This is a genomic window from Prosthecobacter debontii, assembly GCF_900167535.1.
GTDB lineage: Bacteria > Verrucomicrobiota > Verrucomicrobiia > Verrucomicrobiales > Verrucomicrobiaceae > Prosthecobacter > Prosthecobacter debontii.
Window position 1 is genome coordinate 57,446 of sequence record NZ_FUYE01000015.1, and the last position, 57,435, is coordinate 114,880.

Annotated in this window: 52 protein-coding genes and 2 tRNA genes (2 of these 54 only partly in view); 39 read left to right on the top strand and 15 right to left on the bottom strand. The window is 55.4% G+C overall.

Features of this window, described 5'->3' with window-relative positions; all coding sequences use genetic code 11:
- Both B5D61_RS18985 and B5D61_RS18990 read right to left on the bottom strand, forming a co-directional pair.
- A protein-coding gene (locus B5D61_RS18985) for a hypothetical protein (protein WP_078815006.1) crosses the window boundary here: on the bottom strand, positions 1–93 show its start. The gene continues 450 nt to the left of window position 1, outside the view; only the first 93 of its 543 coding nucleotides appear in the window; it begins with the start codon at positions 91–93; its stop codon lies off the left edge, out of view.
- A gap of 61 nt (positions 94–154) precedes the next feature.
- Positions 155–934, bottom strand: coding sequence for an SDR family oxidoreductase (locus B5D61_RS18990; RefSeq protein WP_078815007.1), 780 nt, complete (start codon positions 932–934; stop codon positions 155–157).
- Between the two features lie 194 nt (positions 935–1,128).
- On the opposite strand from B5D61_RS18990, the gene B5D61_RS18995 reads away from it, so the two are divergent.
- From B5D61_RS18995 to B5D61_RS19010, 4 genes are all read left to right on the top strand, one after another.
- Positions 1,129–1,491, top strand: coding sequence for a hypothetical protein (locus B5D61_RS18995; protein ID WP_139373366.1), 363 nt, complete (start codon positions 1,129–1,131; stop codon positions 1,489–1,491).
- Positions 1,492–1,497: 6 nt separating this feature from the next.
- Positions 1,498–2,193 carry a hypothetical protein gene (locus tag B5D61_RS19000; RefSeq protein ID WP_078815009.1) on the top strand — a complete coding sequence of 232 codons (696 nt, stop codon included), beginning with the start codon at positions 1,498–1,500 and terminating at the stop codon, positions 2,191–2,193.
- Between the two features lie 18 nt (positions 2,194–2,211).
- Positions 2,212–3,675, top strand: coding sequence for an ammonium transporter (locus tag B5D61_RS19005; RefSeq protein WP_078815010.1), 1,464 nt, complete (start codon positions 2,212–2,214; stop codon positions 3,673–3,675).
- Positions 3,676–3,868: 193 nt separating this feature from the next.
- A complete protein-coding gene (locus B5D61_RS19010) occupies positions 3,869–4,177 on the top strand; it encodes a hypothetical protein (RefSeq protein ID WP_078815011.1) in 309 nt (102 codons plus the stop codon).
- A gap of 153 nt (positions 4,178–4,330) precedes the next feature.
- Here the strand turns inward: B5D61_RS19010 and rplI are convergent, their stop codons facing one another.
- A complete protein-coding gene (gene rplI / locus B5D61_RS19015; RefSeq protein WP_078815012.1) occupies positions 4,331–4,834 on the bottom strand; it encodes a 50S ribosomal protein L9 in 504 nt (167 codons plus the stop codon).
- 76 nt (positions 4,835–4,910) lie between these two features.
- Entirely contained in the window at positions 4,911–5,984 is a 1,074-nt protein-coding gene (locus B5D61_RS19020) for a substrate-binding domain-containing protein (RefSeq protein ID WP_078815013.1), read from the bottom strand.
- Between the two features lie 162 nt (positions 5,985–6,146).
- Between B5D61_RS19020 and B5D61_RS19025 the strand changes: the two genes are divergently transcribed.
- Positions 6,147–7,952, top strand: a complete 1,806-nt coding sequence (locus tag B5D61_RS19025) for an arylsulfatase (protein ID WP_078815099.1) — start codon at positions 6,147–6,149, stop codon at positions 7,950–7,952.
- A 31-nt stretch (positions 7,953–7,983) separates the two neighbouring features.
- Positions 7,984–9,330 (top strand): sulfatase family protein, encoded by a 1,347-nt coding sequence (locus B5D61_RS19030; RefSeq protein WP_078815014.1) that lies wholly within the window; start codon positions 7,984–7,986, stop codon positions 9,328–9,330.
- 47 nt (positions 9,331–9,377) lie between these two features.
- Here the strand turns inward: B5D61_RS19030 and B5D61_RS19035 are convergent, their stop codons facing one another.
- The 3 genes from B5D61_RS19035 to B5D61_RS19045 form a co-directional block, all read right to left on the bottom strand.
- Positions 9,378–9,902 (bottom strand): tetratricopeptide repeat protein, encoded by a 525-nt coding sequence (locus B5D61_RS19035; protein WP_078815015.1) that lies wholly within the window; start codon positions 9,900–9,902, stop codon positions 9,378–9,380.
- A 170-nt stretch (positions 9,903–10,072) separates the two neighbouring features.
- Positions 10,073–10,615: an acyl carrier protein gene (locus B5D61_RS19040; protein WP_078815016.1), complete on the bottom strand. Its 543-nt coding sequence runs from the start codon at positions 10,613–10,615 to the stop codon at positions 10,073–10,075.
- Between the two features lie 66 nt (positions 10,616–10,681).
- Positions 10,682–11,362 (bottom strand): hypothetical protein, encoded by a 681-nt coding sequence (locus tag B5D61_RS19045; RefSeq protein WP_078815017.1) that lies wholly within the window; start codon positions 11,360–11,362, stop codon positions 10,682–10,684.
- Between the two features lie 104 nt (positions 11,363–11,466).
- Between B5D61_RS19045 and B5D61_RS19050 the strand changes: the two genes are divergently transcribed.
- Positions 11,467–11,748 carry a hypothetical protein gene (locus B5D61_RS19050; protein WP_078815018.1) on the top strand — a complete coding sequence of 94 codons (282 nt, stop codon included), beginning with the start codon at positions 11,467–11,469 and terminating at the stop codon, positions 11,746–11,748.
- Between the two features lie 10 nt (positions 11,749–11,758).
- Here the strand turns inward: B5D61_RS19050 and B5D61_RS19055 are convergent, their stop codons facing one another.
- On the bottom strand, positions 11,759–12,238 hold the full coding sequence (locus tag B5D61_RS19055; protein WP_078815019.1) for a hypothetical protein: 480 nt from the start codon (positions 12,236–12,238) through the stop codon (positions 11,759–11,761).
- A 45-nt stretch (positions 12,239–12,283) separates the two neighbouring features.
- Positions 12,284–12,904 carry a ribonuclease HII gene (locus tag B5D61_RS19060; RefSeq protein WP_078815100.1) on the bottom strand — a complete coding sequence of 207 codons (621 nt, stop codon included), beginning with the start codon at positions 12,902–12,904 and terminating at the stop codon, positions 12,284–12,286.
- Positions 12,905–12,999: 95 nt separating this feature from the next.
- Here B5D61_RS19060 and B5D61_RS19065 point away from each other — a divergent pair, with 95 nt between their 5' ends.
- The 14 genes from B5D61_RS19065 to B5D61_RS19130 all read left to right on the top strand — a co-directional run bounded on the left by B5D61_RS19065 (position 13,000) and on the right by B5D61_RS19130 (position 34,685).
- Entirely contained in the window at positions 13,000–14,508 is a 1,509-nt protein-coding gene (locus B5D61_RS19065) for a hypothetical protein (protein WP_078815020.1), read from the top strand.
- Positions 14,509–14,738: 230 nt separating this feature from the next.
- Complete coding sequence (locus B5D61_RS19070; protein WP_078815021.1) at positions 14,739–15,776, top strand: sugar phosphate isomerase/epimerase family protein; 1,038 nt, start codon at positions 14,739–14,741, stop codon at positions 15,774–15,776.
- A 168-nt stretch (positions 15,777–15,944) separates the two neighbouring features.
- Complete coding sequence (locus tag B5D61_RS19075; RefSeq protein WP_139373369.1) at positions 15,945–19,442, top strand: DUF7453 family protein; 3,498 nt, start codon at positions 15,945–15,947, stop codon at positions 19,440–19,442.
- 143 nt (positions 19,443–19,585) lie between these two features.
- The gene (locus tag B5D61_RS19080; protein WP_176159532.1) at positions 19,586–20,521 is read left to right on the top strand and encodes a sugar phosphate isomerase/epimerase family protein; all 936 of its coding nucleotides are present in this window, start codon (positions 19,586–19,588) and stop codon (positions 20,519–20,521) included.
- 58 nt (positions 20,522–20,579) lie between these two features.
- Positions 20,580–22,937, top strand: coding sequence for a DUF1549 domain-containing protein (locus B5D61_RS19085; protein ID WP_078815024.1), 2,358 nt, complete (start codon positions 20,580–20,582; stop codon positions 22,935–22,937).
- 37 nt (positions 22,938–22,974) lie between these two features.
- On the top strand, positions 22,975–24,288 hold the full coding sequence (locus tag B5D61_RS19090) for a DUF1501 domain-containing protein (RefSeq protein ID WP_078815025.1): 1,314 nt from the start codon (positions 22,975–22,977) through the stop codon (positions 24,286–24,288).
- 585 nt (positions 24,289–24,873) lie between these two features.
- The gene (locus tag B5D61_RS19095) at positions 24,874–25,944 is read left to right on the top strand and encodes a Gfo/Idh/MocA family protein (protein WP_078815026.1); all 1,071 of its coding nucleotides are present in this window, start codon (positions 24,874–24,876) and stop codon (positions 25,942–25,944) included.
- 34 nt (positions 25,945–25,978) lie between these two features.
- Complete coding sequence (gene lpxA / locus B5D61_RS19100) at positions 25,979–26,773, top strand: acyl-ACP--UDP-N-acetylglucosamine O-acyltransferase (RefSeq protein ID WP_078815027.1); 795 nt, start codon at positions 25,979–25,981, stop codon at positions 26,771–26,773.
- Between the two features lie 142 nt (positions 26,774–26,915).
- The gene (locus B5D61_RS19105; RefSeq protein ID WP_176159533.1) at positions 26,916–29,339 is read left to right on the top strand and encodes an LPS-assembly protein LptD; all 2,424 of its coding nucleotides are present in this window, start codon (positions 26,916–26,918) and stop codon (positions 29,337–29,339) included.
- A gap of 113 nt (positions 29,340–29,452) precedes the next feature.
- Entirely contained in the window at positions 29,453–30,769 is a 1,317-nt protein-coding gene (locus B5D61_RS19110) for a UDP-glucose dehydrogenase family protein (RefSeq protein WP_078815029.1), read from the top strand.
- A gap of 61 nt (positions 30,770–30,830) precedes the next feature.
- A complete protein-coding gene (rsmB, locus tag B5D61_RS19115) occupies positions 30,831–32,084 on the top strand; it encodes a 16S rRNA (cytosine(967)-C(5))-methyltransferase RsmB (RefSeq protein WP_281251802.1) in 1,254 nt (417 codons plus the stop codon).
- Positions 32,081–32,488 (top strand): RNA-binding S4 domain-containing protein, encoded by a 408-nt coding sequence (locus B5D61_RS19120; protein ID WP_078815031.1) that lies wholly within the window; start codon positions 32,081–32,083, stop codon positions 32,486–32,488. The genes rsmB and B5D61_RS19120 overlap by 4 nt, the downstream gene beginning before the upstream one ends.
- A gap of 68 nt (positions 32,489–32,556) precedes the next feature.
- Positions 32,557–33,534, top strand: coding sequence for a D-alanyl-D-alanine carboxypeptidase family protein (locus B5D61_RS19125; protein ID WP_176159535.1), 978 nt, complete (start codon positions 32,557–32,559; stop codon positions 33,532–33,534).
- A gap of 56 nt (positions 33,535–33,590) precedes the next feature.
- On the top strand, positions 33,591–34,685 hold the full coding sequence (locus B5D61_RS19130) for a 6-phosphofructokinase (protein WP_078815033.1): 1,095 nt from the start codon (positions 33,591–33,593) through the stop codon (positions 34,683–34,685).
- 39 nt (positions 34,686–34,724) lie between these two features.
- On the opposite strand, the gene B5D61_RS19135 is transcribed toward B5D61_RS19130, so the two are convergent.
- Positions 34,725–35,219 (bottom strand): hypothetical protein, encoded by a 495-nt coding sequence (locus tag B5D61_RS19135; protein ID WP_139373370.1) that lies wholly within the window; start codon positions 35,217–35,219, stop codon positions 34,725–34,727.
- 582 nt (positions 35,220–35,801) lie between these two features.
- On the opposite strand from B5D61_RS19135, the gene B5D61_RS19140 reads away from it, so the two are divergent.
- The 8 genes from B5D61_RS19140 to B5D61_RS19175 all read left to right on the top strand — a co-directional run bounded on the left by B5D61_RS19140 (position 35,802) and on the right by B5D61_RS19175 (position 40,529).
- Positions 35,802–36,035 carry a hypothetical protein gene (locus tag B5D61_RS19140; RefSeq protein WP_078815035.1) on the top strand — a complete coding sequence of 78 codons (234 nt, stop codon included), beginning with the start codon at positions 35,802–35,804 and terminating at the stop codon, positions 36,033–36,035.
- Between the two features lie 84 nt (positions 36,036–36,119).
- Complete coding sequence (locus B5D61_RS19145) at positions 36,120–36,341, top strand: hypothetical protein (protein WP_078815036.1); 222 nt, start codon at positions 36,120–36,122, stop codon at positions 36,339–36,341.
- 107 nt (positions 36,342–36,448) lie between these two features.
- Positions 36,449–37,126 (top strand): HAD-IA family hydrolase, encoded by a 678-nt coding sequence (locus B5D61_RS19150; RefSeq protein WP_078815037.1) that lies wholly within the window; start codon positions 36,449–36,451, stop codon positions 37,124–37,126.
- A 50-nt stretch (positions 37,127–37,176) separates the two neighbouring features.
- A tRNA-Lys gene (locus B5D61_RS19155) sits at positions 37,177–37,251 on the top strand.
- Between the two features lie 22 nt (positions 37,252–37,273).
- Positions 37,274–37,348 (top strand) — tRNA-Lys (locus tag B5D61_RS19160).
- A gap of 216 nt (positions 37,349–37,564) precedes the next feature.
- Positions 37,565–38,065, top strand: a complete 501-nt coding sequence (locus B5D61_RS19165) for an EF-hand domain-containing protein (protein ID WP_139373371.1) — start codon at positions 37,565–37,567, stop codon at positions 38,063–38,065.
- A 147-nt stretch (positions 38,066–38,212) separates the two neighbouring features.
- On the top strand, positions 38,213–39,127 hold the full coding sequence (locus tag B5D61_RS19170; protein WP_078815039.1) for an XdhC family protein: 915 nt from the start codon (positions 38,213–38,215) through the stop codon (positions 39,125–39,127).
- Positions 39,128–39,224: 97 nt separating this feature from the next.
- Positions 39,225–40,529 (top strand): PQQ-dependent sugar dehydrogenase, encoded by a 1,305-nt coding sequence (locus B5D61_RS19175; protein WP_078815040.1) that lies wholly within the window; start codon positions 39,225–39,227, stop codon positions 40,527–40,529.
- A gap of 104 nt (positions 40,530–40,633) precedes the next feature.
- On the opposite strand, the gene B5D61_RS19180 is transcribed toward B5D61_RS19175, so the two are convergent.
- Positions 40,634–40,948, bottom strand: a complete 315-nt coding sequence (locus tag B5D61_RS19180; RefSeq protein ID WP_078815041.1) for a YbaB/EbfC family nucleoid-associated protein — start codon at positions 40,946–40,948, stop codon at positions 40,634–40,636.
- A 37-nt stretch (positions 40,949–40,985) separates the two neighbouring features.
- Positions 40,986–43,085, bottom strand: a complete 2,100-nt coding sequence (gene dnaX, locus B5D61_RS19185; protein WP_078815101.1) for a DNA polymerase III subunit gamma/tau — start codon at positions 43,083–43,085, stop codon at positions 40,986–40,988.
- Between the two features lie 99 nt (positions 43,086–43,184).
- Here dnaX and B5D61_RS19190 point away from each other — a divergent pair, with 99 nt between their 5' ends.
- The 7 genes from B5D61_RS19190 to gmk all read left to right on the top strand — a co-directional run bounded on the left by B5D61_RS19190 (position 43,185) and on the right by gmk (position 48,526).
- Entirely contained in the window at positions 43,185–43,769 is a 585-nt protein-coding gene (locus tag B5D61_RS19190; protein ID WP_139373372.1) for a hypothetical protein, read from the top strand.
- Complete coding sequence (locus B5D61_RS19195) at positions 43,766–44,929, top strand: molybdopterin molybdotransferase MoeA (protein ID WP_078815043.1); 1,164 nt, start codon at positions 43,766–43,768, stop codon at positions 44,927–44,929. Before B5D61_RS19190 ends, B5D61_RS19195 begins: the two co-directional genes overlap by 4 nt.
- Before the next feature lie 53 nt (positions 44,930–44,982).
- Positions 44,983–45,639 (top strand): SixA phosphatase family protein, encoded by a 657-nt coding sequence (locus B5D61_RS19200; protein ID WP_176159536.1) that lies wholly within the window; start codon positions 44,983–44,985, stop codon positions 45,637–45,639.
- Between the two features lie 184 nt (positions 45,640–45,823).
- Positions 45,824–46,093 (top strand): 30S ribosomal protein S14, encoded by a 270-nt coding sequence (rpsN, locus tag B5D61_RS19205; RefSeq protein WP_078815045.1) that lies wholly within the window; start codon positions 45,824–45,826, stop codon positions 46,091–46,093.
- Positions 46,094–46,159: 66 nt separating this feature from the next.
- Positions 46,160–46,411, top strand: a complete 252-nt coding sequence (locus B5D61_RS19210; RefSeq protein WP_078815102.1) for an FmdB family zinc ribbon protein — start codon at positions 46,160–46,162, stop codon at positions 46,409–46,411.
- Between the two features lie 34 nt (positions 46,412–46,445).
- On the top strand, positions 46,446–47,876 hold the full coding sequence (locus B5D61_RS19215; RefSeq protein WP_078815046.1) for a hemolysin family protein: 1,431 nt from the start codon (positions 46,446–46,448) through the stop codon (positions 47,874–47,876).
- A gap of 44 nt (positions 47,877–47,920) precedes the next feature.
- Complete coding sequence (gmk, locus tag B5D61_RS19220; RefSeq protein WP_078815047.1) at positions 47,921–48,526, top strand: guanylate kinase; 606 nt, start codon at positions 47,921–47,923, stop codon at positions 48,524–48,526.
- A 58-nt stretch (positions 48,527–48,584) separates the two neighbouring features.
- On the opposite strand, the gene B5D61_RS19225 is transcribed toward gmk, so the two are convergent.
- Positions 48,585–49,613 (bottom strand): zinc-dependent alcohol dehydrogenase, encoded by a 1,029-nt coding sequence (locus tag B5D61_RS19225; RefSeq protein WP_078815048.1) that lies wholly within the window; start codon positions 49,611–49,613, stop codon positions 48,585–48,587.
- Between the two features lie 179 nt (positions 49,614–49,792).
- Here B5D61_RS19225 and B5D61_RS19230 point away from each other — a divergent pair, with 179 nt between their 5' ends.
- From B5D61_RS19230 to B5D61_RS19240, 3 genes are read left to right on the top strand one after another with little or no spacing between them, the layout of a single operon-like run.
- The gene (locus tag B5D61_RS19230; protein WP_078815049.1) at positions 49,793–50,590 is read left to right on the top strand and encodes an IclR family transcriptional regulator; all 798 of its coding nucleotides are present in this window, start codon (positions 49,793–49,795) and stop codon (positions 50,588–50,590) included.
- Entirely contained in the window at positions 50,587–54,396 is a 3,810-nt protein-coding gene (locus tag B5D61_RS19235; protein ID WP_078815050.1) for a DUF1553 domain-containing protein, read from the top strand. The genes B5D61_RS19230 and B5D61_RS19235 overlap by 4 nt, the downstream gene beginning before the upstream one ends.
- A 41-nt stretch (positions 54,397–54,437) precedes the next feature.
- Positions 54,438–55,853 carry a DUF1501 domain-containing protein gene (locus B5D61_RS19240; protein ID WP_078815051.1) on the top strand — a complete coding sequence of 472 codons (1,416 nt, stop codon included), beginning with the start codon at positions 54,438–54,440 and terminating at the stop codon, positions 55,851–55,853.
- Positions 55,854–55,915: 62 nt separating this feature from the next.
- Here B5D61_RS19240 and B5D61_RS19245 read toward each other — a convergent pair whose 3' ends face one another.
- Positions 55,916–56,446 carry a ferritin gene (locus B5D61_RS19245; protein ID WP_078815052.1) on the bottom strand — a complete coding sequence of 177 codons (531 nt, stop codon included), beginning with the start codon at positions 56,444–56,446 and terminating at the stop codon, positions 55,916–55,918.
- Positions 56,447–56,554: 108 nt separating this feature from the next.
- On the bottom strand, positions 56,555–57,435 hold the 3' portion of the coding sequence (locus B5D61_RS19250; RefSeq protein ID WP_078815053.1) for an FAD-dependent oxidoreductase. The gene runs 688 nt beyond the window's last position; 881 of the gene's 1,569 nt are visible here — the last part of the coding sequence; the start codon falls outside the window, past its right edge — the gene reads right to left on this strand; it ends in the stop codon at positions 56,555–56,557.

The following is a 57,435-nucleotide window of genomic DNA, read 5'->3' on the forward strand; positions in this document are numbered from 1 at the left end:
CCCACCTTCAGGGAGGGGCAGCAGGCTATCTTGCGCGTAAATGCTGGCGCAGATGAGGCTGAAAATGCAGGAAAAACGAACCGAAAAAATCACGAGGGCGCGGTTTTATCAGGCCGACCTTTTTTTCACAACAACAATCTTGCCACCAACGCAGTTAAATCGTCATGGAGCTGTAACCGCCATCCACGACCATCTCGTGACCGGTGATGAAGCTGCCTGCGCCGTTGGCAGCCAGAAGGAGGGCTGCGCCCACCAACTCATTGGCGGTGCCGAAGCGATTCATCGGGGTATGGCCCATGATCTTGGCCACACGATCCGGCGTCAGAACCTTCTTATTTTGCTCAGCAGGGAAGAAGCCAGGGACCAGTGTATTGACACGGATACCCAGCGGTGCCCACTCACGAGCCAGGTTCTTGCTGAGATTGTGCACGGCACCTTTCGACATGCTGTAGGTGAAGACACGGCTCAGGGGCAGGAGGCCAGACATGGAGCCGAGGTTGATGATCGAGGCGGAAACTTTCTGTTCGACGAAGTATTTGCCAAAGACTTGGCAGGCCAGGAACACCCCCTTGGTGTTGATGTTCATGATCCGGTCAAATTCTTCCTCGGAGATGTCCAGGAAGGGAGTGGCGGAATTCACACCAGCACCGTTGACCAAAATTTGGCAGCCGCCGGAACGCTCAAGCACCTGATCCAGAAGCAGTTGAAGGTCGGATTTGCGGGAGGCATCAGCGCTGACGAAGTAACCTTGACCACCTGCGGCGTGGATGGCTTCGAGGCGCTTTTCAGCCTTCGAGGCATCGCGACCGACCAAGACGACTTCAGCCCCTGCGGAAGCATAGCCTTCCGCAATCGCACCACACAATTCTCCAGTGCCTCCGATGACGACGGCTGTTTGATTTTGCAGGGAAAAAAGTTCGAAGATGGAGGACATAACTTGGGAAGCTGTGAAAGAGACTTTTGAGATAGAGCACGGGATGGGCGGATGTCGAACGAAGAGAACGTCAAAAGGATGTTTCTCAAATTTATAGGACAAAGAGAAGTGCCTTGTCCGTAAATCGGCAGATGGAGCACGGAAACTCTTTCAGAATACCTAAATATGGCACGCCGTCTGCTGACTAGCCGAGCGTGGAACCAACCAGAATCATTCCCATCTCAGCCAGCCGACCCGTGCAGGGGCAGCAACCCACCAATGTGATCCGCATGGAACCCGATCCCGGACTGATCAAAATCGAGACTGTGCAGGGGCGTGAGGTCGTCTCAGGAGGGGATGCGGAGTCAACCCAACGCTTCTCCAGTGAGGTCAAGTATGTGACCTATTACAGCCAGCGCTTGGCTGACATTCTGGGGATGCATCAGTTGCAACTCGGCATTGTCGAGGACCGAGAAGGGCAGACCGCTTTTCAGGCCTCTGCTGCAGGCTGGCATGGGGCGGTGAGTAGCAATCGGCGCTCTTTGAAGCAGGTGAAAGATTCATTGGCTCGCAGTTAACATCTCATGACTCTGAATTCTCTCATTGCGGCCGTCGCGGCCCTTCAGCGTCTGGATGGCGTGGCCGGGGTCATGCTTTTTAAAGGGCGAAATACCGTTCACCGGCAGATGCCCTTTTCAGAAGGCCGTGCGCTTGATCTTACCGACACACTGGGGCAAATGCTGGATGGCTATCGCCAAGTGCGACGCAAGATCCGGCAGATCTATCTGGAGTTTGATGCTGGCGTCCTGCTGGTCATGGTTTTGGATGAAACCGTATTGGTTTTCCTCCTGACCGGGCGTGCGGATGCAGACCTGGCGGCTAGCGCCGCGACGGTGCTGCTGAATGATCATGCTTCACTCCTGGCGGGGCTTTCGATAGAGCCAGGGGCCTCTACGCCGCGCAATGAAGATGGCATCGAAGAACTGGTCGTCACGAGCCCACGGCGACTCCAGGAGATGACGGATAAAGCAGAAGTGGTCGTCAATAACTGGGGGCAGGTGCGCAAGGTCATCGAAGGCATTCTGGGGAAAGTCATGGGGCGTGCTCAGGTGGCCAATTTGATTGACCGGACCCTCCAAGACGGCGGAATCGCCGACCCTTACCGCCTGAACCCTCTCCAGGTCCGCAAATTGGCTGTGAGTGTGATTGAGCACATCCCCAATGTTTCAAAGCGCCGTCAGCTGCTGACGGAGCTGGACTCCCATCTTGACGATCTTTAATCCCGATTTTCCCCTTCAATGATTCGACGCATTCTTCTCCCGGCAGTTCTCGCAGTATCTACCTTGGTCAGTTTTACGAGCCCAATTCAGGGCCAGCAAGCACTCGAAACCAAACTCGATACGATCATCGAAAAGCTGGATGCCAGTCAGAGCACTCTCAATCAAGTGGCGGCCAAGGTGGGAGCCGAGCCAGCAGCACCTGCGGCTGCTCCTGCGGATGATGAGGGGGTAGCGAAAGCTGAAATCGAGGCCCTGCAACTGAACATCAACTATGTCTGGGTGGTGCTCAGTGCGGCTCTGGTTTTCATGATGCAGGCTGGCTTTGCCATGGTGGAGCTGGGTTTCTCACGGGCAAAAAACAGCATCAACATCATCATGAAGAACTTTTTGGACTTCAGCATTTCGACGGTGGTGTTCTTATTCCTTGGGTTTGGTCTGATGTTTGGCACCTCGGCTGGCGGGTGGATCGGCACGGATAGTTTTTGGCTTTCCGGTCACGGTGCGGATGACAAGCTCTGGAGCTTTTGGTTCTTTCAGGTGGTGTTTGCAGGGACGGCATGCACGATCGTCTCGGGTGCCATGGCCGAGCGAACCAAATTCGTGGGTTATCTGGTTTATGCAGGTTTCCTCTCAGGTATCATTTATCCTCTCACAGGACATTGGGCGTGGGGGAGCTTCGCCGGTGGATTTGGCGCGGGCGGTGAGAAGGGTTGGCTTGAGGCCTTGGGGTTTGTGGACTTTGCAGGTTCTAGTGTCGTTCATGCCTGCGGTGGTGCCTGTGCCCTAGCTGGCATCATTGTCGTTGGCGCACGTCACGGTCGCTTCGGTAAGGATGGTTCACCACGGTTGATTGCTGGGCATAACATTCCTTTGGCAGCTCTGGGAGTCTTCATCCTCTGGTTCGGGTGGTTTGGCTTCAATGGCGGCTCCACTTTATTCGCTAATGCCAACATTGGCCGTATCGTGGTGAACACTACGGTGGCTCCTGCTGCGGGCGCCTTGGCAGCGATGATTTCCATGTGGTTTGTGCAGGGGCGGCCTGATGTGGGCATCACTCTCAATGGTGCCTTGGGCGGCTTGGTGGGGATCACCGCCTGTTGCGCCAATATCACTCCAGGTTCAGCCTTCATCGTGGGGATCATCGCAGGTTTGCTGACCACGGTGGCGACAATTGGTTTAGAGAGGCTCTGCATCGACGATGCTGTCGGCGCTGTACCGGTGCATTTGGTCAATGGCTGGTGGGGGACCCTGAGTGTGGCTCTCTTTGATGAAGCGGGTTTTGACGCGCACAAATTCGGTGTGCAGGCTCTCGGCACGTTGGCCATCAGCGGCACCGCATTCATCCTGTGCTTCATCATTTTTAAAGTGGTGGATATGCTCGTCGGACTGCGTGCTTCTGAAACAGAGCAGATTGATGGTCTGGACTTCTCTGAACATGCCGCCAATGCCTATCCCGACTTCCAAACCACGGAGCAAGCTTAGCGCAGGCCTCTGCCAACCGACGAATCAAGCGGACCGCTACCGCACTGAAGGCGTTTTGTTGCAGACGGATTAGCAACGAAACTGACAAGATTCCTTACTTGAATGCCTTTTAGCCACTTGTTTGTGGGGAAAGTCACCTTGAGTCGTTGATTTGGCACGATTCTTGGTGCTCAGAGTTCATACCCCCCCGACTATGACAGAAGCGCAAATTGTGGAAAAGTACACCCGTGTCTTGAAGACCTCTTTAGGTCTCTGGATTCAGGCGATGGTTATCAAAAACCCTCAATCGAACTCTCCGGAGATTACCTGGAAAGGCGTTGGCCGAATGCTACCGGTCCGCGCCTTGCCCGAGAATGTAGAAATCGCTCGTTATGCGGCCTTAAAGGATCGCAGGTTCTTTAAACAGTGCACCCATTGTGGTGAGGTGAGACCCCCATCTCTCATTCTGACAGGCGAAGTCTGTGCAGACTGTATGGGCATGGATGTGCGCCTGGCTGCCTAGCGTTTAGTTTATCTGAGATACCTTCGGGGTTGATCAAGCCCCGAAGGCATCTTTGTGTCTCACAAAGGAAAGGAAAGCGCGGTGCGGCGCAATAAAAAACCGCATCGCCCGAAGGTGATGCGGTTTGGGTGGGGGATTTAAAAGTTAAAAGAATTACGCCTCAGCGCCTTCTTCAGAAGCATCTGCTGCTTCGGCGTCAGACTCAGCGACGACGGTCACTTTCAGGAAGCAATTCACATCGCTGTGCAGCTTCACCGGAACTTCGAAAGTGCCAGTGCTCTTGATTGGCTTCTCGAGTTGGATGAGGTGACGATCCAGTTCAACCTTCGCAGCGCTTTCGGCGACAGCCTTAGCGATGTCCATGGTCGTGATGGAGCCGAAAGCCTTGCCGCCCTGACCAGTCTGAAGGGTCAGTTTCAGCTTCAGCTTCTTCAGTTTAGAAGCGGTCTTCTCAGCTTCCTGCAGTTCCTTAGCTTCACGCTCAGCGCGCACGGCTTTCAGGTGGTTCAGGTTGCGGAGGTTGCCTGCGGTAGCCTCATAAGCCTTGCCCTGTGGGACGAGGAAATTGCGCGCAAAGCCGCGCTTCACTTGCACGACGTCCGCCTCGGCGCCGAGGTTTTTGATTTTCTCTTTCAGTATTACTTGAACGGTTGCCATAAAGTCGATCCTCCCAGGGAAAGGGGGGCGACTGTATATGCATGTGTCCCGCTGTCAAACGGTGGCTCAGAGTTTTTCACAATGATTCTCGTTTGATGAACTCCGGCATCACTTTGGAGTCCCCCTTCGTCCCGGGTTGGCGGACGAGGCGGAAGATGCGTTTGGCAAAGAGGCTGGCGCTCACACTGTAGCGTGCGATTTGCGGTGAGGTCTCGTCGAGAAAGGAGTCTTCATCCCGGCAGACAAGGGCCATGTCTTGAGGAATCCTCAAGCCACGCTGAAGTAGAGCGGTGCAGACCGTCAGGATGCAGGATGAGCGCGCAACCAGCAGTGCTTGCGGGCGCTGGCGAGAGTTGAGCAGGCGTTCCAGAGTTTTCATAAGTCCCTCCCGGCTGCCATCATGTCGCTGGATATAACCGCTCACACCACGTGATGCGGCACTGCGCAGACCTTCTTCAAAGCCCGCTTCGCTCGCCAAATCGCCGGCATAGTGGGGCTCCTGGATCAGCATACACACGCGTTGGTGGCCCCGGGCGGCCATCAGACCCACGGCGTGGCGGCACACCGCCCGGTAGTCACGGTCCACGGAGGGAAGATTCAGACTCGGGAAAACGGAGCCGACGACGACACACGGGATCTGTCTCTGCTCAAACCACTGCTGCATGGCCTCGGTGCTGCGATAGAGCACCCAAGCAGTGGCTGGAACAGTGGTCGTCAGTGTTTGCAGCGCTCGAGCCGGATTTTTCCCGCCCGACCACGCCCGGCCTACATGCACTTGCAGTAAATGTCCTTCACTGGCGAGCTGGCTGCGTAGCTCATCCACCCACAGTAAGGCAAAGGGCGGCATGGCGTGCAGAGGTTCTGGGCTGAGCAGGCCTACGGTGAGGGACTGTGCAGTGCTTTTATTCTGCGGACCGGCCTCCGCAGGCGTGCAAACCCGGGTCGGTTTGCCCTGTGAGATGGCCACGACACCTTCTGCAGCCAGAGCATTGAGGGCCGCGCGTAGGGTGGGGCGGCTGATGTGCCACTCTTCACAGAGCCGCCGTTCTCCAGGCAGCTCATCCTGCCAGCGCCCTGCCGCAATCGCCTCTCGCAAGGCTCGGATGGTCTCGGAGACGAGGGAGGAACGCTGAGGGATGCTGAATGGCATGGCGGTAAGCGTATGTAACCAGTCCTGAGGCGCGGCGCGCAAGGTTTATCTCGGTAGACGGCATCCGGGTATCTGTATTTTCCGGGGTCTCTAGATGAACTGACGATGCTTTTGATTGAAGGATCACTCGGCCGACTCCGTTCCCGATGGTCTGCCGACCTCATGAAACTGTTTCTGACCCTTTTATTCTCGGGCTTGTTCTCCTTGGCCCTTCAGGCCGAGACGAAGCCGAATCTGGTGATCTTCCTCGCTGATGATGCGGGCTGGGGGGACTACAGCCAAAATGGCAACACGATGGTTTCGACTCCGAACATCGATTCGATTGCTCAGGGCGGCGTGACTTTGGATCGCTTTTATGTCTGCCCCGTGTGCTCGCCGACTCGCGCGGAATTCCTCACAGGACGTTATCATCCACGGGGTGGGGTGCGTGGGGTTTCGACCGGCCAGGAGCGTCTGAACCTGGATGAAAAAACCGTGGCCGATGCGTTCAAAGCTTCTGGTTATGCCACCGGAGCCTTTGGTAAATGGCACAATGGCAGCCAGTGGCCGTATCATCCCATGGCCCGTGGGTTTGATGAATACTTCGGGCATACCGCAGGCCACTGGGGTGAGTATTTTGATGCCCCCTTGGAGGAGAACGGCAAGATGGTGCGGACGAAGGGCTTCATTGTGGATGTCTGCACGGACAAGGCCTTGAACTTCATTGATCGGAATAAAGAGAAGCCCTTCCTCTGCTACATCCCTTTCACCACCCCGCACTCGCCCTGGGCGGCTCCAGAGAAAAACTGGAATGAGAATAAGGATAAGCCGATCACCCTCAAGGCTACCGAAGCGGATAAGGAAGTGGGTGATGAAACACGTTGTGTGATGGCGATGATCGAGAATCAGGACTGGAATGTGGGCCGCGTGCTCAACCGCCTGAAAGCGTATGGCCTAACCGATAACACCATCGTGCTCTACTTTTCTGACAACGGCCCGAACAGTCATCGCTGGACGGGCGGCATGAAAGGGAAAAAGGGAATGACCGATGAAGGCGGTGTACGTTCCACGTTCTACATTTCCTGGCCTGCCAAGCTGCCGAAAGGCCAGATGGTAAAGGAGATCAGCGGGGCGATCGATCTGCTGCCCACCTTGACCTCTTTGGCAGGCGTCCCTCGTGTGGGCGGGAAGCCTCTGGATGGGCGGGATCTGACCCCTCTGCTGATGCAGCAAAAGACCGACTGGCCGGAGCGCATGATTTTCTCCACCTGGGCCAGCAACGTGAGTGTGCGCACGCAGCGCTATCGCCTCGATAATGCAGGGCAGCTGTATGACATGGTGGAGGATCCGGGGCAAACCACACCGGTGAATGAAAAGGAGCCGAAGCTGGCCCAGGAACTGAACCAAGCCGTCAAATCCTGGAAGATGGAAGTGCTGGGTATGAGCGCCAAGGATCTGGAACCCGGCAAGGGCAAAAAGAAAGCTAAGGGTCCTGGCAATGCGGTGGACCCACGTCCTGTCACGGTGGGTTACAAAGAGTTCCCCATCACCATGCTGCCTGCTCGGGATGGTGAACCACGCGGCGGCGTGAAGCGCAGCAGCGGCGCGCCTAACTGCTCCTATTTCGTGAATTGGACGGCGAAAGAGGACTCCATGGCCTGGCTTCTGGACGTTCATACCACGGGACGCTATGAGGTGACCGTGGACTACACTTGCCCACTGGCCGATGCAGGATCTACGGTGGAGCTCAGCTTCAAAGACAGTCGCCTGACGGGCAAGGTGGGCCCAGGCTGGGACCCACCGCTCTATACGAATCAAGACACCTTGCCACGCCCAGATGGTGAATCGCAGATGAAGGAGTTTCACACTTTAAAACTCGGTGAAATGAACTTGGAAGCCGGGCAGGGGGAACTGATTCTGAAGGCTCTCGAAATCCCCGGTGCCAACGTCATGGATGTGCGTCGCGTCACGCTCACGCTGTTGGATTAAGTGCGGCGAGTGAGGTTTGAAGGGGCTTTTTATGAAACGGATTGGATTGATCTTCTCGCTCTTGCTTTGGCCCTGTTTGGGGGCTGAGGCCAAGCAACCTAACTTCATCATCATCTATGCGGACGATCATGGTTATGGCGATGTCTCGACCTACCATCCGTCGGACGTGCAGACGCCGAACATTGATCGCCTGGCTCAGCAGGGTATGCTCTTCACGAACATGCGGGCCAACTGCACCGTGTGTTCCCCGTCACGGGCAGCTTTGCTGACGGGACGCTATCCAGATCGTGTGGGGGTTCCGGGTGTCATTCGCACAAGGCCGGAGGATTCCTGGGGCTACTTCTCTCCCCAAGTGCCGACTCTGGCAGACGCCTTGAAGAAGTCTGGCTATCACACCGCCATCGTCGGAAAATGGCACCTCGGTTTGGAGTCGCCCAATACACCGAATGAGCGTGGCTTTGATTTCTTCCACGGTTTCTTGGGCGACATGATGGACAGTTACACCACGCACCTGCGCCATGGGAATAACTACATGCGTCGCAATGCCGAGGTGGTGGACCCTCAGGGCCATGCCACGGATATCTTCACGGAGTGGGCTGAAGATTACCTCAAAGAGCGTGCTGCACAGAAGGACAAGCCCTTCTTTCTCTATCTCGCCTACAACGCGCCGCATTTCCCCATCGAGCCACCCGCAGAATGGCTGGAAAAAGTGAAGAAGCGTTCGCCTCAGTTGGATGAAAAGCGTGCGCTGAACGTGGCTTTAGTGGAGCATCTGGATGATCGTATCGGTCAGGTGTTGGCGACTCTGGATGAGGTGGGCTTGGCCGAGGACACGGTGGTGGTGTATTCCTCCGACAACGGCGGTTCTTTGCCCCATGCGCAGAACAACGATCCGTGGCGAGATGGCAAGACCAGTCACTATGATGGCGGATTTCGGGTGCCCTTTATCATGCGCTGGCCCGGTCATATTCAGGCCGGTTCGAAGAGCGATTACTCCGGACAGAACTTCGATCTCTTCTCGACCTTTGTGGAGTTGGCCGGAGGTCAGCCGAGTGCGGTGCTGGATGCCGTCAGTCTAGTTCCCCTTTTGAAAGGCGAGGCCATGCCTGAGGGGCGTGAGCTTTATTTCGTGCGTCGTGAAGGCGGTCCCGCTTATGGCGGACGCAGCTATGAGGCGATCATTCGCGGCGAGTGGAAGCTTTTGCAGAACGACCCCTATAGTCCCTTGGAGCTTTACAACCTGAAGAACGATCCGCAGGAGAAGAACAACGTCCGAGCCAAAGCCCCCAAGATCTTTAATGAGCTGAGCACGGCTCTGCGTCGTCATATTCAACGCGGTGGTGCGACTCCGTGGCAACCTCCTGAGCAGGGGCGTTAGGCTTGTTGGGAATCTTTTGTTATGATCCTGACCAGCATCTTGCGTGATTAATGTGGTTCAGCATACGGTGGTGGCGATCCAAACTTCTTTGTTAAAAGATCGCGGAGATATCCCGTCGATTGATTCAATAGATCTCTGCAACATCCTTGATATCCTGTCCATGTTCCTAGCTCGGCAGGGGGGCGAAGGATCTCTTTCGTTCGTGTCAAATGAGATGAATCCTCACCGGAGAAAATCTCCGGCCCGCCACAAATAAGTGCCCGAGCAAAGTTATCGATTTGCCCTCCGGGATTTTCGTTTAGGCCGTGAAGGCTCAAGCCTACCAATAAGTGAAAGAGCGGATTGCCAACGACGATCCCTGAGTCTGCGTAGTGCTCGGGCAATGCCTCAAGCGCTCTCAAGGCTTCTTCATAATCGCCGCTGCGAACAGCCGCATTCGCGATGGAAAGAAGCAGCCAAACTTGTTGTGCTTCGCCAAGCTCTTCCTGCAATTGCGTCCATAAGGTCTGATATGCGGCGAGCGCATCCTGAAACCTCTTGGCGTGCATGTGGTTGTCTGCAGCTTCAAACATCAGCAAGTGAATTGATAAGGATACGGCCCTCCTTCATGATGGAAAGCGATTCTTACACGCTCAATGCGTGTGCTCTGGCCCTGATACGCGGATTCAAACAGCGTGTTTTGTCCTGTCGAGCGCTGAATGGTGCGGATTAGCCACTTGTTTGCTGTCAAGGACGCGCCGGTTCAATCAAGACCAATGTCATGGACGAAGTCGTCATCGTCGGAGAAGTCCTTGGCACCGCAAACCTCGGTGACCACCGTTCGGACGACGGTGCGAATCTCGTGACGGGTCCACGGTTCGTGCGGGGATTTCAGGGCTTGAGGAGAGGTGCTCACCACGGAGCGAGCGAGATCGGCGACTGTCGTTGGCGCGAAGAGGAAGCCAAAGCCCCAGTCGAGCCGCGGCAGTGTGGGTAAGCCTGAGGCGGCTTGCACGGCTTGCCAACGGGCTCGGCGTTGAGGACGCGGGAGAAGATCGCGAATCTTGGCCTCGGGAGAGATGGCGGCGCGGTGGACTCCTGCTCCAGAAACCAACCCGTGGCGCACGCGATTGAATGCACGATGGGTGAGACAAGCACTACGGGCATCGTCAATCGCACCGAGCTTGGCCGCGAGGAGGTCGATGGCCATGCGCGGCGTGCGGATCACCGTCGCCTCGGCATCGGTGATGGTGACACCGAGAGCCGCCTCCCAGCTCATCACGATTTCAACTGAATCGAGTCCCATAGAATTGGATGGTTAGTGTGAACGTAGGGCTAAGCGTTTTGTTCGATCTTGTTTCTGGATAGGTCTTTATTCGAGGCGTCTGGTAAGTTCATCGTCTGTGGTGGACTCGAGTCGAGATACTTTCGATGCAATATCTGAGTCTTCTGAGAATGCCTTGATGATCTGTGCGGCTAGCTCCCGTAGTTCGAGTCTGGCCTCATCCTGTTCACTGTTGTCTGAGCATCCTCGCTCTCGTAGAAAGATCGTCGATCTGAAATAGCTCTCTCTCTGTTGACGGTAGAAGCTCACCGGATCGCTGCAATGACGGCGGAACAGAGCAGGATCAGAGCGTAAGCAAAGACGATCGATATAGGCGAAGGACTGTCGAGCTAGCTCCGGATGTGCTGTTTCCAGCCTACGGAACAAGGCGAGTGTGGCGTCAGTCTGCTCAAGGGCGTCGTTCATGGAATCAACATCGTGGAGGAGCTGAGGTGAGCCGTTGCCATCGAGCAATCGCTGAGTGTCTCGGTCTCGGATCGAGATCAACGAGTCCATCGCAGGTGGGTAAACATCGGCAAGCTCCTTCCAATGTCTCAAGGCATAAGAAAGCCGAACGCCGTAATAACTCGACTTGAACTCCAAAGCGTGTTCGTGAAACCACTCGTGGCGCTCCAACGCCTCAGAATAGTGGCCGTCCTTGAATAGCCGCTTGGCATCATCAAAGGCCTTGCCTGCAACGTCAGTCCATGGGGAGGGTTCTTCAGGCATGGGGGTGGGACTTCGATTCTTGGTCGAACGTGTTCAGGAGACTTTGATGCTCCATGAGTATCGTTTTTAGCAGTGAATCGCGTGGATGTGCAACCCTATTCCCGATGATGTCCCGGAGTGAAGAGCTATGCCTCTGTCGAAGGGCGCGGCAGGCCGAGGGACTGGAGCGCGAGTATGGCGGAGCCTACTCGCCTAACTTTCCTGGGAATGAGAAAACCGAGAAAGGCTGGGTGGTCGTGGATGTCGCAGGGGCCTTGGCCGCGCGGGATCGGAGGCGGGATAAGTGGCTCGTCGCGTTCGCTACGCTCAGCATACTCGCGCTCCGGTCGGGCGATTGGGCGAGTCGAGACAAGGGAGATGAGCCCAATGGCGAGAGCGCGTCTTAACGCTTACCTTTCAAGGCCCAGTGCCGCCTTGTTCGCTGCTGTTTGTTCTCAGGGCATCGCGCCATGTCTCGTAGTCGCTCGTGGAACCCCTCTCAAGTGCTGATAAAAGGCTCGGCAATCGGGAGAAGCCAAATTGAGCAGCAAGATCTGAGAGGACATCATCTCCAACTTCATCTTCCCAGAGGTCGATCAAGACATCTGCGACTACACCGTCGAAGCCCTTGACTCGGAAGTGGGGGGCGCCGGGAGATTCGAGATCAATCTTGCAGAACATTCGGTCGGCAAGATCGAAGGCTGTAACAGAGGTCCCGCACTCCCACAGGGGAAGAAAGTGTTTCGGAAATCCCGATCCATCGGCCAATGATTTGTGTGGATTTTCGCATCGATAGGAGAGCTCTGGACGTGATGTAGTGCCCTGGAATATCTGCGATACAATCGGCGGAAGACCTAGCGCTTCGATTTCTCTCTGAATGGACCGTTTATCGCGCATGCCTTGAGTTGATTCGAAACACTTCTGTGGAGTGCGCAGTGACCCTTACCCCCAAAGACTCAGCTCCATCTGGGCCACGGGGGCGAAGCTGCGGCGGTGCTCGGGGCAGGGGCCGAGGCGTTTGAGGGCGGCTTGGTGGGCGGGGGTGGGGTAGCCTTTGTGGACCTCGAATCCGTAACCGGGGTAGGTTTCGGCCAACTGGGTCATGAGGCGATCGCGGGTGACTTTGGCAATGATGCTGGCGGCGGCGATGGAGTAGCTGAGGCTGTCGCCTTTGACCAAAGCGACTTGGGGCAGGGGGAAGTCGCGGACGGGCTTGCCGTCGATCAGCACGGCGCATGGATTGGGAGTGAGGGCGAGGGCGCAGCGACGCATGCCCAGCCAAGTGGCCTGGAGGATATTGAGCCGGTCGATCTCGGCGACGCCGATGAGCTCGCAATGCCAGTGGATACGGGAGTCGTTGGTCAACTCCTCATACAAGAGCTCGCGGGTGGCGTGGGTGAGCTTTTTGGAGTCATCAAGGACCTTGTGTCGGAAGCGCTGAGGCAGCACGACCGCTGCGACGGAGACTGGACCCGCCAGGGGGCCGCGCCCTGCTTCATCGATGCCAGCGATCCGGACATGACCGGCGGCGCGGAGTTTGTTTTCATGAACGAGGCTGGGCATGGCTGAACCCATATCGCCATCAGACATCATGAAAAGTCAAAATGTGGTGAGGAAGCGGTGTAAAGGCGGGCCTGTGGCGCAGTAGACTCTCGTGCATGAAAAAACTCCTCCTCGCTCTGAGCTTCTATGCAGTCAGCCTGTGGGCTCAGACTGCTGCCCCGACTTCCTCCATCAAGGCTGGTTTTGCGGAGCGAGACATCACCCCGGGCATCGGCATGGAGCAGCCGGGGGGCTATGGCAAGGCCTATCACCTGAAGTTTCACGATGCCTGCAAGGTGCGCGTGGCGGTCTTTGACGATGGTAAGCAGAAGGTGGCTTTGATCGGTCTGGATACGCTGGTGGTGCCGCGTCAGGTGGTGCTGGATGCGCGGGCGCAGATCGAGAAGGAACTGGGCATCCCCGGCGAGTGTGTGATGATCGGCGCGTCTCATTCGCATTCCTCCGGGCCGGTGGGCATGGTCTTGCCGGGGGAGTATGATACGGCTTCGGATCTGGTGAAAAAGCTGGCCTATGAGGAGTCCTCATGTGCGGATGCGGGTTTCCTGCTGCGGGTCACGAATGAGATCGTGGCGGGGGTGCGGGCGGCCACGCTGGGGCGGGTGCCTGCGCAGATCAGCGTGGGTTTCGGCCATGAGGATAAGGTGGCCTTCAATCGCCGTCTGCGCATGAAGAACGGCCAGAGCTGGAGTCACCCCGGAGCGGGCAATAAAGACATCATCGAGTATGCGGGGCCGATTGATCCGCAGGTGGGGGTGATCGGTGCCTGGGACATGCAGGGGGAGCTGCTCGGTGTGATGGTGAATTACTCCTGCCATGCTACGACCAACCCCGGCGGCATCTCGGCTAACTGGATTTACTATCTGGAAAAGACCATTCAGGGCGCGATGGGATCGCGTGCGCCCGTGGTCTTCATGCAGGGGGCCTGTGGGGATGTGACGCAGGTGGATAACCTCAGCCAATACCGCCGTCCAGGTGCCGAACAATGGGCGCAACTCGTGGGTGGTCGTGTCGGTGCGGAGGCGGTGAAGGTGCTACTCTCCAGTCCCCGTGGCACGGAAGCACCGCTGGATCATCGCCAAAAAGTCCTCGCCATCTCACGCCGTAAGCCTGCGCCTGAGCGGGTGAAGAAATGCCTGGAAATCGTCGAGGCTGGCAAGCCCAAGGGCGATACCTCCGGCTGGATCTTTGCCAAAGAAATCCTCATGCTGGATCACCTCTGCCAAGTGACGCCGAAGGTGGATTGCGAAGTGCAGGTCATTCAGGTGGGCCCGGCGGCTTTTGTGAGCAATCCGGCGGAGTATTTCGTGCAGTTCGGTTTGGATATTAAAAAGGGCAGTCCGTTTCCCTTTACCTTTCCGGTGGAACTGGCCAATGGCATCGTGGGTTATGTGCCCACCGAGGAGGCCTTTGGTCCGCACGGGGGCGGTTATGAAACCCGATTGACCTCCTACAGCAATCTGGAGATCACGGCGGGTCGCCAAATGGCGGAGACGGGGATTGCTCTCAGCAAGGAGATGACGCCAGCACCTGCGCCTGAGTTTCCCAAGGCACCTGTCTTCGGCGCACCGTGGACGTATGGCAATGTGCCGCCAGAGTTGGAGTAGGCTGTTCGATCAAGAAGGATGGCTGTAACAGGCAGGCTTGGAGCCCCGGCTTCAGCCGGAAGGGAGGAGTCGTGCATGTGAGCTTGAGGCGAAGAGCCGTTGATTCCGCCTAAAGGCAAGGCTCCGAACTTGGGAAAGCTGGGGACAATGGTCCGGCCTGTTAACATACAACGTGGTGTAAACAACGTTTGTGGGGTTGACGGCATGGAGCTTGCAATAAACGGTGGCTTATGGACCGCCGTAGCTTTCTCGCTTCGCTGTTAAGCACAGCGGCTTCATGGTCGGGTTCGGCGGCTTTAGGCAGGGCACGTTTGGGACTGACGACGGCGTCTTACACGCAGCGCTGGTTGGGTAAGTATTCGAGCTTCAAGGTGCCTCCTTTCGGGAACGTGCTGGATCTTATGGATCATGTGCGGGGGCTGGGTGTGGGAAGCGTGCAGGTGCCGATCGATAGCTGGACACAGGATCTGGCCCGGCGGGTGCGTCAGACCTGCGAATCCTACGGCATGGAGGTGGAGGGGAGCGTGCGTCTGCCGATGGTCGATGCCGATCTAGGCCGCTTTGAGCGGGAGATGCGCACCGCCAAAGAAGCGGGGATCAGGATCCTGCGTTCAGCCTTAGGAGGACGTCGCTATGAGCAGTTTCGCCTGAGAGAGGACTATCTCGGGTGGAAGGACAGAGCACTACAAGCCATGCAGCGTGCGGAGCCTCTCACCCAACGCCTGCAGATGAAGATCGGCATTGAGAATCATAAGGACTGGGAGGTGGAGGAACTGCTCGAAGCTTTGACGACAGTCTCCAGTGAGGCGATGGGGGCTTGCGTGGATTTTGGCAACAGTCTCGCTCTATTGGAAGAACCTCTGAAGGTCGTCCAGGCTCTCGCCCCTTATGCTGTGACCGCGCATTTGAAGGATATGGCCGTAAATCTTTGTGAAGACGGTTTTGAAATGACCGAGGTTCCGCTCGGCCAGGGGAGTCTCGATTTGGCGAGGATGATCGCCGGGTTGGTGAAAGGGCAACCGGACATCCGGCTGCATCTGGAGATGATCACGCGTCATCCCTTAGAGATTCCCTGTCTGACGGAAGCTTATTGGGCGACCTTTGCAGCTAAGTCGGGTGTCGATCTGGCGCGGACGTTGACCTGGGTGCGGCAACAGTCCCAGAGGACCTTACCGAGAGTCAGTGGGATGAGTAAACTGGCTATACTCGAAAAGGAAGAAGCGAATATTGATTGGTCCATCCAGTATGCGTTGAAGTGTTGTTTCTGATTAAAATAAAACACTAGAAATAAAAGATAAATTTTAATGCGGATTTATTTGATTGAATAAATAGACGTCACTTCAAAATACTGAATAAAAGTCTGGAGAGTCTGTAAGCTTATGTTTAAAAATATGAAAATTATGGCAAATTGACTTATTTCGATTTTAGATTGTGTCGTGAAATCGACAATCCATCTTCCCGCATTGGAGTTCCTTTCTCACCTGACAACACGTGAGGTCTATCGAAATACACGCTGCCTACCTCGTCTGTTACGATGGTTAGTAACAGGGCTTATGGTCTTGGGTGGGTTTCTCACCGCCAGCGCGCAGTCGTCTTTTACCACCGTTGCGACCGATAGCTTCAATTACTCCGCAGGGACGCTCAATGGAGCGAGCGGCGGAAGTGGGTGGACCAACAACTGGACTTGGAGCTATGGCTCTGGATCTTCCCTCGTCGTCAATACGAGCGGTTTCGGCTACACTGGACTAAGCACTTCCGGAGGGAGGGCCGCCTGGACGAGCGGAGGTAATAATATTAGCCAATGCACACGCCAGGTGCCGTTGATGAATAGTGGGGTGGTCTATGTGAGGTTTTTGGCTCAGCTCGAGACGGGCAGTGGCGGTGGCACGCCTCAGTTTCGTCTGAGGAAAAGCGGTTCGCCAACGGGAGCCTTTGGTGGAAACGGCGGCACTTACGCCGCCAAAATGTCCATCCTAAACAGTGGGCTGGTGACATTGAGCGATGGGACAGCGAGCAGTAGCGCCAACCTGTCTGCGCTAAATCTGGTCGTCGCCCGGATCGATTACTCCGCTGCGAAGACCGAAATGTGGGTCAACCCTAATCTGAGCACTTTTGATTACGAGAGTCCGCCAACTGCTGATGCGACTTACGCAGGATTGGCGCCCGAATTCGATACCATTGAGATGATCACCCGAAGCGCGGGTAGTTTCGATGAGGTGACGATTCTCCAGAATCCGTATGCATTGCCGATTTCTGAAAACTTTGATTCCGGAACCCTACCGACCACTTTGGAGCAAAGTGGAACGACCATGAGTTTTTCGGGAGGGGCCGTGGTGTTTGATGGCATCGAAGAAAACGAGCGCACGTATGTTCGGACCAAAGCAGGCGTTGGGAATTTGGTGGCCGAGAGCTTCGTTGCGGAAGTGACTATGATTCATACCGGAGAATCGATTGTGTTCTTTGGGATGGGCTCTGGGGATCCTAACCCGTCGGGTTCTTATGAACCGACTGCACCGAGCCTTCACATTCGTGCGCATGGAGGCGGGTTGGATGGAGACAGCACGGGAGTGGTGGATGATGGATTAACCAACGTCGCAAATCTTGGTAATGGCACGCATCGATTGCGCTTGATCTGGAATGCGAATACGCAAATGGCAGTTTTTCAGTTGGATGAAGATTATGCGGGCGGAGCGTTCCAAGCGGATGTCACTACGGGGGCATTTGATGGCTCTGACAATGGATTCTCGGACCCGGAAACCCGGATCTTCTTCGGCGGCAATGGAGTTAGCTTTGACGACTTGGAGATCTCAGTTCTCACGGGACCTGAGATAGCCGTTAGCGGAAATGGAACCGATATTGTCGACGGAGATAGCTCGCCGACAGAGAATGACCACACAGACTTCGGTCAAGCGGACGTTGTCGCGGGTTCAGTCGTGAGGACGTTTACCCTTGAGAATACCGGACCTGACGGCCTTACGGTGGGAACTGTCTCTGTCGGGGGCACAAATGCAGGGGACTTTACCATAACCACACAGCCCGGCTCCAGTGTCGTCAGTGGAAACAGCACCACTTTTCAAGTGACATTCAATCCCAGCGCGGCGGGATTGCGCACGGCGACTCTCAGTTTCAGCAATGATGATGGGGACGAAAATCCTTTTAACTTTAGCATCCAGGGCTCAGGGACAACGGCGCCGACCGTGGTGACCGGTGGGGCGTCTGCGGTGACTGCCTACAGCGTTACATTGAGCGGGACTGTGAATCCTAATGGCTTAGCGACTACCGTGCAGGTTCAGTATTCTCGGGATCCCGCAATGGCTTCGGGGGTGACGACGACTGCGGTGCAGAATCTGACGGCAGGATTTTCCGGGCAAGCAATATCCGCAGATCTCTCGGGTCTGCTTTCCGATGCCAGCTACTACTATCGTGTGATAGCTTCCAATACGGCGGGAGATGAGGCCGGAGACATCCAGACATTTCAAACCAATGCCCCGGTAGCTTCGGATGAAGCATTTGGCGCGGCCAGTGGAGTCGCTGGAGGAGGCCAATTGTATCGTCCCATGCCAGGTCTAATCAACAATGACGGCAGGATTCTTTTTGAAGCTGCTGGCCAAATTGGCATCGGGGATGTTACGGCTGCTAATGATGAATGGTTGATGACAGACACGAGTGGCTCCATGAAGGTGATTGCACGGGAAGGCACGCTTGTCGCATCAGGGCAATCCTTAAGGGCTACTTTCCCTCAGACATTGCTGACCGATGGAGGACGGTCCCTTGCGCTCGATAGCATTCTGGGGGCCTCCACCACCAATGACTATCTTTATGTGAGTTCTCCCGAGGACAGTTCTACGACGGAGATCCTCAGTCGAGAGGGGGATGCTGCGCCGGTGAGTGGAGTGTTTCTTACCCACACCGGGAAGCCCTTGGCTGACCACCAGGAACGCGTCTATTTCTCATGCGGTCTTAGCGGCGTAGCCTCCACGAAGAACTCTGGCATTTGGTATGACTCTGGCAGTGGTTTAACTAAACTGGTCCAAGAAGGTGAAAATGTCAGTGTTGCAGTTGGCGCTCCCGCATGGTTAGGCCAGATCTCAAATGTTCTGGCAGCAGGGGGAGACGGTTGTGCTTTTGTCGCCATTCTGCAAAACAATCCAGATATCCGCACTCAGAAAACAGACAGTAAGTGCAATCAAGCTTTGTTCAGCGCCAAGCCCGGAGAAATCTCCATGATTGTACGCAAGGGAGATGCCGTGCCCGGAGTCAGCGGGGGGGTGTTGAACTCGCTGAATGGAGTGTCGCGATGCAGCAGTGAGGATCACGCCTATCTTGGATTGATGAAGACTGGAACGAGCATCACCACGGCGAATGACCAAGTCATGGTGGCCGTCATCGACGGTGTCAGTAGCCTGGTCGCTCGAGAGGGGGTAACGGAAATTACGGGTGGCCTGACGTTGAAGAGCTTTGGTGGCTTTTACATCACGACCTCAGGAGCGGTTGTTTTTCAGGGGGTCCTCGGTGGGGCCACAACCACGACTGACGGAGTGCTTTGCCGATGGACTCAGCCAGGAGGGATCGAACTGATGGCACGTGAAGGTGATTTGGCCGCCGGAACCGGAGGCCTAAACGTCGGAACGATTCAAGCCCTGTCCGTGAGCGATGCTGGTGCCGTCGTTTTACAGTGTATCCTCAGCAACGGTAAAGTCGCCTTGTTAAGGGATATTGGCAGTGGACTCACTCAACTGGTACGGGCTGGCCCGGGGCAGACGGTCGTTTTTGGCGGCTTGCCTCGCACCATTCTCACGCTCTCGATCTACAACAAATTTGTCGGTCCTGGGGGCGGTGGCGGCGGCATGGGGGCAGCGATTAACGATTCAGGCGAAGTGCTGACGGTATTATCACTGGGGAGCCGAGACTATGTAGCAAAAGTCTATCGCTGACTTTGAGAAGGTCTTTTCATTCATAAGGACTTCATCCCAGAACATCCTGCCTCATGACGTGGACATGAGGCAGGAGCTACAAAGGGCATTCTGAAGGTTGACTCTGCCAAAGAGAGCTTCATGGGATGTGTGTTCTCTTCACCGTGCCTGCGTCCCCCCACATCCTTGCGCTCTCGACTTGCTGGAATAGTCACCGTCATACCGAGGGGCGTGCCTTGGTGGCGGAGGTGATTGAGCTGGGGTTTGAGTGGATCGAAGTGAGCCACGGCACGAAGATATCGTTGTTACCTGATTTGTTAGGGGCGGCAGAGTCGGGGGAGATCAAGATCAGCAGTTTGCATAATTTTTGCCCACCTCCGGTGGAGATCATGATGGATGCACCGGACGCCTATGAATTCACTTCCGCCAAGGCGTGGGAGCGCCAGCGAGCCATAGCGCTCACGCAGAAGACGGTGCGTATGGCGCGCCGCTTTGGCACAGATCGTGTGGTCATTCATCTCGGCACGGCACGAGTGCGAGGTTATACTGCGAAACTGGAAGCGCTGGCGATGGCCGGTCAATTATACTCGCGTGAGTATTCGGATTTGAAGCTAAAGTTCGTGATGGAGCGTGAGAAGGCCTCGGCCAAAGCTTTGGATCAGGTGCGGGCTGCCTTGGATCAAGTTCTCCCGGTGTGTGAAGAGGAAAAAGTGAGGCTGGGAATCGAAACTCGCAGCCACTATGAGCAGGTACCCACTGAGCGAGAGATGGCAATCCTTTTGGAGCATTACAAGGATTGTCCGTGGATCGGTTCCTGGCATGATTTCGGACATGTGCAACGGCAGGCCAATCTGGCCTTGCTGGATCACGGCCTTTATCTCGATCAAATTGCGCCTCGGTTGATTGGCTGTCATGTCCATGATGTGAAGTGGCCGATGAGAGATCACCGAGCACCGCTTTCGACAGGCGGTGTGAACTTTGGCCAATTGCTGCCCAAGGTGCCGGAGGGTCTTCCGCTCATTTGGGAATTGAGCCCAGGCAACAAGAGGCAGGATGTGGAGGAAGCTCTCATCCAGTGGGCAGGAAAATCCATGGCCTAACTAGAATGATTTAGCAGCGATTGTGAAAAAGTGGGCCGGGGTTGTCGTTGGTTTTACTATGAGACGCTTGCTCCCCATTGCCTTGATCGCTCTTTCCACTTTCGGTGCATCGGCCGAAATGGCAACGGAGACCCGCTCTGCGGCCCGTGAGATTGACGCTATCTTGGCCAAAGATTGGAAAACACACAATCTCCAAGGAAATCCTGAGGTGGACGACAACACGTTCGTGCGTCGTATTTATCTGGATATCGCGGGACGCATCCCCACCACGCGGGAAGCCGATGCTTTTCTGGCCTCTCAAGCACCCGATAAACGGGCGAAATTGATCGATGAGTTGCTGAACTCGGAAGGATATGTTCAGCAGTCGTTCAATTACTGGGCGGACGTCCTGCGTGCTCAGTCTAACGGCAACCAAGCGGGCACCATCACGGGGGCCGCCTACTCGAAGTTTATCAAGGACAGCCTGCGAACTAACAAATCGTATGATCAATTTGTGCGGGAGATGGTTGCCGCTCAAGGCAAGGCCTGGGACAACGGAGCCATTGGCTACTACATGCGAGACCGGGGTATGCCGCTGGATAACATGGCCAATACGGCGCGGGTGTTCTTAGGCACACGTGTGGAATGTGCCCAATGCCACAACCATCCCTTCGATAAATGGACGCAGATGCAATTCTATCAGATGGCGGCCTTCACTTATCCGGTAGAGACCAACGATTATTACGGGGAGACTCTCACCGAGGCACGTGGCCTGCTGCGGCAGCGTGAGCTGGCTGCCCGTGATAAGTTTAAGGTGGATATGGACAAGTACAAGGGCCGCAAGTTGACCGCCGAAGACAAGAAGAAGCTGCGCGAAGAGCAGGAGGTGATGAATAAAAAAGCGCGCGAGGCAGGCGAGGTCGTGCGGAAGGAAAATCGCTTCACGGAGGAGGCGATCACGGACATCCGGGATAACATGCGTTACACAAACGTGAACTTCCGGGACAACCGAGTTCTTCGTTTGCCTCATGACTATCAATACAGTGATGCAAAACCTAAAGCCACGGTGCAGCCTGGCGTGATGTTTGGTCATGGGGCTGAGGCGCGTGTTGGTGAAACGCAACTGGAGGCCTATGCCCGGTGGATGACCTCGCCCAGCAATGAGCGGTTTAACAAAGTGATTGTGAATCGTCTTTGGAAACGGACTTTTGGGTTGGCATTGATCGAGCCGCTCGATGAATTGATGGACAGCACGGTGCCGATGAATCCGGAGCTACAGGCACACTTGGAGAAGCTGATGGTGGCCCTCAAGTATGACGTCAAGGCTTTCCAAAAAGTGCTCTACAACACGAGTGCGTATCAGCGTCAGGTAACTCGCGAAGAGGTGGCACCCGGCATCACTTATCATTTCACAGGCCCACTCTTACGCCGGATGACCGCTGAGCAGATGTGGGACTCCTTTGTGACTCTCATCAATCCGAATCCGGATATGCCCAATGAGCCACTGCGGGAGAACTTTGAAAATCGGGTTTTGGCGGCGAAGAAGATCAGCGACGCGGTGGATGCTCTGACACCTGAGGAAGTTTTGGCGGGAGTCGAAAAATCAGGGAAGAAATACAAAGCTCAGGCTGACCGTGTCAAAGAGCTGCAAACGAAGATCGCCGATGCTCGTGCGAAGGAAGATAAAGATACCATGAGCACGCTACGGTCGGAGTTAAATCAACTCCAGCGTGATACTCGCACCTCAGTGAATCAAAACGTCATTGTGCCAGGCATGATGAAGCTGGCGGAAAGCGCGGGCGTCGTGCCGACCGTTTTCCAACCCGGGAAGGGCGAGGAGAAGCTGGTAGCTGCCCAGAGCATGGACATGATGATGTCTGCGATGGGCACGGCGGATGTGAAGGATAAGATTTTCATCCCGGGCTATGACAAACCGAAGCGCACGCGTGACGAGGAGAAGGCATATCAAGAAGCCCGTGAAGCGGTCTGGAACGAGGAAGCCCAATTCTATGGCATCCCCCAAAAGGAGCAGCGTTATTATCTGCGTGCTCGTGCGGATCAGGTGCGTAATTGGGTGCGTGCGGCTGAGTTAGAGAGCCCCGCTCCACGAGGGCACTATTTGCGTGAGTTTGGCCAAAGTGATCGTGAGACCATCGAGAACGCCAATCACGAGGCTAGTGTCCCCCAGGCCTTGGCCATGATGAATGGTCAGCTCATGCCACAGATTCTGAACCGCTACAGCCAGCTCATGCTCACGGTGAGTAAGGCCCCGTATCCCGAGGACAAAATCGAGGCCATCTACAAAACGCTGCTCTCCCGGAAGCCTACGGCTAAGGAAAAAGAAACCTGGCTCAATGCCCAAGATGAAGGCCTGACGGATCTCCAAGATCTCATCTACGCCCTCCTGAACACTCAGCAGTTCATTTTCATTCAGTGATACGCCTCGTCGGCAATCCTTAACGCTCTCCATTGTTATGCGCCAAGAACTCACCCAACAACTCCTCCAATCCGGTGAAATTAGCCGCCGTGAATTCGCCGCCAAGACTGCCTCTTCGCTACTCGGAGTGGGGCTATTGGGCAGTTCTTTGCAAAACAAGGCGTTCGCCGCCTTTGAAAACTCTTCCAAACTGAAGCAGGTAGCCACGGCCAAGAACGTGATCTACCTCTACATGAGCGGCGGTCAGAGTCACATGGATACCTGGGATCCCAAGGAAGGGGTGGAGACTGCCGGGCCCACTAAGCCGATCAAAACGAGTGCCGACGGGGTCCGCATTTCTGAATACTTGCCTCTGACAGCCCAGCAGATGCATCACGCTTGTGTCATCAATAGCCTCACCTCCACGCAAGGGGCTCACGAGCAGGGCAATTACATGATGCACACGAGCTATGACATGCGTGGCACCATCCGTCACCCCGCCATGGGCGCTTGGTTAAATGTGTTTCAAGGGGGAGGAAACAGCACCCTGCCTAATTTCGTATTTATTGGCAATGACAGCCGCCATCCAGGGGCGGGCTTTTTCCCTGCTCAATACAGCCCGCTCTACGTGAGTAACCCGGAGAATGGCTTGAAGAATGTCAAAATGCAGCCGGGCTTGACCGAAGATCGGTTCATGAAACGAATGAATTTGGCCGATCAGCTTGACCAAGACTTCCGCTCTACCTTCCCGCAGCGCAACGTCAAAGCCTACAGCGACATGTATGATGATGCGATGGCGATGATGAAGTCGGAAGACCTCAAAGCCTTTGATCTGACCGAAGAATCCGAAGACCTACGAAAAGCCTATGGCAAAGAAGCCTTTGGCCAGGGATGCCTTCTCGCACGTCGCTTGGTGGAACGCGGGGTGCGTTTTGTCGAGGTCAGTCTGGGCGGTTGGGACACCCACAATGCGAACTTTGTTCGGGTACCGGAGCTTTGTGCGACACTGGACCGCGGTCTGGGCACCTTACTCCAGGACCTGAATGCTCGCGGATTGCTTGAGGAGACTCTGGTGGTGGTGACATCTGAGTTTGGCCGCACCCCGGATATCAATCAGAACGTCGGACGCGATCACTATCCGAAAGCGTTTTCAGCCATGATGGCGGGTGGCGGGATCTCCGGCGGTATGACCTATGGCAAGACGGATAATGAAGGCCGGGAAGTGGTGGAGGATAAGGTCCAGATCGCGGATATGAATGCCACCATCGCCTATGCACTGGGGTTGCCGTTGGATCAGGTGATCTACAGCCCGAGCAAACGTCCGTTCACCATCGCCGATAAAGGGAAACCTCTGGTGGGAATTTTTGCTTAAGTCGATATCTAGTCGAATCTGATAAAGCCAGTCCATAGTGGACTGGCTTTATGTTTTTTCACCGTTTCACTTTGTAGGATATTGTGAAGAAGCGAGAAAGTCGCGCGAGTTTGTGTGGGTAAGATGTGAAAAAATTACCAAATGATAATGTAACTAAACTGCTGGGAAGGGGTGTCGTGCAATTTGCCAATAGGACGAAAAAATCGTTTACAAATAGAGTCATCAGACAGGGGGAATAGCGGTGAAATCATTTTTGAGAAGTTAATTGTTTTTCGTTGAATGTATTCAGGTCGTTGATTGTGAGGGTGTTGTGTTGGATTGAGGTGATGTTTTCTCAAAAATGATCGATGGGTTAGTTGTTACGTCCTCGTCACGTTCCCCGATGATTCCATACCTGTTCCACGTTCAAAAAAGTGAGGAATTATTGGTTAGGCAGCGACTGACCCTGCTCGAAAGAGAGGCGGTTTGCTTGATTTTACGCATTGTGAATAACTTGTGAATTGATGTGCTTAACTGCACCGCTTGAGGGAATGAAACCTGCGATTAATCTTGCTGCGCAGCGTCTCAGATTGTTGAAATAGAGGCATGAAGCGCTGGCGCATCGCAGGAATTAATTTTGAACATTTTCACATGGGGGACCTGCTCCGGCAGACCTTCGAGCACCCTGCCGCGGAGATCGTGGGTATCTGCGATGAGCGACTCGAGAGGATGGCGGGGGCCGTGAGAAACTTCGGCTTGAAAGATGAACAGGTATTTACAGATGCAGATAGCTGTCTCGAAAAGACTCAGCCGGACATTGTGATTCTCTGTCCTGCCGCTTCAAAGCATGGGGAGTGGGTGGAGCGAGTCGCCCCTTACGGCACACACATTTTGATGGAGAAACCTTTTGCGGCGTCTTTAGCCGAGGCAGATGCGATGGTAACGACCATGAAACCGAGTGGCAAGGTTTTGGCCATCAATTGGCCTCTGGTCTGGGATGCAGCGCAGCAGACGGCTCATCGATTGATTCAGGAAGGGGTCATCGGTGAGGTGCTGGAGTTTCATCACCATGGTGGGAATCGGGGCCCTCTGTATCATGGCGCTGACAAGGTGGAACATGAGCCTACCGCTGAGGCTAAAGCAGCCAGTTGGTTTTACAGTCGAGACCAAGGGGGCGGGGCACTGCTGGACTACATGGGCTATGGAGCCACGCTTGGCACCTGGCATCTAGGAGCGAAGGTGCCTCTAGAGGTCACTTGCACGTGGAATCAACCCGCCGGTCTGGAAGTGGACGAGCATAGTGTGGCCGTCATCCGCTATGAGTCAGGTCTGAGTAAAACGGAGACTCGGTGGGGGACCTTTACCGACCCATGGACGCATCAGCCGCAGCCGAAGTGCGGATTCGTCCTGCGTGGCACGGGCGGGACGATCTCCTGCTACGACTATGAGAAATCGCTGCGCGTGCAGACCCGCTCCAGGCCAGAAGGCTTTGAGGTGCCCGCAGATGTGATCGCGGCTCCGAATCGCAATCCCATCGAGCATTTGATTCACTCCCTGGAGACAGGCGCTCCTTTGATTGGACCTTTGACCCTGGAGATTAGCCGAATCGGACAGCGGATTGTGGATACAGCGTATCGCAGCGCCAGTGAAAAAAGAACTCTGCCTCTGCTGGGTTGATTCACGCTTGGAGTTCTGCCATTGCTTAGGCTGCATGATTCACCCCACCGCGCTGATCCATCCTTCCGCCACTCTTGATCCGACTGTCGAGGTGGGGCCCTATGCCATTATCGAAGGGCCTGCTGTGATTGAGGCGGGCTGCCGGGTCGAAGCTCATGCTCAGGTGATTGGCGAGGTGAAGGTGGGGGCTGGCACCGTGATTGGCCGGGCAGCGATCATCGGCGCAGATCCTCAGGATCTGGGTTTCAAACCTGAAACATCGAGCGGCGTCATTTTAGGAGCAGGGAACACCATTCGTGAGCAGGTAACGATTCACCGCGGGAGTAAACCTGGCAGCTACACCCGGATGGGCGATGGCAACTTCCTCATGGCCGGGGCGCACTTGGCGCACGATGTCACCCTAGGGGACAGGAACATCTTGGCGAATGCTTGTCTTCTGGCAGGACACATCACGGTGGGAAACAATACTTTTATCGGCGGCGGGGCCGTGTTTCATCAATTTCTCCGCATCGGAGACTACTGCGTGGTGCAGGGAAATGGCAGTTTCGGCAAAGATATCCCTCACTTTTGTGCGGCCTACCGCACCAACCGTCTCGCGGGGCTGAATGTCATCGGCTTACGCAGACAGGGCTTCAACTCGGAGCAACGGGCGGCCATCAAGAAAATGTTTCAATTGCTGTTCTGCTCAGGCCAAAATGTATCCCAAGCGGTGAGTGCCGCTAAAGCCGAGGAATGGCCTGAACATGCCCTCAGGCTGCTCGACTTTGTGGCCGCGCCGAGCAAGCGAGGCGTCTGTGCCTGGCAAGGGGGACGGGAGGCCGAGGACTGAGACTGAGCTCCGGGTTAGATTTTTTCCCCTGCTTTTTCTTGTCACCCTTGAGGCGGTGGCCTATTGAATGCTCTTGCTGGGTTCAGCTTTCCCGTTTTCTCTTGGCTGGTTCCAGTTTCGTTTTCCAATCTCTTTAGGTATCATGACATTCTCCCGACTGTGTGTCGCTCTCAGCTTTGCAGCGTTGATGGCCGTCCCTGGCGTGCAGGCCCAGACCTTGCTGGACTCTTTGACCAGTAATCTTAACATCGAAGGTCTGGAAACAACCTACGATCCTGAAACTGGACTTGCCACCGCCAAGGGAGATGTCCGGATCAGCTATACGGATGTGGAAATCCGCTGCGGCACCGCTAGTTACAATGCCACGACAGGGGAGGTCATTGCTCGGGATGGTGTGATTATCTGGAAGGCGGGGGCCATCTATCGCGGCGAGAACATCACTTACAATGCCAATACCGGCGAGTTGAGCGGTGATGGGGTGCGCAGCGGTATCCCGACGGAAACGGGCTCTCTGTTCTACGAGACGGACAACTTCGATACAGAGACAAAGCTGATTCAAAAGATCGAAGGTGGGGAGACCTACCTGACTTCCCACGATGTGCAGAATCCGAATTTCCGGATCCGCGCTCGGCAAATGACCATTTATCCTGGGGATCGGGTGGTCATGAAAAACATGACTCTCTTTGCAGGGAATACGCCCATTTTTTATTTTCCATACCTCTCTCAGCCGCTGGAGGAAGATGTCGGACTTCGTTTTACTCCGGGTTACCAGAGCCGCTGGGGCGCTTTCCTGCTCACTCAGTATGGAGTGATTCACGGAGATCACACCTTGGCCAAATATCACCTCGACTTGCGTTCCTCACGTGGTGTCGGGGTTGGAGCTGATTTCCTTTCGCTTCGTCATCGGGATAACCGTAAAAACTTTGGGAATCTGAAGCTGTATTACCTGCGGGATTCGGACCCAGAGAATAATCGCTCTGGCGAAGCCCGTGGTCCAGTGGGGGAAGATCGTTACAGGGTCAATTTCCAGCATCGGATTTACCTGCCAGGTCCGGAAAAGAGCACTTGGTATCTCGACTTTGATATCAACAAAGTTTCGGACGCCCATTTCTATGAAGATTTCTTCTTCAATGATTTCCGCGAAACTCCTGAACCCGAGAATCAAATTTCACTGGTCCACACAGATCCCTCCTATGTAGCTACTCTGATGGCTCGTTTCCAAGCGAATGATTTCTACACCGTAGGCACAAAGTTACCCGAATTCGCCATCGATTGGACCCGTCGCCAGCTCTGGAACACTGGCATCTTTCACCAAGGAACATTCAGTGCTGGAATTTTGAAGGATGAATCAGGAGATGAGGAGGAACGGGAGTTTGCTGATTTGGTTCGTGCTGGTCTTACCAACAATGTGGTGGATGATTCCTTGACAAGTTATCAGAATATCCTGGGAAAAAAGTCTGGAGACGCGTTGTCGCCTGCTGACATTCAGCGTGGGATTGATCTGTTCTCTGCCCGGTTGGAAGGAGCAGGTTTTGCACGCGTTCACACCTATCAGGAACTTTTGCTGCCTAAAACATTGTTCGGCTGGTTGAATATCACCCCTCGAATTGGTGGCGGTGTGACCCACTATTCAAATATCGATGGATCAGTCTCTGATCTGTCGGACGAGATTAAAACCATTTTCCACGCGGGTTTGGATATGTCTTTCAAAGTGTCGAAAACTTGGAACGATTTTTACAAGCCTAGCTGGGGATTGGACGGGCTTCGCCATGTGCTTCAACCTTATCTGAATTTGTCCTACCTGGATGCTTCTCAGCCTGAGGACTTCCCGTCGATTGATCGCCTCTCTCCGACGACTCGCCCACGTTCTATTGATGTCCCGCTCTTCACGGCCGTCGATGACCTTCGCTCTTGGAATATCGCTCGAGTCGGGATGCAGAACTTGCTGCAAACTCGTCGTGACTATTCCACCACGAATCGCGGATATTTCTACTCGGCTGCGACGGGTGAAACCCAAACATACACATGGGCCGGCCTGAATACTTATGTGGATGTGTTCATGAACGATCCTGAGTTTGATCGCAGCCTGTCCAACCTCTACAACGAGTTTTTCTGGCGTCCTGTGCCCTGGGTGTCCCTATGGTTTGACGCGCAGATTCCGCTCGAAAGTGGTGTGGGTAGTTTTACCGAGCTTAACCAAGGCGTCACCTTCATGCCTGCCAAGAATGTTCAACTGACCCTCGGTCATCAATATGTGAGTGACAGTCCCTACTTCGCTGACTCCAGCTTGGTCTTCTCAAAGGTCTATGCACGCCTCTCTGACAATTGGGGCTTCTCCATGAATCACATCTTTGAAATGGATGATGGCACCATGGAGTTCCAGAGTTACTCGGTCACGCGTGACTTGACGAGCTGGATGGCTTCTGTTGGGGCCATGGTCCGAGATAACCGTGGGGGACTGAGTGACTTTGGTATCTTGTTCTCCATGACACTCAAGGATTTCCCCCAGTTGAGTGTGCCTCTGGATATCGATCCGAATCCTTCGGGACGTGGCGGAAACCAATAATGGGGGGGCATTTTAGCGTTGAGAGCGGCACCTTCCCGGCGCACTGTGTCACCTGTGTGCTCGCCTGACGTATTCAACGCTCAGGTCTTTGAACACGTTTTTTCCGCACGTTCATGAAGCTAACCATCATCGGTTCAGGTTATGTGGGGCTGACCACGGGTGCTTGCTTTGCCGAAGTGGGGCATCAGGTCGTATGCGTGGATAGCGATCCAGATCGTGTTCAGTCTCTTGTGACAGGAACAGTTCCTTTTTTCGAGCCTGGTCTCGAAGCTCTCGTGAAAAAGAACGTGGCTGCCAAGAGGCTACGTTTCACGGGCTCGACCGAGGAAGGGGTGAATCACGGAGAAGTGCTCTTCATCACAGTTCCGACGCCTCCTTTGGCGGATGGAAGTGTGGATCTGACCTTCATGGAAAAGGTTGCTCGGGAGATCGCGCAGTATCTGGACAGTTATCGGGTGATCGTGGATAAAAGCACGGTTCCTGTCAAAACGGGTGAGCGTGTGGCTCAAACGATCCGCAAGTATGCCAAGCCGGGCGTAGAGTTTGATGTCGTGAGCAATCCTGAGTTTTTGAGGGAAGGAGCGGCCGTCATGGACTTGATGAAGCCAGATCGCATAGTCATTGGCGGCAACAGCGACCGTGCACTTGCCTTGATGCAAAAGATTTATGAGCCGTTCGTAGCTCCGGTGCTGGTGACTGATATCAATAGTGCCGAGCTCATCAAGCATGCTGCTAACAGCTTTCTAGCACTCAAGATCAGCTACATCAATGCCTTGGCCGAGTTGTGTGAACTGAGTGGGGCTGATGTTCTGAAAGTGGCTGAAGGCATTGGAGCGGATAAGCGGATCGGGCGCGGATTTCTCAATGCAGGGCTGGGCTATGGCGGTTCCTGTTTTCCTAAAGATGTTGCGGCTTTTATCGCGATCAGTGAGCAGCTTGGACAGCCCTTCAATTTGCTGAAGGAGGTCCAGGCGATCAATAACCGACAGAGCGTTCGATTCTTGGATAGCGTCCGTGAAGCACTTTGGGTTCTGAAGGATAAAAAAATCGCCGTCTGGGGTTTGAGCTTCAAGCCCAATACCGATGACATTCGCAGTTCAGTGGCTGTAAGTTTGGTGGAGAAGTTAGTCGCCGAAGGAGCTGAAGTAAGTGCCTATGACCCGAAAGCGATGGCTAAAGTGCGTGAGACTTCCTTGGCAAGCCAGATCCGTCTAGCGGATAGCGCTCTTGACGCGGCTGCTGATGCCGAAGCCTTGATCATCGCGACCGAGTGGGCTGAATTTGGCTTGGTCGATTTAGCGGCGCTTCGTGATGCCATGCAAACACCGCTCATCTTTGATGGGCGCAATCTCTTGGATCCCGTGGCAGTCCGGGATTTTGGATTCCAATATCGCGGCGTTGGCCGGGGTATAACCACCGAGCGCCATTAAGATTAATCCATGTTGTGCCGTTGACGGCTCTGTCACATAGTCTCCGATTCCGCTGAAAACGATTCATTCATCCTCTCCTGCTTCCAGTGTCCGCAGCCATGCGCTTGACGTGTTAACGGACTGGCAAAAATCAGGGCGATTTGCTGCTGAGCTTTTGGACGAGCGCGTCCGTATGGCGGCGCTGTCTCCGCCCAATGCTGCCTTTCTGCACGACATCGTGCTGACGACGCTGCGCAACGTCACATTGCTTGATTTTTGGGCCGATCACCTCACTGGAGGAAAGCATCTGGACCACCGCACACGGTGGCTGCTGAGGATTGGCTTGTGTCAGCTTTTTCTGTTGGGCGTGCCTTCTCATGCCGCAGTGAATGAGACTGTGGCAGCTGCTGGGCGCTCGGGGGCATTGGTCAATGCGGTGCTACGTCGTGCGGGCCGTGAGGAAGCTGCTCTGCGCTCCATGAGCGAGGAGCAGCCTTTGTCCGTCCGTTATTCGCATCCAGAGTTTTTGGTTCGCCGTTGGATCAAGATTATGGGGAAGGCGAAAACGGAGGCTCTGTGCCAATGGAATCAGGAGCCCCCCAGCACCTACGTCCGACTGAATGGTCTGCATGAAGAAGCCAGCACCCGTCTGGCTCAGATGCCCGAGTTGGAGGATCTTGGAGATGGTTTTTATCGCTGTGAAGCGGCTCCGAGAGAAGCCCTGAAACAAGGTCTTTGTTACGCGCAGGACCCGAGCACCGCGCATGCTCCACGGATGCTGGCACCCAAGCCGGGGGAAATGGTGCTGGATGCCTGCGCTGCTCCTGGTGGAAAGACGACTTTACTGGCTGAGTTGATGTGCAACGAGGGACGCATCTATGCTTGTGACGCTTCTTCGGTTCGTTTGGCCCGCTTGCGGGACAATCTCACACGACTGAAAGTACGTATCGCTCAGGTGAATGCCTTTGATTTGTTGAGTGATGCTACGCCACCCTTTGGAGATCTCCAGTTTGACCGGATCTTGCTTGATGTGCCTTGCTCGAACAGTGGCGTGATGCGTCGTCGCATCGATGTGCGCTGGCGTTTACAGGAGGCTGAGTTTGCAAGTTTGGCGGAAACACAAAAGAGTATTGTGGAATCGGCTCTGCGATTTTTGAAACCCGGCGGCTCGCTGGTTTACAGCACATGCAGCATCGATCCTGAAGAAAATCAGGGGGTGGTGAAGGCCGTCTTAGCATCCCATCCTGAGATGGAAATGCTGGAGAGCCGCTTGGTCTTCCCTCCGAAGGATGAGACAGATGGGGCGTTTGCGGCACGATTGGTGAAACATGCATGAGTGAGCCCCTACAGACTCTGCGGGCAGATAAGTGGTTGCATCATGTGCGTCTCTTTAAAACGCGGAGTCTGGCCACACAGGCCTGTGCCAAAGGAAATGTGATCTTGGATGAACAGGTGATCAAACCTTCCCGAGACCTCCGTCCGAACGACATTTTGGAAGTGGTCAGGGGAGATCTGCGCCTCCGTGTGAAGGTCCTGAACTTTCCTGCGCGAAGACTGAGTGCACCGCAAGTTTCTGATTTTTATGAAAATCTAACGCCAATTGAGTGGATTCAAAAGGCCGCCGAACTACGCAGGCAAAAGGAATTGGAGCGCCCGTCCGAGCATGAAATGCAGACGAAGCCCAATAAACAGCAACTCCGCCTGCTCCGGGAATGGCATGAACAGAATCATTCTCGCTGAAACGGCGGCGTTCTGAAATCGAATCCGAGTTGCCCCGGGGCAATGAGATGCTAAGAAGGCTTAGCCTTATGCTGCGTTTCCCCCCTTTTGTTACGATTCTGAAATGCGTCTCCTCCTCATTGCTGGTGGGGGGCATGTTGACGGCTCTCGTTCCACAGAGCGCTGATGCCCAGGCAGCCGTGCTGGCTGCGGATAGTTTCAACCGCAAGGTTCATGTGGCTTCTCAGGCGAATGAAAAACGTCCGGTTGGCGGTTTGGCGAAAGTTGCTACGGCGATGGTGACTCTCGACTGGGCGGCGGCTTCGAAGGCGGGGGTCAATATTTTAGCCACAGTGCCTGCCTATGCACCGCAGATCGCCGGAAACAATGTTCTCGGTCTCCAGCCTGGCGACCGGCTCACGCTCCGTGATTTGATCTATGCAACCATGATGACGTCCGACGATTTGGCGGCCATCACTCTGGGTGACTTTGTCGGGCGTGATCATTTGCAAAGGCTCCAGCGCACAGGAGACCCTTTGGTGGAATTCGTGCGGCAGATGAATCAGCTTGCCGCACGTGAGGGAGCCACCCATACCAAATTTACAAATCCTCACGGTTACGAGAATACCCGCGCGGTGCCTTATTCCACCGCTGCGGATATGGCGCGCTTAGGCTTGTATGCTATCTCCCGTCCGGCGCTGCGTTTTTACACCAATCAGCGCACCCGTGACATCACGGTTTACCGTGGGGATTCTCAGATGAATCTCCCGCTCAATAACACGAATCAGTTGCTCGGCGTGTCGAACATTGATGGTCTCAAATACACGTCCACACCGCGCTCGGGGGGGTGCATCGTCGTGACCGCAGAGCGTCCCTCCTCCGTGACCAAGCAGGCCGATGGGTCTAGCCTCATCTACCGCCACCGCATGGTGGTGGTGGTCATCGGCTCGGCTAATCCTGCGGCTGAAGCTCATGCCCTTCTTCAGCAGAGTTGGGCGGCTTATGATCGATGGCTGGCAGCCGGTCGTCCTATCACGGACGAGCGTCAGTTGTTGAACCATTTCTAAACTGGCCCTGAATCGACGGCCCTTTTCCCTTACATCAACCCTATCCCTAACGAACCATGCGAATCGGTATCCTGAATAGTGGCGGCGATTGCCCCGGCCTCAATGCAGTCATTCACGGCGTCGTCGGCGCTGCTCACACGCTCGGGTGGGAAGTGGTCGGCTTTCGGGATGGATTCGAAGGCCTGCTGCCACCAGGAGATTACATGATGCTGGACCCGAGCCGCACGGTAGGCATCATGAAGCTGGGGGGCACCATCCTGGGCACGACGAATAAAGGTCACTTCGTCGCCAAGGTGGGGGAAGGGAACGTGGCTGAAGTGCCACGCGAGATCGTCGAGAAAGCCAAGAACACGTTACGCCACCTCGAGATCGGTGCGCTGATCGTGGTGGGTGGTGACGGGTCTCTAACCACGGCGCTGCAGCTTTACGGCATGGGGGTACCCGTCATCGGCGTGCCGAAGACGATCGACAACGACATTCAGGCGACCGCCATGACCTTTGGTTTTGACTCGGCCTGCCATTCTGTGGTGGATGCTTTGGATCGATTGCACACAACTGCAGAAAGTCACAAGCGTGTCATCGTATTGGAAGTCATGGGCCGTCACGCGGGCTGGATTGCTCTCTACGGCGGTATGGCCGGTGGTGCAGATGTGATTCTGCTCCCCGAAATTCCTTTTCACATGGAGCATGTGGCCGATGCGATCCGTCAGCGCGATGCCCGAGGTTTGCACAGCACCCTGGTGGTCGTGGCGGAAGGGGCACGCATCGAGAGTGGCGAGCTGCTGAAGAAAGAAAATGTAGGCGGTAAGGGCGAAGACCGCTTGGGGGGCATCGGTGATTATGTGGCCAAGAAGATTGAGTCCCTCACCGGTAAAGAGACCCGTGCGTGCACCCTGGGGCACCTCCAGCGTGGTGGGGCTCCCACCGCCCTAGACCGTATCCTGGGCGTCCGATTCGGTGCCAAGGCTGTCCACTTGATCGAAGAAGGTAAGTTTGGCCGCATGGTGAGCTATCAGCATTACCAGGTGGGGGATGTGAGCATCGAAGAGGCTGTGAATCAGCTTCGCCTCGTGCAACCTGACAGTGAGATCATCCGCGCGGGCCGTAGCATCGGGATCTGCTTTGGAGATCGCGCCGTCGGTGTCGAGTGATGGCAAAGTGGGGCAACACATCCGGGCGGCGGCGATAGCTTAGAGCGATCGGCGCCGTTCAAGGCCCAATTGATTACGCCGGTCCCTGCGTAGCCGAATTTCTTCTTTGTGAAGCACTTTCGGCATTCCGCTGATGCCGTATTCGACGATGACGGCCACCGTCTGGGGGGCGGCCTCTAAGGATGCGATGCGGAAAACAGGCTCCTTGTGGCTGCGGAAAAAAGCATGGAGTGGGATATGCGGGTGACCTGCATTCCAGAGCCAACGTCCAGGCGGGAAATCTGAGAGATCCGATAACGCCAACAAGACCTCACGGATGAGGGTTTCATCGTGCTTCTTGAGCAATTTAGAAGCGGCTCGGCGCGACATCATTTGCTCAATGAAGGCCATGGCCGGATTTAGATGGTCCTCTTCCATCTCGACAATGACCTCACGGGCGTGCTGAGCCATGGCCTCACGAAATTGCTCTTGGGTCAACCGCCCGCTGTCGAGCATGTGAAAAAGCTGGCGTGGGCTGGGAAGGGATTCGGACACGGTGATGATTGAAATGAACGCGGCTCGAGCCTGCAAGGATGTTTTCGAATTTCTCGGCGGAATTCTCCCAGGCAGTCTTCGCTTGCTAAAGCCGGACATCTTAGGGCATTGTACATGAGTGGACGCTCATTGCCGCATCCATCTCCCGTTATGAAAAGAACCCTTTCGCCCAGTTTAAGTTCCATCATGCGCGCGAGCACGCTGGTTGCCTTATGCTTTTTAACCGGTTGCGAGCTACCGCCTCGCGAGTCTTGGAACATTATTCAGCGCGACGGATTGCTCACCTACTGGAGTCGTGCGTACAATCCCGTATTCGCTCCCAGCCGTTACCTGAGTGGTGACTCTCGCCCCTTTGTGCCGAGTTCGTCGGCGCACGTGCCGTATCGTCCTCGCACTGAACAGAGCCGTTATCTGGCCGCAGCATCGGGGGGCACTTCAAGCCCAAGCCCCCCCAAACGAATCGTTAAGCCGGAGACCAGCCCTGAGGATAGGGTTCAAGAGGTTCCCAAAATTCCGCTGGAGCCAGCACGCCCACTGAACGAGCTCAAGCCAAAACCTGAAGCTCCCTCTCCAAAACCTTCCATGGCTGATCTCCCCTATGGCACGCCAGTGCCGGGGCGACCTGGCATGGTCAACAGTCCGTTTGCGGAGAAGCAGCAGTTGGTGGATGTGACGGGCATGGCCCCAGGAGAGGCGGTGAAAGATCCCTATACAGGCAAGCTTTTCCGAGTGCCGCCGACGGAACAAGCGGCCGCATCGACGACGGAACCTGCCTCGGCACCAGCCTCAGCAGAAGACAGTAAACCCCAGCCTTAAATCGCTGAGAGAAGATTCGCGCTTGATTACCCCGGTGAAGGTGTCAATCTGCGCGCCGCTTTAATCATTTCAATACCAGCCACCATGGGCCAGCAACTCAATAAAACCATCAAACGTCGTCGTCGTAAACTCTACATCGCTCGCAAGAAAGCTCTTGCGAAGGCTGGCCTCAGCCGCAAATCCGCTGTGCGTTTGCCCAAAGCCGCTAAGAAGAGTGCCAAGAAGGCTCCGGTGAAAAAGGCTCCTGCCAAGGCCAAGGCCGAAGAAGCGGTGGTCGCCGCTGTGGAGACCCCTGCTGCTGAGTAAACTCAGTCCCGGGATCACCCTCGTTTTCCAAGACCCTGCGCTCAAAAAGCGCGGGGTTTTTTATTTTGTTTGTGGGAGATTTGACGATCCTCACGCATGGATAGTGAATGTCACGACCTCTCATTTCTTTCGATGCCGCAGGGACACTGATCCAAGTGAGCCAGCCGGTTGGCCGCACCTATGCCGAGTTTGCGGCGAGACATGGTATCCAGGTGGACGAGACGGCATTGAAACGAGCCTTCAAATCTCTTTGGGGACAGATACCGCCGCCGCATCGCCCTGAAGGCGTGAAAGCGGATGATGATGAAAGGTCATGGTGGCAACAGCTGGCCGCGAGAGTCTTTGAAACGGCATTGGGCACGGCTATCCCCAGAGAGGTTTTTGAGCCATTGTTTGACGGATTGTATCGTCATTTCGCTCAGCCTGAAGCGTGGATTGTTTTCGACGATGTGAAGCCAGTCTTGGATGACCTTGCCCAGGATCATGCCCTCTGTGTGTTGTCGAACTTTGATCGCCGCCTGCTGCAGATCCTAGAAGGGCATGAGATGACATCGTATTTTTCACATGTCATTCTCTCGAGTGAGGTGGGAGCAGCTAAACCGCATCCACGGATGTTTGACACTGCACTGCGGTTGATGGAGGCCACTCCAGAAGAAAGCTGGCATGTGGGGGATGATGATCACTGTGATATTCAGGGAGCTCGTGTCTTAGGCTGGAAAGCCTTCGCTGTTTCGCGTCCAGAACAGAGTCTGTGGCACTTGCTTGAAAAAGTCCGTGAAAAATGAAAATCCGACTTGCGCACAGTAGCATCGCGGGTATGTAAAACGCCCCATCCGCGCAGGTAGCTCAGCGGTAGAGCAGTTGGCTTTTAACCAATTGGTCGAGGGTTCGATCCCCTCCCTGCGTACCACTTCAAAAGGATGAGTTTTTTTGCCCAGGTAGCTCAGTGGTAGAGCAGTTGGCTCTTAACCAATTGGTCGTGGGTTCGAATCCCTCCCTGGGCACCACTTTTCTCCCACAGAAAGTGAGTGCTTTGTTTCCAACGACTCTGTCAGAGACGAGTTCTGAATCTTTGTTTGTTAGGTGCTTTGTGATGAGATGAGAGCAACTGCGTGGCTAGTCATGGTGGTTTAAGATGCTCGGAGTCAGGCTTTGGTGAGCATGTGGCATACGACCACCTGAGGGAAGGGTATCGAAGGCTTTTAGAAACCAACCCTTTTCTTATGAAACCTTTGATCTCCATGACAATGACCCTGCTGTTGAGTCTGAGCCTTCAGGCACAACAGCCGCCTGTGAGTGAAAACGCTGATACCAACCGTGTGAATTCGACAGGCCGAGAACAACGCCAAACGAATGCCCGTGCTTCTTTGAATCAGGTCATGAATGAACTCCAGAATGATCCTGAGACACTCTTTGATCGCCTGGACCGAAATAGCGATGGGCAGTTATCGAAAGAAGAATTTGGCCGCATCACCAACTCGGGTGTGGAGGGTGCCGCCACGACTCAAGGAACCGGTGGCACGACCGCAGGCGGGGCGGAGGCCTCTCCGGGCACGACAGGGCAGTCGGCGGTGCAAGGCAATACAACCTCACCAGCCCAGCCTGACAGTGCCCAGCCGCAGGAGCAAGGGCAGGGGAATCCCGTCGCACCCCAAGGCTCGACCGGGAATGCGCCCACTCCTCCACCAGCATCTCCGTCTGGGGCAGTCCCGGATAAAAAGTGAAGGGCATATGTCCACTGAGAGGAGGCCGATCTTTTTTCATTCTCGGGGAACTCGGTAGGCGCAGTGATTCACAGGCATCCGATGCCTTATCAGTTCTCCGCTTTTCGGGTCAGAACTGCCTAACTTTTAATGTGACTTTCTCCTCTCATGAAAGACCTTCGAGACATAATCAAAGCCTTTTCGGCTGCGACTTCAGATATGGCCCTCGCCACCGTAGTGGATACTCTGGGCACAAGCTTTCGGAAACCGGGGACGCGAATGTTGGTGCTGGGAGATGGCCAAGCTGTGGGCAGTCTCAGTGAAGGATGTTTAGAGGAAGAGGTGGTGCATCGGGCTCAGAGCGTGATTGAGACAGGCGTTCCCACTTGTTTCTGGATGGATACCCAAAAGCGTTCGGGTTGTCATGGTTCCGTTCAGATCTTTATCGAGTGGATCAGACCCGGGAATGCATTCCTGCAATATTTGGCTCAGTGTATGGCAGAACGTCAGCCGGCCTTGGCGGTCGTTTGTATGGAACCCGATTCGCCATGCGCAGGATCGTCCTCACGCCACTTGGCAGGAAAGGGGAGGCCAGGGTTCGAACAGATCTTATTGCCTCCGGTGCGCCTGATTCTGGTCGGTGATACTCCTGGCAACGAAGGTCTCCTCAGCTTCGCACATGCTTTAGGCTGGAGCGCCATCGTATCGGCACCCGCTGAAGTGGCCGATTTTGACGCCGATGAGCGGACGGCCATCGTCATCAAGAACCATCACGAGGAAAAGGACTTTGTGGCCCTCAAATGGGCGTTGTCTCAGACCTTCGGTTATGTGGGACTGCTAGGCCCTCGGCCGCGGAAAGAAAGGCTGCTGGAACGGTTGCTGGAGGAAGGCTGGGAGCCTGACAATGCCATGAAGTGGGATGTGTATGGCCCCGCCGGATTGGATCTCGGAGCCACAGAGCCGGAGGAAACGGCACTCTCGATCATTGCCGAGATTCAAGCGGTGATGACACGCAGCGATGGTGGGTTCCTTCGTGATTGCGAAAGATCAGCAGCCTCAAAGCCCACACCTGTGGTGTCTTGAGAAAAGAGTTTTGAGCAGGCCTCTAACCCGATGAGTCATCTCTTGGAGCTTGGTGTTTTAGGCCACGTGATTGGGATCGTCCCTGCGATTTCATGGCATGAAACGATGCATTGATAGCGCTTGTGTGACTTGGGCCATCGCGGTCGGGATGATGGTCTCGATGGCTGCACGCGCGGATGAAAAACTTCTGCTGACGGGCCAAGATGCCATGGGTGATTGGACCTCAGACGCACCTGGAGTGCGTCGAAAGATTCGCGTCGAGGATTTACCCGCACCTGCAGAAAAGGAATCGGCCATGAATCGGCCAAAGGAGGTGAAGCCACCCGACAAAGCTTGGCCGCAAGTCCCACCGGGTTTTGAAGTCACCTTGTATCAAAGCGATTTGAAGAAACCTCGACGTCTGATGACGGCTCCTAACGGTGACATCTTGGTCGCTGAGAGTAAATCAGATCAGATCACGCTCCTTCGGGATGCTGATGGCGATGGAAAACCGGAGCTGCGAAAGGTGTTTGCCAAGGGTTTGAACCAACCATTCGGTTTGGCCTTTTATCCGCCAGGTGCGGAACCGACACATCTCTACATTGGCAACACGGATGCTGTGGTGAGGCTGCCGTATCAAAACGGCGATACAGAGGCCCGAGCAAAGCCAGAGGAGGTCTTGTCGCTCTCGGCGGGCGGTCAGCTTACGGGAGGAGGACACTGGACTCGGGATATTGTTTTCTCTCTGGATGGGAAGCGTTTGTTTACCTCCATTGGTTCGAAATCCAATGTGGACTGGAATCAAGCTGAAGAGGACCGGGCTCGAATCTTTGAATCTGATCCGCACGGTAGAAACAAACAAGTCTATGCCTGGGGCATCCGTAACCCTGTAGGGCTGGCGATTCATCCGAAGACAGGAGAGCTATGGACTTCAGTCAATGAGCGGGATGAACTCGGAGATAACCTTGTGCCGGATTACATCACTCGCGTGAAGGAGGCAGGCTTTTACGGGTGGCCTTGGTATTACATGGGAGGGCATCAAGACCCGCGCCATGATGGAGCCCGACCTGACTTGAAGAATAAAGTCGTCACACCGGATGTGATCCTCCAGGCGCATTCCGCGTCTCTGTGTCTGACCTTTTACGAGGGAACTCAATTTCCTCAGCAATATCACCAGTGGATCTTTGCGGCTGAGCACGGTTCTTGGAACCGCACTCGCAGGACCGGTTATAAGGTCATCGCCGTGCCAGTCAACGGTGGGAAGGCCACGGGAGAGTATGTGGATTTCATGACCGGTTTTGTAACGCCTGAGGGCGATGTCTGGGGCAGACCGGTCGGTGTGACCGTGGCCAAAGACGGTGCGTTGCTAGTCAGCGATGACACCGGGAATTGCATCTGGCGAGTGGCCTGGAAGGGCGAGTAAGCTCACCCCTTGCCTCGGAGGGTATGTTTGGGGCCCCTCGCATTGTCCCTCGACGGACTACACCAGGGGGATTGGCTCTGGTGCAGTCGAAAACGAGATTGGTTTTAGAAGCCGAGACCGGGAGGCAAGCCCAAGCCACCGGTCATTTTGTTCACTTCGGCAGCTTGGCTTTCTTTCACCTTGGCCTGCACCTGTTGGACTGCGGAAAGCACGAGGTCTTGGAGCATGTCCACGTCCTCGGGATCGACGATTTCTTTGGCGATCTTGATGCTCTGAACATCCCCGTGACCATTGGCGGTCACAGTCACTTTGCCAGCGGCGACCGAGACTTCGAAGCTTTTGGTGCCGAGAGCCGCCTGAGACTTTTGCATCTGGGCCTGCATCTCCTGCACCTGTTTCATCATCTTCTGGATATTCATAAAAAGAAAAACTTGGGAAAGGGATTCGGATGTCGGGTTAAGATTGAGGGGTTGAAGCGGCGAGCTTGAGCTTGAATTTTTCAATGGCGCTCTTGATGAGCGGGTCATTTTGGAACTCCGCTGTCACATCGATGGGGGATGCTGAGGATTCAGCCTGTGGAACTGCCGCCGGGACTGGGGCAGGTGCGAGTTCAGCGACCTCTTGTGCCACCGGCAAGGGGGCTGTAGCGGGTTTAGGCGGAGCTGACAGAGCAGGTGCCGACGTCGCTGCGGGAAGGTCAAACGCAAACAGTTCCGCCGCCGGTGGGGGCTTGAGGCTGGGATCCACGAGCATCTGGAACTTCATGGATTTGCCCAGAATCTCTTGAGCGAGCCCTTCGAGGAAGGTCCGTTGATTGTCACGATCCAGGCTTTCTTTGGCGTGGCTTTCTGAAGTCGGGAAGCCGAGCTTAATGATGCCGCGATCCATGCTCAGCACCGTGGTTGGCTCCAGCCATGCGGTGGCTAGGGGACGCTTGGCTCGGACGAGATTGAGCAGTTCCAGACGGAATTCCTCGTTGGTGAATGACGGTGGCGCGGCCTCTGGAGCGGATACAGGTGCGGAAACCGGTGTCAAAGGGGCAGGTGGGGATGCGGATGTCGGGGCATCATCATCAAACCAAGGCTGCTCGTCTTGGTTTTCATATGGCTGAGGCTCGTCTTGCAGCAGCGAAGGCTCATCATCCAAGCTGGATTCCGGTTCAGGCTCGGGTTCAGATTCGGATTCAATGGGGGCCTCCGTTTTAGGTGACGGGGATGAAGCGCGCTGTGGTTCGGCAGGGACCGAAGAACGTGCTTCCGGCACTCCGCTGGAAGCAGGTGGTGACGGCTCCCGAACGGGGGCTACTGCGGCCGGGCTCGGTGCGGAAATAGGCGCGGTTACGCGGGGCTCCAAGGCAGGGGCGGAGGCCCGGCGTGCAATGACCGGAGCTGGCTGCGGACGAGCTGTTGGGCGCGGCAGAGCCTCTGCACCGCCATCGAGGGCCTGGATGATGTCGCTAATGCTCACCTCATTGTAGTGCTGCACCGCCTGGATGACACCCAGCTCAAAATGCAGACGCTTGTTAGTGGCCCAGCGCATGCGTGCATCCACTTCGGCCAAACCGTCGACGATCCGAAGGAGTTGCTCCGTGGTTGCCATCTGAGACTGTTCATTGACACGATCTGCAATCTCGGGTTCCAGATCTTCAGCTGCGGCATCGGTATCGGCTTGGCTGACGAGGAGGGTGCGGAAATACTGAATGAGATCCGCCAGCATACGCCCCAGATCTTTGCCAGCTTCGCTGGTTTCATGGACTAGGCGTAGAGCCCCGACCGTGTCGCTTTCCAGAATGTGCTGCACGAGTTGGCTCACCGCCTGAGCGGCCGTGAATCCAAAGATCTCCAGCACATCGTTTTCACGGATTTGATTGCCGCAGAAAGCCACCAACTGGTCCAGCATGGATTGCGCATCGCGCATGCCCCCATCGGCACCTTTGGCAATGGCAAACGCGGCTTTTTCATCGAGATCCACGTTCTCTTGTGAAGCAATGTGGAGCAGGTGTTTGGCAATGATCGTGTTCGGGATGCGACGCAGGTCGAAACGCTGGCAGCGGCTGATGATGGTCGGAAGGATCTTATTGGCCTCGGTGGTCGCGAAGATGAACTTCACGTGCTCGGGGGGTTCTTCCAGAGTCTTCAGCAGGGCATTGAAGGCCGCTGTGGAGAGCATGTGCACCTCATCAATGTAATAGATCTTATACCGGCAACGCGAGGGAGCGTATTTGACGCTTTCTCGGAGGTCTCGTACCTGATCCACGCCGTTGTTACTGGCACCGTCAATTTCGAGCACATCCAGACTACGGCCCTCGGCAATTTCGCGGCAGATTTCGTCTTCGGGATCGAAGTCCACATTGGGGCCATCCGGACAGTTCAGGGCTTTGGCAAAGATACGCGCCGTGGAGGTTTTCCCAGTCCCTCTCGGGCCGACAAAGAGATAGGCATGGGCCAGACGATTCTGGGCGATGGCATTGCGAAGGGTGCGCACCACATGCTCTTGGCCGAGCACATCTGCGAAAGTCTTGGGACGGTATTTGCGGGCGAAAACCTGGTAACTCACAAGACAGATGCTAGCGTGCCACACTGGCGTGGCGAGAGGATTTTGGCGAAAGTCTCTCCCTGTTCTGGCTTTCTGGTCGGGGATGATTAGGATTCACCCATGCGGAAATTTGTAACCACCGTTCTCTGCCTTCTTCTCATGCTGGTTCAGCCTGGGTGCGGCTTGTTTAAAAAGAAAAAAAAGCCCGAAGAAGCGCCTAAAACGGTCCTGGTTGGCATTGTCGAAATGGTCAGCCCGGAGCAAAACTATGTGTTGATCCGTTGCGATCGACTCCCTGATCTACCTGCTGCGGCAGAATTGATCGCTTTGGATGCCACGGGCGTCGAGTCGAAACTCAAACTCACGCCCGAACGTAAGGGGCGCTATTTGACTGCAGATATCACTCAAGGCCAGCCCCGTGTGGCGAATCTAGTCATCTTTAAGCGTTCAGGATCAGCCCCTCCCGTCACCCCAACGGTGCCACCCGCTGGGCCAAGCTCAACCCCTGCCTTTTCACCAGACATGCCCATGCCTTTATTACCTGTCACAGGGCTGCCGGATACAAGCGCTGTGCCAGCTGGGGCGCTTCCTTCGACCGCACCTTCATCGGTTCCTGGCCAGGCTCCAGGATTGCCTCCCCCCATGTCGCCAGCTCCTTTGGGCGGACAATCCCCGGTGATGGATCTCGAACCTCCTGTGCAATGATTTCCGAGCAAGAAGCACGCGAGCGAGTTTTGGCAGCGATCTCCTGTTCGAAAGAAGAGTCTCTGCCGCTATTGAAAAGTCTCGGACGTTTTGCTGCGGCAGATGTGCTCGCCACCGTGCCGCTGCCCGGTTTCGACAATTCAATGATGGATGGCTATGCCGTGCAGAGCCGTGCTCTTGGTTTTGCGAAGGTGGTGGGAGAACAGCCCGCCGGGGCTCAGCTTGATCTGGTCTGTGGGGAAGGGGAAGCCATCCGGATCTTCACGGGTGCGCCGCTGCCAGCGGGTGCGGATGCCGTGGTGATGCAGGAGGATGTGGAGCGCACAGGGGACTCCATCCGCTGGCAGGAGTCTTTGCAGGCTGGCGAAAATGTGCGCCACCGGGGTGCAGACCTCTGTGAGGGCCAGATGATTTTGAAAGTGGGGGATAAACTGACCGCCGGCAGGATCGGCGTGCTTGCTTCCCAAGGATTCACCTCGATTCGGGTGATTAAGCCGCCGAGAGTGGCGGTTTTGAGCACGGGCAATGAATTGATTGCACCCGGATTACCCCTTTCGGCAGGGCAGATTTACAATAGCAATGGTTTCATGCTGCAAGCGCTCTTGATGGCGCAGGGGATCGAGGACATTTCCTCAAGTCATTGCCAGGATGATTTCGACCAGACCGTGCAGACACTGAAGCAACTGCTGGCCACGCATGATGTGGTGTTGCTCAGTGGTGGTGTCTCCGTTGGCGATCACGACCAGATCAAACCTGCTCTCCAGGCGCTTGGGATCAAACCCGATCTCTGGCGGGTCAATGTGAAGCCTGGGAAGCCCTTTTTATTCGCACAGCATGAGGGGAAACTGATCTTCGGACTGCCGGGAAATCCGGTCTCGAGCTACGTCACTTATCAGATCTTTGTGAAACCTGCCTTGATGAAGAGGATGGGGGCTAGACAGGTTGAGCCCACTCGTTTGCGGGTCGTTTCGGCCCAGTCCCTTCACAATGATGGAAACCGTCCGCATTATCTTCGTGGGATTTTGAAGGAGGGTGCTTTTCGTGTTCAAGGTCTTCAAGAAAGCCATGCCCTTTTTGCTCTTAGTCAGGCGGATGCTCTCCTGCGTTTGGAGGCGGGAGCGACCGTGGCAGCAGGGGAGCCCGTGGAGGTCTTGATTTAGGCGTAAAACCAGAGGCGCTTTTTCGCGGATGCTTTCGAATGTTTAGGGAGCCCATGCTGGCTTTCTCACCAGAGTCGGCCTGTGGTTTGACACTTGGCACCCCTCATGCGAGGGAAAACGGTTTTTTCGAAATGAAGTATCTCACGGTTATCCGACATGCCAAATCCAGTTGGGCTCTGGCCGGCTTGGCAGACCATGATCGTCCATTGAACGAAAGGGGGCTCAAAGCCGCACCGGCTGTGGCGTCCTTTCTCCACCGGACTTATTTTGGAGGTGGAAATTCATCGCCACTCCTCCCTCTGCCGGATCGCTTGGTCTCCAGCACGGCAGCTCGGGCGCTAGCGACGGCTAAAATTACCTTGGAAACGCTGGGGATGCCTTTGGAGACGCTGCTCCTGGATTCCCGCCTTTATTTGGCCGAGGCCGGACGCATTCTCAAAGTGGTGCAGCAGTTCGACGAGAACTGGGCTCACGCCATGATCTTTGGACACAATCCCGGGCTTCAGGAATTTGCTGATCAGATGCTGATGCGTGCTCAGGTTCCGCGGATGCCGACCTGCACTGCCGTCCTGATGGCGATCCCCCAGGCTTATTGGGGGCTGGCCGATTGGGGACAAGCGCAATTGATCGGCTACATCACGCCGAAAACATTGGAACGCCGCTTTCCTCAGCTTTACGCAGGGATCTCAGTCGCCGAGGGCGACGACTGAAGAAAAAAGGGCAGGGGATTAGGCCTTCTGCAGGTAGGTGAAAACGATCACTCCCAAGAGAAGAAAAGAACCAGCGATGAGCATTCCAAGGATCATAGTAAGGGTAGCTTGCCAGATTCCTGAGTTCTGACAAATGAAATTTCTTCTTGCTAAGCAGCTTACTTGAGGCATTTTCGCCGCCCCTATGGCAAAAACAGCTTGGCTTGAACGCGAAAAGCGCAAACAAAAGACCGTCAATAAATACGCAAAGCTCCGTGCAGAGCTGAAAGCGAATGGTGATTACGTGGGATTGTCCCTTCTGCCACGCGATTCCAGCCCCACTCGCTTGACCAACCGCTGCCGTGTGTCCGGCCGTCGTCGCGCTTACATGCGCCGCTTCCAGATGTCCCGTCTCACCTTCCGTGAAATGGCACTGGCTGGCCTGATCCCCGGGGTGACCAAGTCGAGCTGGTAAGAGCCAGATTCAGGTCCAGGGAAAGTCTCTCTGGACCTCTTCCAGGGAGACGTGGAAAGTATCATCATGCCCACGTATTCCTACATTGCCGAAAATCCAGAAGAGGGATGTCCCTCTTGCAAGCGCGGTTTTGATCTTCGCCGCCCGATGGATCGTGCACCTTTAACCCACTGCCCGCTTTGCCGTAAACCGGTGAAAAAGCTCGTCAGTGGATTTTCTACCCCGAAGATCACCAAGCCCCTGTCCATCTCGGATGCCAAGAAAGCGGGCTTTACCATTTTAGAAAAGCGCTGCGATGGCAACTACGAGCGGCTTTAATCTTGCTGCATCGCTCCTTCGTTAGCGCGAAATCATGAATACCTCTCTTTCGATCTCTCACCTGCTCGCCCTGGGCTCGGGTTCTCATGAGGTATTACATGAGTGGAATCTCACACCTGGAGAGATTGGCTGGTCCGCCTTCCTGGTTTTGTTCTTTGTCCTGCTTAATGCCTTCTTCGTGGCGGCTGAGTTTGCCATCGTGAAGGTCCGGAGCACCCAGCTTGATGCACTGGTTGAGGAGGGACATGCAGGTGCGAAAGTGGCTCGAAATGCGCTGAAAAACCTCGATGGTTATCTCTCCGCAACTCAGTTAGGAATTACTCTGGCCAGCATCGCCCTGGGGATGATTGGTGAGCCCTACGTGGCACGTGTGATTCAGCCGCTGATGTGGAAAATGGGGGTGACCAGCGATGCGATCATCTCATCCGTCTCTATCGGTATCGGCTTTGGGGTGGTGACTTTCCTACATGTGGTTCTGGGGGAATTGACGCCGAAGTCTTTGGCGATTCGCAAATCCCTAGCGACGACGCTGGTTATCTGTGCGCCACTGCATTTCTTTTACATCCTGTTCAAGCCAGCCATCTGGATTCTCAATGGGACGGCCAACTGGTTGTTGAAAACGCTGTTCAGGCTAGAACCTGCCTCTGAGAGTGAACTGGCTCATTCGGAAGAAGAGTTGCGCCATATCGTGGCGGAAAGTCAGAAGTCCAAAGAGGTGACGGAAACTGAAAAGGACATTCTGCTAAATGCGCTGGCCCTGAATGACCGCTGCGTGCGCGATGTCATGACCCCCCGTAACCAAGTGATCTCCCTGGATGCGGATGACTCCTTTGAGGCCAACCTCAAGGTCGCTGTGGATACCAAGCACACCCGTTATCCCCTGGTCGAAGGCCATTTGGATCATAGCATTGGCTTGATCCACATCAAAGACTTGCTTACCCTGGTCAACAAACCCTCGCCCGACCTGCGCAAGATCAAACGTGATCTGCCAATGGTGCCGGAGATGATGCCGATTGATAAGCTGCTGAGGTTTTTCCTGGACAAGCATGTGCATATCGCTCTCGCCGTGGACGAGTATGGCGGCACGGTCGGTGTGGTGACGTTGGATAACGTCATGGAAGAGATTGTTGGAGACATCCAAGATGAATTTGATCAGGAGAACAGTGAGTTTCGTCGGGTGAACGATGCGGAGTTTGTCGTCGAGGGGACGCTGAATCTCTATGAGTTGGCTGAAAAGGTTGGTCTGGAGATTGAAAGTGAAGAGGTGACCACCATCGGTGGATACGTGACCCACCTGCTGGGGCATCTGCCCAAAGTGGGAGAACAGGTGATCATTGAAGATTACGAAGTGACCACCTCGAAGGCCAGTCCTCGCCGAGTGGAGCAACTCCACTTCAAAAAGCGTCCTCAAGAAGAAGCATCGAGTGACGAAAGCTCGACATCGGATGAAGAAGGTGACGAATAGCGCTTTCAGTTGCGGTCTCCGTTAGTCTCGGTTTAAACGCTGGCATGAATTTAGATTCTCCACGTCTCGGCATCCTGGCAGTTGTTTCCGGCCCTTCTGGCACGGGAAAAACGACGCTGTGCCGCAAGGTCTGTGATGGTGTGCATGCGGTCTTTTCGGTCTCCTGCACCACCCGCCCACCACGGCCTGGAGAAGAACATGGGAAGGACTATTTCTTTCTCACGGAGGAGGATTTTCTCGCCCGCGTAGATCGTGGGGAGTTCTTTGAATATGCGCGGGTGCACAACCGCTGGTATGGCACGCTGAAAAGCTACGTCTATGACTACCTCCGTCGTGGTGTGGACGTGTTCATGGACATTGATGTGCAAGGAGCCGCTCAGGTGCGTGGTTGTGAAGATGAGCTGGTTATCCGCTGCATGACGGACATCTTTGTCATGCCGCCGAGCTTGCAGGAGTTGCGGCAACGTTTGTTAGGTCGGAATACGGAAAGTGAGGAGGTCTTTGAATTGCGCATGCGCAATGCTGAGGCGGAGCTCCAGCATTGGCGTGACTACCGCTACTGCCTCGTCAGTGATACTCGCGAGAGTGACGAGGCTCGTTTTAAAGCCATGATCCAGACCGAACGCCTGCGTTCGAGTCTGGTGATCTGAGATCGTCGACAGCAAATCTGCCAACCACCTGGTTGGCTGACCACTTCCGTCAGCCACGTCATGCAGCATATTCGACGAGGGCTTTGATCACCTTGCGGCGAGCCACTTCGTCAAAGGCTTCCGCGATTTGGTCGAGCGGAAAGCGGTGGGTGATGAACTCCGCCGAAGTGAGCCGTCCTTCTCGTATCCATCGGCAGAGTTGGGGCTGGCTTTCTTTTTCATACTTCCGGGTCGGCCACTGATGGACGAACAGGTTGAAATTGAAGTCAGCCTTGGACTTATCGATGTGCAGGACCTGATGCGTGAGCACTCCATAGATGCAGTGGGAGCCGCCTCGGCGGAGAAGGGGGAGCCCCTGCTGAAGAATGTCGGGGTGACCGACGGCATCGATGACCGCATCAAGCTTCTTGGCTCGTTCGATTTTATCCCCAGGAGCAAAAGCTGCATCGGCTCCAAAAGCCAAAGCCTTGGCTTGTTTATCGGCGTGACGATCCACGATGCCGATCCAACCCAAACCAAATAACCGACCGAGTTTGACAAAGCTCAAGCCTACGGGGCCTGCTCCGTAGATGATCACATCATCCCCCGGCTGGAGATGAAAGTCGCGGAAAGCTCCCAACACTTCTCGCCAAGTGCATAGAAGCACGGCCTCCTCTGGTGGAATGTCGGCATCCACGCGGGTTTGGATTTCATAACACTCGAACCACCCGTGCGCTTCATCCGCCACGCCGTCAGCGACCATTGCATCATGGTCATTGGCCAAGGTGTATTCACCAAAACCGCCCCAGCCAGAGTCCACCCCTTCCATTTGCAGATCGAAGGAAAGGCCGCCGACGGCGCGATCTCCGACGGCGAAGTTTTTCACCTTGTCCCCCACGGCAACAACGATGCCGACGCTTTCATGGCCGAGTGCGAAGGGAAACTTGTCTTCCATGCCGGGGAAGTTGCCATGCAGGAGCTCGCTATCGGTGCGGTTGCAGAGGCAGGCACACTCGGTTTTGACCAAGGCTTGATAAGGCCCGGGTTTCGGGACAGGAGTCTCAAGGATTTCAATCTGGCCGGGGTGGATGGCGATAACGGATTTCATGAAAAGGAGTTCTGCATTTAGAAACCATTCTAAATGTGGAAAAGGGCTAGCCTGTCGGAGGTTTGGAATGAGGCCAAGTTTTTTGTGAGAGAATTTGCCCGGCTTAAAACGGGCTTGGAATTAAAACGGATTGGGCTTGTGATAGATTTCTAAATTTGGAATCGTTTCTAAATTTGGAAATGAAAAAGCCTTCTGACGATCTTGCTGCCATCTCTCTGGATGATAATTCCACAGCTCCGGGGACGGAGCGCACCTTGGCCATCCTGGAATTGCTGGGAAGGCATCGGGCGGGGTTAAGTCTCACGGAAATCGCGCGAGACTTGAACCTCCCGGTGAACTCTGTGTTCCGCATTGCAGGCACTCTGCATGCGCGAGGCTATTTGCAGCGGCGGGAGGATGATAAGCGCTTCGTGCTGACCAATAAACTGTTTGATCTTTCCCGACCTCAAGTGCGTGAGAAGAGCCTCGTCGTCTGCGCCATGGAGTCGCTGAAATGGCTGCGGGATGAGACTGGGGAGACGGTGCAGCTTTTGTGCTCGGTCAATCACAAGATGACGCTGCTGGAGCAGTGCATTTCCACTCAGCCGATCAAGGTCAGCAGCACGGTTGGGCTGCAAGTGCCCATGTATTCCTGTGCGCCTGGGAAAGCGGTGCTGGCGCATCTACCCGACGCTGAGTTGGAGAGCTTCTTCAACCAAGTCACGCTGAAGCAATTTACATCGACGACCCAAGCCACACGGAAGGCTCTGGAAGAGGATCTTGGGAAGATCCGCAAGCGAGGTTACTCCGTGGATTTGGCGGAAGGGCTGGAGGGGATTCACTGTGTCGGCGCGGCCATTGTGGATGAATACCGTTATCCCGTGGCGGCTATCACCGTGATGGCACCGGCTTTTCGTCTGAAACGGGATGGTTTTGAACAAGCGGGCCGTAAGTGTCTGCAAGCGGCTGAAAACATCACCCGGAGGCTTTTGGCATGAATAAACTCATTCCACTTTTCTTGAGTGTCGGTGGTATGGTCATAGCGGCCCCATCGGCTCAGCAGTTAGAGTTCTTTGAGTCGCGCATTCGTCCTGTCCTGGCTCAGGAGTGCTATGAGTGTCATAGCGAGTCCGGGAAGCAGAAAGGAGGGCTTCTGCTGGATTCCCGACCTGGATGGCAGGCGGGTGGGGATACCGGTGAAGCCATCCTTCCTGGAAATCCCTCGGCGTCCCTGTTGCTGCAATCCATCCGCCAGACGCATGAGGATCTGAAGATGCCGAAGAATGGAGCGAAGCTGGATGACTCCGTGATTGCCGACTTCGAGAAATGGATTGCTGAAGGGGCTTACGATCCGCGTGAGCAGGCTCCCAACGCTGAACAACTGGCCAAAGAGACGGATTGGAGTGCGGTGCTTCAGCGCCGCAAGCAGTGGTGGTGTTTCCAGCCGATTCAGCCCGGTGCCTTGAAAGCCGATGCCTCTGCTCCAGCGGTGGCGACTGAGGTGGATCGTCAGCTTTTAGTGAAGCTGAAGGAGCAGGGGATCGGTCCCGCAGGGCCAGCTTCTGCCAGCACTTTGATCCGCCGTGCCAGTTACATTTTGACCGGACTCCCACCGAAGCCTGAAGAGGTGGAAGCCTTTGTCCTTGAAGCGGAGAAGTCGCCACAGGCTTATGAGCAACTCGTGGATCGCCTGTTGGCCAGCCCTCACTATGGCGAGCGCTGGGCACGGCATTGGCTGGATTGGGTGCGTTACGCAGAGAGTTACGGCAGTGAGGGTGATGCGCGCATTCCTTATGCCTGGCGCTATCGTGACTATGTGATCCGGGCCTTCAATCAAGATGTGCCTTATCCTCAGATGCTGCGGGAAGCGATTGCCGGAGATCTTTTACCCCAACCACGTTTGCAAAATGGGATCAATGAAAGTGCTTTGGGCATCGGCCAACTGCGCATGGTGTTGCATGGCTTTTCGCCCACGGATTCGCTGGATGAACTGGTGACCTTCACGGATAACCAGATCGATACGGTGACCAAGAGCTTCCAAGCACTGACGGTGTCCTGCGCACGTTGCCATAACCACAAGTTTGATGCGATCAGCCAGACTGATTTCTACGCCCTCTACGGCATCTTTACGAGTGCACGCCCCGCCGTGGTGGATGTGAATGCGCCAGGAACAGGGGATGCGGAGCGCGCTGAACTGGGCAACATCAAGACGCAGATCAAGCAGGTGATGGCGGAGGCTTGGCTGAAAGCAGCCGCTAAGCTGCCGGCCAAACCCGATGCGGTGCAGCCGCCGAAGCCTGTAGCGACATGCGCCTGGGATCTTCAAACCGAGGCGTGGTTTACCAGTGGCAATGGGGTGAAGCAAGGACGCACGGAGGCGGGGGAATTCAGCGTGCAGCTCAAAGGCGACAACGTCATCGCGAGGGTGTATCCTGGTGGAATCTTCAGTGACTTGATCTCGCCCAAAGATCGTGGGGTCATCATGAGCAAACGCTTCAAGTGTGAAGGAGGTACCTTGTGGTTTCGTGCGTCCGGCTCAGGTGGCGTGAAGGCCAAGTATGTGGTGCAGAACTATCCTCGCACAGGCACCATTCATCGCGCCAAAGAGTTTCGTGAAGAGAAGGATGAGACACTCGGCTGGCATAAGCTGGACCTCAACTACTGGAAGGGGGATGATCTCTTCCTTCAGCTCGCGACAGTGGCGGATATGCCCGCTGAAGCGAATGAGAATGCAAGTTCCTGGTTTGGCATCACCGAGGCTTTTGTGACGGCGGGGGATGAGTCGCCTCCTTCGGTGGTCGTGGGAGGGAATCCTCTGGATGCGGTCACCGCGTGGAAGGCGGGCAAGCTGACGGATGCTCAAGCGGAATTGCTGGGATCTCTGCTGCGCCAGGGCAAGCTACCCAATGATGTGAAAGCGGTGCCTGAGGCGGCTGCTCTGTTGGCGAAGTATCGGGAGGTCGAAGCCACCCTGCCTCAACCGACTCGTGCGCCGGGTGCCCTGGATGCGGATGGCTATGATGCACCGCTGTTTGCTCGTGGCGACCACAAGCAGCCGATGGAACCGGTAGCACGTCGTTTCTTGGATGGCATCAATCCCACGCCGTACCATCCCCAGGGCAGTGGTCGCTTGGAATTGGCAGAAAGTCTGACGGCAGCCGATAACCCGCTGACTTCACGGGTGATTGTGAATCGCCTCTGGCATCATGTCTTTGGCCGTGGACTTGTCGGAACACCGGATAACTTCGGTCGGTTAGGCGAAACTCCTTCGCATCCTGAACTGCTGGATACCCTGGCCGCCTATTTCCAATCCAGTGGTGGAAGCATGAAACAACTCATCAAGGCCCTGCTCTTGACTGAGGCTTTTCAACGCCGTGATGAATCCTCTTCGCCACTCGTGGTCGAAAAAGACCCGGAAAACAAACTTCTCAGCCACTGGAGTGTGAGACGTCTTGAGGCGGAAGCCATTCGTGACAGCATCCTCACCCTGTCCGGCAAGATGGATGAGAAGCTGTATGGCGAGCCTGTGTATGGCAAAGATGGACGCCGCAGTCTTTACGTCGGGGTCATCCGCAATAGCCTGGAGCCATTCCTGACAGCCTTTGATATGCCGGTGCCTTCCAGCACTCGCGGGCGCCGTGATGTGACCAATGTGCCTGCGCAGTCTCTCGCCTTATTGAATGATCCCGTGATCATCAACTGGAGCGCCGAATGGGCGCGTCGAGTTCTGGCTCATTCTGGAGATGAGGCGCGTGTGCAGACGTTGTTCATGCAAAGCCTGGGACGCTCTGCGACACCACGTGAATTGGCGGGAAGCTTGGCGTTTGTGAAAAAGTCCGCCGAGTTTGCCCAAGCTCAACAAGATCACTTGGTGGCCTTGGATCAACGGCGGCATGCCCTCCAGGATGAGGTGCAAGGCATTCTGGAGCCGGTGCGTGCCAAGCTCAATGCCCAACAAAAAATGCCGGAAGCAACCGATGCTCCCGTGCCCTTTGCGGAATGGACCTTTGATCAGGATGGAAGGGATGCTCAGGGACATCTGCCGCTGAAGCTCGAAGGCTCAGCACGAGTCGTTGATGGCGCGTTAGTCTTGGATGGACGCACCGCCTTGGCCCGCAGTGAGCGGCTACCTAAACATGTGCAGGCTAAAACTCTGGAGGCCTGGGTGATGCTGGACACCCTGGATCAAAAAGGCGGCGGTGTCATGACCTTGCAAGATCGGCGCGGCATGGTCTTCGATGCCATCGTGTATGCCGAGCGGGCTCCTCAAGAGTGGCTGTCGGGGAGTAACAATCATCGCCGGACTCAAGAATTCGGCGGACCCGCCGATACAGAGGTGGATAAACGGCCCGTGCACCTGGCCATCACCTACGATCAAGGCAAGGTTATCGGTTATCGCGACGGCGTGCGTTATGGGGAACCCTACACCACGGCAGAAGTGGCGGAGTTCGAAGCTGGGGATGCAGAAATTTTGCTAGGATGCCGTCACGGCGCTGTGGGTGGCAATCGAATGCTGCGTGGTCGTATCCTGCGGGCTCGTTTGTATGACCGGGCCTTGACGGAGCAGGAAGTGGCTTTGTCTCGCCACGTGGAAGCTACAGCGGTGACAGAACTGGATGTGATGAAAGCCCTCACAGAGGCTCAACGCGAGCAGGTGGACAACGCCCGCCATGAGCTGAATCAAATCATGGGACAGCTTACCACGCAGGAGGAAGCGGCGGCCAAACTCAACCCCGAAACCGCTGGTTGGGAGAGTCTGGGCTTATCCCTGATCAACCTGAAAGAGTTCATCTACCTTCGCTGAAGCGACTCTTCTTTTTTCAACTTTTACCCTCAGACTGATTTATGAATTCATGCTTTACGCGGCGTCATCTTCTGACCCATGCCTCGACAGGGTTTGGGCTCGCGGCCTTATCGGGTCTCATGCAGCAGCAGAGCCATGCAGAGATCATCACGCATCGTGCCAAGCGCTTCGCACCTCGGGCGCGCAGCGTGATTTTTTGTTATATGAGCGGGGGAGTCTCTCATGTGGATTCGTTTGATCCCAAACCTACGCTGGAAAAGTATGCGGGTAAGCCGCCGCCCTTCGCGACGGCACGCACGCAGTTTAACAACGATGGCGTCATTCAGCCCTCACACTGGGGTTTTAAAAACTATGGCCAGAGTGGCCTGCCCGTGAGTGATCTGTTCCCTAACATGGCCAGTGTAGCGGATGAGCTGTGTGTGGTGCGCAGCATGACGGCGAAGTTCAGCGAGCATGCCCAGGGCAATTTTTTCATGCACACGGGCTTCCCATTCGTCGGGTATCCCAGTGCAGGGGCTTGGACAAGCTATGGGTTAGGCACGGAGTCCAGTGATTTGCCTGGTTATGTGGTGCTCCAGAGTGGCAGTGCCACAGCCCCCCACGGCGGTGTCGGTTTGTTTGGAAACGGCTTCTTGCCTGCGCAGCATCAGGCCTCGATCATCAAGGCGGATAGCAGCGAACCTGTGAGGAATATCCAGCCACGTGAGGTCGCTGCACTTCAGCGGCAGCGGCTGAATTTCATCGAGGGCATGGATCAAAACTTCCTCGGTGAACTCGGGGCCAACAGTCAGGTTGAGGCGGCGATTCAAAACTATGAGATGGCCTGGCGCATGCAGGCGGCTGTGCCGGAGCTCTGTGACATCCGGGGAGAGTCGGAGGCGACGAAGAAAATGTATGGCCTGGATGGGCCTGAAAGTTCACGGACCGCTTACGCGCGGCAGTGCCTGCTGGCACGTCGATTGGTGGAGCGTGGCGTGCGTTTTGTCGAGTTGAGTTGCTTGGCGCAAAACATTGGCGGCGGACAAGCGGCCAACCCGTGGGATCAGCATGGGGCTTTGAAAAAGGGCCATGGCAAAATGGCCGAGCAGGTGGATCAACCTATTGCGGCCTTGATCAAGGATCTAAAGTCACGTGGATTGCTGGACAGCACCCTGGTGATCTGGGCCGGTGAGTTTGGCCGCACCCCGTTCGCTCAAGGCAGTGATGGACGCGATCATAACCCCTACGGTTTCAGCATTTGGATGGCCGGTGGCGGTGTGAAAGGCGGTATGACCTTGGGCGAGACCGATGAGTTTGGCTACAAGGCCGTGGATAAGGTGCAGACCGTCTATGACCTCTGGGCCACAGTTCTCTACCTCATGGGGGTGGATCACGAGCACCTGACGTATCTGTTCAGTGGTCGCAATGTGCGCCTGACAGACGTGCATGGGCACGTGATGAAGGAGATCTTGGCCTAACAAAAAACGGCTCCAGAGGTGATCTGGAGCCGCCCGGTTTAATTGAAAGGGGCGAGTGCGTCTCAGTGGCCGTGGCCACCCTTGCCGCCACTGCCTTCGGCGCTCTGGCGTTGCGCGGCTTCGCGGTCGAGGACCAGGAGGCTCGCGGGGTCGGTGCCAGCCAGCTTGAGGCGGTCCAGCATGTCACGCACAGTTTTCTCTTCTTCGATCTGCTCGTTGAGGAACCACAACAGCAGATTCTTGGAGGAGTGATCTTTCACCTGCTCGGCCAGATCATAAAGATCATTGATCTGTTGAGTGACGGCCTGCTCCTGCTTGAGGCTGTGCTCAAAGACATCAATCGGAGATTCAAAGCTGGCTTTCGGCTGAGCAATGGGCTTCAGCGAAACCACAGCGTCGCGGTCCACGAGATACTGATAGAACTTCAGCGCATGCATGGTTTCCTCACGGCTCTGGTTAAACATCCAGCTCGCAAAGCCAGCATAGGGGGTTTGTTCAAACCATGCCGCCATCGCAAGGTAGATGTAGCTGGAGGACATCTCGTTGTTGATCTGCTCATTGAGCAGCTCCGTCAATTTGGGGTTCAGTGTCATAAGGATGATCGGGGTTGCGGGTGGTGAAAGGATTCAAAGGCATAACGAATGCAAAGCAAGCTTTGGATGGCTTTGCCCCCTAGATGTTGATGGGAATCAATCGCAGCATTAACCTAAGTGCGCGTGAATCGCATCGGCCACCTGCACCCCGCGCGTGTAAGCTTCTTCAAATAAGGACATGCCGCTCATGTCGGAGTGGGCGAAGAAGATCGGGGGTTGAGCTTGCTGCATTTGCTCGCGAGCGTTGCCCCAGATGAACCCTGGCTCGGGGCGGATCATGCCATGCCCCCAGAGCCAGACATCCACCTGCTGCACATGCTCCCTGAGATCTGGATGCGCCATGTGGAGGGAGTGAAGGCTGCGCTCAGCCCAGTCACGATGGGTTTGTGTCTGCATCCACTGGCGGGTTTGAGCGGGCAGACCGGTATCCAGAGAGTCGTAGTGAGTGATGACCGTTTCACGGGGCACCGCCATCAGGTTCTGGTGGGTGGCGTTCACATACCCCAAACCATCGCTGTGATAAATGACATTGTCCCAAGCGGGGAGCACGCCTGGAGAGGGCGGGAGTTCATCCAGGGTGAGGTTGGTGACCACCCAGGGTGAATACGGAAGTGCCAACGCATGAAGACCCGCGACGATGTGCTGCGCGATGAAGCGGGGCATGGCACATAAGGCGGTGCGGCTCTGATAGCGGATGATTTCGCCCGTGCTGGCATCCATCACATCGGTGATGACTTGGCTACTGCGCACTTCCATACGCATGACGATGCTGCCGGTGCGTAAACGCTCCTTCAGACCTTCGGAGAGCTTGTTCACCAGATAGCCATTCCCCTCGGGCCAAGTCAGCACGGTGCCTGCGGTGGCATTGGCGGCATCGCCATTGCGACTGGCGAAGTAGTGGATGCCAGCCCAGGCGGAGACTTGGTGAAGGCTGCCGCCGAAGTCATCTCGGCAGGCATAGTTGACATACCAGTGGAGCGGTTGACTGG

What these genes read in the sequence shown, in the direction of transcription:
- B5D61_RS19055 (WP_078815019.1), bottom strand. Translation starts at nt 12,238, where the DNA reads ATGCGCGATAAACGGTCCATTCAGAGAGAAATCGAAGCGCTAGGTCTT.
- B5D61_RS19230 (WP_078815049.1), top strand. Translation starts at nt 49,793, where the DNA reads ATGAAAAAGCCTTCTGACGATCTTGCTGCCATCTCTCTGGATGATAAT.
- B5D61_RS19240 (WP_078815051.1), top strand. Translation starts at nt 54,438, where the DNA reads ATGAATTCATGCTTTACGCGGCGTCATCTTCTGACCCATGCCTCGACA.
- B5D61_RS19195 (WP_078815043.1), top strand. Translation starts at nt 43,766, where the DNA reads ATGATTTCCGAGCAAGAAGCACGCGAGCGAGTTTTGGCAGCGATCTCC.
- B5D61_RS19010 (WP_078815011.1), top strand. Translation starts at nt 3,869, where the DNA reads ATGACAGAAGCGCAAATTGTGGAAAAGTACACCCGTGTCTTGAAGACC.
- B5D61_RS19190 (WP_139373372.1), top strand. Translation starts at nt 43,185, where the DNA reads ATGCGGAAATTTGTAACCACCGTTCTCTGCCTTCTTCTCATGCTGGTT.
- B5D61_RS19095 (WP_078815026.1), top strand. Translation starts at nt 24,874, where the DNA reads ATGAAGCGCTGGCGCATCGCAGGAATTAATTTTGAACATTTTCACATG.
- B5D61_RS19025 (WP_078815099.1), top strand. Translation starts at nt 6,147, where the DNA reads ATGAAACTGTTTCTGACCCTTTTATTCTCGGGCTTGTTCTCCTTGGCC.
- B5D61_RS19090 (WP_078815025.1), top strand. Translation starts at nt 22,975, where the DNA reads ATGCGCCAAGAACTCACCCAACAACTCCTCCAATCCGGTGAAATTAGC.
- B5D61_RS19105 (WP_176159533.1), top strand. Translation starts at nt 26,916, where the DNA reads ATGACATTCTCCCGACTGTGTGTCGCTCTCAGCTTTGCAGCGTTGATG.
- B5D61_RS19120 (WP_078815031.1), top strand. Translation starts at nt 32,081, where the DNA reads ATGAGTGAGCCCCTACAGACTCTGCGGGCAGATAAGTGGTTGCATCAT.
- gmk (WP_078815047.1), top strand. Translation starts at nt 47,921, where the DNA reads ATGAATTTAGATTCTCCACGTCTCGGCATCCTGGCAGTTGTTTCCGGC.
- B5D61_RS19085 (WP_078815024.1), top strand. Translation starts at nt 20,580, where the DNA reads ATGAGACGCTTGCTCCCCATTGCCTTGATCGCTCTTTCCACTTTCGGT.
- B5D61_RS19210 (WP_078815102.1), top strand. Translation starts at nt 46,160, where the DNA reads ATGCCCACGTATTCCTACATTGCCGAAAATCCAGAAGAGGGATGTCCC.
- B5D61_RS19170 (WP_078815039.1), top strand. Translation starts at nt 38,213, where the DNA reads ATGAAAGACCTTCGAGACATAATCAAAGCCTTTTCGGCTGCGACTTCA.
- B5D61_RS19245 (WP_078815052.1), bottom strand. Translation starts at nt 56,446, where the DNA reads ATGACACTGAACCCCAAATTGACGGAGCTGCTCAATGAGCAGATCAAC.
- B5D61_RS19145 (WP_078815036.1), top strand. Translation starts at nt 36,120, where the DNA reads ATGGGCCAGCAACTCAATAAAACCATCAAACGTCGTCGTCGTAAACTC.
- B5D61_RS19040 (WP_078815016.1), bottom strand. Translation starts at nt 10,615, where the DNA reads ATGGGACTCGATTCAGTTGAAATCGTGATGAGCTGGGAGGCGGCTCTC.
- B5D61_RS19235 (WP_078815050.1), top strand. Translation starts at nt 50,587, where the DNA reads ATGAATAAACTCATTCCACTTTTCTTGAGTGTCGGTGGTATGGTCATA.
- B5D61_RS19060 (WP_078815100.1), bottom strand. Translation starts at nt 12,904, where the DNA reads ATGCCCAGCCTCGTTCATGAAAACAAACTCCGCGCCGCCGGTCATGTC.
- B5D61_RS19175 (WP_078815040.1), top strand. Translation starts at nt 39,225, where the DNA reads ATGAAACGATGCATTGATAGCGCTTGTGTGACTTGGGCCATCGCGGTC.
- B5D61_RS19165 (WP_139373371.1), top strand. Translation starts at nt 37,565, where the DNA reads ATGAAACCTTTGATCTCCATGACAATGACCCTGCTGTTGAGTCTGAGC.
- B5D61_RS18990 (WP_078815007.1), bottom strand. Translation starts at nt 934, where the DNA reads ATGTCCTCCATCTTCGAACTTTTTTCCCTGCAAAATCAAACAGCCGTC.
- B5D61_RS19180 (WP_078815041.1), bottom strand. Translation starts at nt 40,948, where the DNA reads ATGAATATCCAGAAGATGATGAAACAGGTGCAGGAGATGCAGGCCCAG.
- B5D61_RS19005 (WP_078815010.1), top strand. Translation starts at nt 2,212, where the DNA reads ATGATTCGACGCATTCTTCTCCCGGCAGTTCTCGCAGTATCTACCTTG.
- rpsN (WP_078815045.1), top strand. Translation starts at nt 45,824, where the DNA reads ATGGCAAAAACAGCTTGGCTTGAACGCGAAAAGCGCAAACAAAAGACC.
- B5D61_RS19130 (WP_078815033.1), top strand. Translation starts at nt 33,591, where the DNA reads ATGCGAATCGGTATCCTGAATAGTGGCGGCGATTGCCCCGGCCTCAAT.
- lpxA (WP_078815027.1), top strand. Translation starts at nt 25,979, where the DNA reads ATGATTCACCCCACCGCGCTGATCCATCCTTCCGCCACTCTTGATCCG.
- B5D61_RS19070 (WP_078815021.1), top strand. Translation starts at nt 14,739, where the DNA reads ATGGACCGCCGTAGCTTTCTCGCTTCGCTGTTAAGCACAGCGGCTTCA.
- B5D61_RS19125 (WP_176159535.1), top strand. Translation starts at nt 32,557, where the DNA reads ATGCTGCGTTTCCCCCCTTTTGTTACGATTCTGAAATGCGTCTCCTCC.
- B5D61_RS19215 (WP_078815046.1), top strand. Translation starts at nt 46,446, where the DNA reads ATGAATACCTCTCTTTCGATCTCTCACCTGCTCGCCCTGGGCTCGGGT.
- B5D61_RS19200 (WP_176159536.1), top strand. Translation starts at nt 44,983, where the DNA reads ATGCTGGCTTTCTCACCAGAGTCGGCCTGTGGTTTGACACTTGGCACC.
- B5D61_RS19030 (WP_078815014.1), top strand. Translation starts at nt 7,984, where the DNA reads ATGAAACGGATTGGATTGATCTTCTCGCTCTTGCTTTGGCCCTGTTTG.
- B5D61_RS19035 (WP_078815015.1), bottom strand. Translation starts at nt 9,902, where the DNA reads ATGTTTGAAGCTGCAGACAACCACATGCACGCCAAGAGGTTTCAGGAT.
- B5D61_RS19050 (WP_078815018.1), top strand. Translation starts at nt 11,467, where the DNA reads ATGATGTCCCGGAGTGAAGAGCTATGCCTCTGTCGAAGGGCGCGGCAG.
- B5D61_RS19140 (WP_078815035.1), top strand. Translation starts at nt 35,802, where the DNA reads ATGGCTGATCTCCCCTATGGCACGCCAGTGCCGGGGCGACCTGGCATG.
- rplI (WP_078815012.1), bottom strand. Translation starts at nt 4,834, where the DNA reads ATGGCAACCGTTCAAGTAATACTGAAAGAGAAAATCAAAAACCTCGGC.
- B5D61_RS19020 (WP_078815013.1), bottom strand. Translation starts at nt 5,984, where the DNA reads ATGCCATTCAGCATCCCTCAGCGTTCCTCCCTCGTCTCCGAGACCATC.
- B5D61_RS19000 (WP_078815009.1), top strand. Translation starts at nt 1,498, where the DNA reads ATGACTCTGAATTCTCTCATTGCGGCCGTCGCGGCCCTTCAGCGTCTG.
- B5D61_RS19045 (WP_078815017.1), bottom strand. Translation starts at nt 11,362, where the DNA reads ATGCCTGAAGAACCCTCCCCATGGACTGACGTTGCAGGCAAGGCCTTT.
- B5D61_RS19150 (WP_078815037.1), top strand. Translation starts at nt 36,449, where the DNA reads ATGTCACGACCTCTCATTTCTTTCGATGCCGCAGGGACACTGATCCAA.
- B5D61_RS19110 (WP_078815029.1), top strand. Translation starts at nt 29,453, where the DNA reads ATGAAGCTAACCATCATCGGTTCAGGTTATGTGGGGCTGACCACGGGT.
- B5D61_RS19225 (WP_078815048.1), bottom strand. Translation starts at nt 49,613, where the DNA reads ATGAAATCCGTTATCGCCATCCACCCCGGCCAGATTGAAATCCTTGAG.
- B5D61_RS19065 (WP_078815020.1), top strand. Translation starts at nt 13,000, where the DNA reads ATGAAAAAACTCCTCCTCGCTCTGAGCTTCTATGCAGTCAGCCTGTGG.